Origin of the sequence: Gracilibacillus orientalis, from assembly GCF_900114645.1 — a bacterium.
Lineage (GTDB): Bacteria > Bacillota > Bacilli > Bacillales > Amphibacillaceae > Gracilibacillus > Gracilibacillus orientalis.
The window spans coordinates 288,358-346,028 of the sequence record NZ_FOTR01000003.1 but is presented as its reverse complement, the minus strand read 5'-3'; the positions used below and the strand labels follow the sequence as shown (position 1 = coordinate 346,028).

Annotated in this window: 51 protein-coding genes and 1 pseudogene (1 of these 52 running past the window's edge); 29 read left to right on the top strand and 23 right to left on the bottom strand. The window is 36.3% G+C overall.

Translation table 11 applies throughout. From position 1 onward, the window contains the following. Both BM121_RS07620 and BM121_RS07615 read right to left on the bottom strand, forming a co-directional pair. Positions 1-768 carry the 5' portion of a carbon-nitrogen family hydrolase gene (locus BM121_RS07620; RefSeq protein ID WP_091482947.1) on the bottom strand. The gene continues 39 nt to the left of window position 1, outside the view, so only the first 768 of its 807 coding nucleotides appear in the window; the start codon lies at positions 766-768; its stop codon lies off the left edge, out of view. 11 nt (positions 769-779) lie between these two features. Beyond that, positions 780-1,439 (bottom strand): MBL fold metallo-hydrolase, encoded by a 660-nt coding sequence (locus BM121_RS07615; RefSeq protein WP_091482945.1) that lies wholly within the window; start codon positions 1,437-1,439, stop codon positions 780-782. A 105-nt stretch (positions 1,440-1,544) separates the two neighbouring features. On the opposite strand from BM121_RS07615, the gene BM121_RS07610 reads away from it, so the two are divergent. The 13 genes from BM121_RS07610 to BM121_RS07550 all read left to right on the top strand — a co-directional run bounded on the left by BM121_RS07610 (position 1,545) and on the right by BM121_RS07550 (position 19,481). Further along, on the top strand, positions 1,545-1,898 hold the full coding sequence (locus BM121_RS07610; protein ID WP_091482943.1) for a winged helix-turn-helix transcriptional regulator: 354 nt from the start codon (positions 1,545-1,547) through the stop codon (positions 1,896-1,898). A 522-nt stretch (positions 1,899-2,420) separates the two neighbouring features. Next, entirely contained in the window at positions 2,421-2,918 is a 498-nt protein-coding gene (locus BM121_RS07605) for an RNA polymerase sigma factor (RefSeq protein WP_091482941.1), read from the top strand. Further along, positions 2,915-3,394: a zf-HC2 domain-containing protein gene (locus BM121_RS07600; RefSeq protein ID WP_091482939.1), complete on the top strand. Its 480-nt coding sequence runs from the start codon at positions 2,915-2,917 to the stop codon at positions 3,392-3,394. Before BM121_RS07605 ends, BM121_RS07600 begins: the two co-directional genes overlap by 4 nt. A gap of 15 nt (positions 3,395-3,409) precedes the next feature. Then, complete coding sequence (locus tag BM121_RS07595; RefSeq protein WP_091482937.1) at positions 3,410-3,724, top strand: hypothetical protein; 315 nt, start codon at positions 3,410-3,412, stop codon at positions 3,722-3,724. Between the two features lie 577 nt (positions 3,725-4,301). Next, positions 4,302-6,368, top strand: coding sequence for a choice-of-anchor J domain-containing protein (locus BM121_RS07590; RefSeq protein WP_091482935.1), 2,067 nt, complete (start codon positions 4,302-4,304; stop codon positions 6,366-6,368). A gap of 366 nt (positions 6,369-6,734) precedes the next feature. Then, on the top strand, positions 6,735-9,695 hold the full coding sequence (locus tag BM121_RS07585) for a glycoside hydrolase family 38 N-terminal domain-containing protein (RefSeq protein WP_175495362.1): 2,961 nt from the start codon (positions 6,735-6,737) through the stop codon (positions 9,693-9,695). 126 nt (positions 9,696-9,821) lie between these two features. Continuing rightward, positions 9,822-11,078 carry an ABC transporter substrate-binding protein gene (locus tag BM121_RS07580; RefSeq protein WP_175495361.1) on the top strand — a complete coding sequence of 419 codons (1,257 nt, stop codon included), beginning with the start codon at positions 9,822-9,824 and terminating at the stop codon, positions 11,076-11,078. 217 nt (positions 11,079-11,295) lie between these two features. Then, the gene (locus tag BM121_RS07575; RefSeq protein ID WP_245780760.1) at positions 11,296-12,237 is read left to right on the top strand and encodes a carbohydrate ABC transporter permease; all 942 of its coding nucleotides are present in this window, start codon (positions 11,296-11,298) and stop codon (positions 12,235-12,237) included. 9 nt (positions 12,238-12,246) lie between these two features. Next, a complete protein-coding gene (locus BM121_RS07570; RefSeq protein ID WP_091482929.1) occupies positions 12,247-13,074 on the top strand; it encodes a carbohydrate ABC transporter permease in 828 nt (275 codons plus the stop codon). 79 nt (positions 13,075-13,153) lie between these two features. Further along, positions 13,154-14,923: a class I mannose-6-phosphate isomerase gene (locus tag BM121_RS07565; protein WP_091482927.1), complete on the top strand. Its 1,770-nt coding sequence runs from the start codon at positions 13,154-13,156 to the stop codon at positions 14,921-14,923. Between the two features lie 200 nt (positions 14,924-15,123). Further along, the gene (locus BM121_RS07560) at positions 15,124-15,858 is read left to right on the top strand and encodes a GntR family transcriptional regulator (protein ID WP_091482925.1); all 735 of its coding nucleotides are present in this window, start codon (positions 15,124-15,126) and stop codon (positions 15,856-15,858) included. 73 nt (positions 15,859-15,931) lie between these two features. Next, the gene (locus tag BM121_RS07555; RefSeq protein ID WP_091482923.1) at positions 15,932-16,858 is read left to right on the top strand and encodes an ROK family protein; all 927 of its coding nucleotides are present in this window, start codon (positions 15,932-15,934) and stop codon (positions 16,856-16,858) included. 160 nt (positions 16,859-17,018) lie between these two features. After that, positions 17,019-19,481 carry a glycoside hydrolase family 38 N-terminal domain-containing protein gene (locus BM121_RS07550; RefSeq protein ID WP_245780759.1) on the top strand — a complete coding sequence of 821 codons (2,463 nt, stop codon included), beginning with the start codon at positions 17,019-17,021 and terminating at the stop codon, positions 19,479-19,481. 211 nt (positions 19,482-19,692) lie between these two features. Here the strand turns inward: BM121_RS07550 and BM121_RS07545 are convergent, their stop codons facing one another. The 4 genes and pseudogenes from BM121_RS07545 to BM121_RS07530 form a co-directional block, all read right to left on the bottom strand. Continuing rightward, complete coding sequence (locus tag BM121_RS07545) at positions 19,693-19,926, bottom strand: mercury resistance system transport protein MerF (RefSeq protein WP_091482919.1); 234 nt, start codon at positions 19,924-19,926, stop codon at positions 19,693-19,695. A 31-nt stretch (positions 19,927-19,957) separates the two neighbouring features. Next, positions 19,958-20,356, bottom strand: a complete 399-nt coding sequence (locus BM121_RS07540; protein WP_217649307.1) for a hypothetical protein — start codon at positions 20,354-20,356, stop codon at positions 19,958-19,960. A 77-nt stretch (positions 20,357-20,433) separates the two neighbouring features. After that, positions 20,434-20,846 (bottom strand): annotated as a pseudogene (gene merR / locus BM121_RS07535) (Hg(II)-responsive transcriptional regulator). Between the two features lie 190 nt (positions 20,847-21,036). After that, positions 21,037-21,903, bottom strand: coding sequence for a LysR family transcriptional regulator (locus tag BM121_RS07530; protein ID WP_091482915.1), 867 nt, complete (start codon positions 21,901-21,903; stop codon positions 21,037-21,039). 209 nt (positions 21,904-22,112) lie between these two features. On the opposite strand from BM121_RS07530, the gene BM121_RS07525 reads away from it, so the two are divergent. From BM121_RS07525 to BM121_RS07505, 5 genes are all read left to right on the top strand, one after another. Then, positions 22,113-23,330, top strand: a complete 1,218-nt coding sequence (locus tag BM121_RS07525) for an MFS transporter (RefSeq protein ID WP_091482913.1) — start codon at positions 22,113-22,115, stop codon at positions 23,328-23,330. 332 nt (positions 23,331-23,662) lie between these two features. Then, complete coding sequence (locus BM121_RS07520; RefSeq protein WP_091482911.1) at positions 23,663-24,253, top strand: TetR/AcrR family transcriptional regulator; 591 nt, start codon at positions 23,663-23,665, stop codon at positions 24,251-24,253. A gap of 81 nt (positions 24,254-24,334) precedes the next feature. Then, a complete protein-coding gene (locus tag BM121_RS07515) occupies positions 24,335-25,738 on the top strand; it encodes an MFS transporter (RefSeq protein WP_091482909.1) in 1,404 nt (467 codons plus the stop codon). Between the two features lie 64 nt (positions 25,739-25,802). After that, entirely contained in the window at positions 25,803-26,138 is a 336-nt protein-coding gene (locus BM121_RS07510) for an antibiotic biosynthesis monooxygenase (RefSeq protein ID WP_091482907.1), read from the top strand. Between the two features lie 120 nt (positions 26,139-26,258). Continuing rightward, the gene (locus BM121_RS07505) at positions 26,259-26,813 is read left to right on the top strand and encodes an NADPH-dependent FMN reductase (protein WP_091482906.1); all 555 of its coding nucleotides are present in this window, start codon (positions 26,259-26,261) and stop codon (positions 26,811-26,813) included. A gap of 106 nt (positions 26,814-26,919) precedes the next feature. Here the strand turns inward: BM121_RS07505 and BM121_RS07500 are convergent, their stop codons facing one another. Together BM121_RS07500 and BM121_RS07495 are read right to left on the bottom strand one after the other, a co-directional pair. Then, positions 26,920-27,675, bottom strand: coding sequence for an SDR family oxidoreductase (locus tag BM121_RS07500; RefSeq protein ID WP_091482904.1), 756 nt, complete (start codon positions 27,673-27,675; stop codon positions 26,920-26,922). 224 nt (positions 27,676-27,899) lie between these two features. Next, positions 27,900-29,072 (bottom strand): MFS transporter, encoded by a 1,173-nt coding sequence (locus BM121_RS07495; RefSeq protein ID WP_091482902.1) that lies wholly within the window; start codon positions 29,070-29,072, stop codon positions 27,900-27,902. 82 nt (positions 29,073-29,154) lie between these two features. Between BM121_RS07495 and yeiL the strand changes: the two genes are divergently transcribed. After that, a complete protein-coding gene (gene yeiL / locus BM121_RS07490) occupies positions 29,155-29,823 on the top strand; it encodes a transcriptional regulator YeiL (protein ID WP_091482900.1) in 669 nt (222 codons plus the stop codon). 79 nt (positions 29,824-29,902) lie between these two features. On the opposite strand, the gene blaI is transcribed toward yeiL, so the two are convergent. The 3 genes from blaI to bla form a co-directional block, all read right to left on the bottom strand. Next, positions 29,903-30,286: a penicillinase repressor BlaI gene (gene blaI, locus BM121_RS07485; RefSeq protein ID WP_091482898.1), complete on the bottom strand. Its 384-nt coding sequence runs from the start codon at positions 30,284-30,286 to the stop codon at positions 29,903-29,905. Positions 30,287-30,308: 22 nt separating this feature from the next. Further along, entirely contained in the window at positions 30,309-32,081 is a 1,773-nt protein-coding gene (locus tag BM121_RS07480) for a BlaR1 family beta-lactam sensor/signal transducer (protein ID WP_091482896.1), read from the bottom strand. Positions 32,082-32,280: 199 nt separating this feature from the next. Continuing rightward, a complete protein-coding gene (bla, locus tag BM121_RS07475) occupies positions 32,281-33,180 on the bottom strand; it encodes a class A beta-lactamase (protein ID WP_091483168.1) in 900 nt (299 codons plus the stop codon). Between the two features lie 315 nt (positions 33,181-33,495). On the opposite strand from bla, the gene BM121_RS07470 reads away from it, so the two are divergent. The 3 genes from BM121_RS07470 to map all read left to right on the top strand — a co-directional run bounded on the left by BM121_RS07470 (position 33,496) and on the right by map (position 35,665). Next, positions 33,496-33,933, top strand: a complete 438-nt coding sequence (locus BM121_RS07470; RefSeq protein WP_091482894.1) for a VOC family protein — start codon at positions 33,496-33,498, stop codon at positions 33,931-33,933. A 454-nt stretch (positions 33,934-34,387) separates the two neighbouring features. Continuing rightward, positions 34,388-34,738: a DUF2200 domain-containing protein gene (locus BM121_RS07465; RefSeq protein WP_091482892.1), complete on the top strand. Its 351-nt coding sequence runs from the start codon at positions 34,388-34,390 to the stop codon at positions 34,736-34,738. 186 nt (positions 34,739-34,924) lie between these two features. Then, complete coding sequence (gene map / locus BM121_RS07460) at positions 34,925-35,665, top strand: type I methionyl aminopeptidase (protein WP_091482890.1); 741 nt, start codon at positions 34,925-34,927, stop codon at positions 35,663-35,665. 66 nt (positions 35,666-35,731) lie between these two features. On the opposite strand, the gene BM121_RS07455 is transcribed toward map, so the two are convergent. Continuing rightward, the gene (locus BM121_RS07455) at positions 35,732-36,316 is read right to left on the bottom strand and encodes a hypothetical protein (RefSeq protein ID WP_091482888.1); all 585 of its coding nucleotides are present in this window, start codon (positions 36,314-36,316) and stop codon (positions 35,732-35,734) included. A gap of 319 nt (positions 36,317-36,635) precedes the next feature. On the opposite strand from BM121_RS07455, the gene BM121_RS07450 reads away from it, so the two are divergent. The 3 genes from BM121_RS07450 to BM121_RS07440 all read left to right on the top strand — a co-directional run bounded on the left by BM121_RS07450 (position 36,636) and on the right by BM121_RS07440 (position 38,917). Further along, entirely contained in the window at positions 36,636-37,457 is an 822-nt protein-coding gene (locus tag BM121_RS07450) for a transporter substrate-binding domain-containing protein (RefSeq protein WP_175495359.1), read from the top strand. Positions 37,458-37,535: 78 nt separating this feature from the next. Next, positions 37,536-38,192 carry an amino acid ABC transporter permease gene (locus BM121_RS07445; RefSeq protein ID WP_091482885.1) on the top strand — a complete coding sequence of 219 codons (657 nt, stop codon included), beginning with the start codon at positions 37,536-37,538 and terminating at the stop codon, positions 38,190-38,192. A 2-nt stretch (positions 38,193-38,194) separates the two neighbouring features. Beyond that, entirely contained in the window at positions 38,195-38,917 is a 723-nt protein-coding gene (locus BM121_RS07440) for an amino acid ABC transporter ATP-binding protein (protein ID WP_175495367.1), read from the top strand. 114 nt (positions 38,918-39,031) lie between these two features. Here the strand turns inward: BM121_RS07440 and BM121_RS07435 are convergent, their stop codons facing one another. The 6 genes from BM121_RS07435 to BM121_RS07410 all read right to left on the bottom strand — a co-directional run bounded on the left by BM121_RS07435 (position 39,032) and on the right by BM121_RS07410 (position 46,980). After that, entirely contained in the window at positions 39,032-40,471 is a 1,440-nt protein-coding gene (locus BM121_RS07435; protein ID WP_091482881.1) for a carbon starvation CstA family protein, read from the bottom strand. Between the two features lie 328 nt (positions 40,472-40,799). Continuing rightward, positions 40,800-42,269, bottom strand: coding sequence for a glycoside hydrolase family 1 protein (locus BM121_RS07430; RefSeq protein WP_091482880.1), 1,470 nt, complete (start codon positions 42,267-42,269; stop codon positions 40,800-40,802). 56 nt (positions 42,270-42,325) lie between these two features. Further along, positions 42,326-44,239, bottom strand: coding sequence for a beta-glucoside-specific PTS transporter subunit IIABC (locus BM121_RS07425; RefSeq protein ID WP_091482878.1), 1,914 nt, complete (start codon positions 44,237-44,239; stop codon positions 42,326-42,328). Between the two features lie 145 nt (positions 44,240-44,384). Further along, on the bottom strand, positions 44,385-45,239 hold the full coding sequence (locus tag BM121_RS07420; protein ID WP_091482877.1) for a PRD domain-containing protein: 855 nt from the start codon (positions 45,237-45,239) through the stop codon (positions 44,385-44,387). 618 nt (positions 45,240-45,857) lie between these two features. Next, a complete protein-coding gene (locus BM121_RS22590) occupies positions 45,858-46,136 on the bottom strand; it encodes a hypothetical protein (RefSeq protein WP_342714409.1) in 279 nt (92 codons plus the stop codon). A 151-nt stretch (positions 46,137-46,287) separates the two neighbouring features. Then, positions 46,288-46,980, bottom strand: coding sequence for a DUF421 domain-containing protein (locus tag BM121_RS07410; protein ID WP_091482875.1), 693 nt, complete (start codon positions 46,978-46,980; stop codon positions 46,288-46,290). 290 nt (positions 46,981-47,270) lie between these two features. Here BM121_RS07410 and BM121_RS07405 point away from each other — a divergent pair, with 290 nt between their 5' ends. Both BM121_RS07405 and BM121_RS07400 read left to right on the top strand, forming a co-directional pair. Continuing rightward, positions 47,271-48,464: an MFS transporter gene (locus BM121_RS07405; protein WP_091482873.1), complete on the top strand. Its 1,194-nt coding sequence runs from the start codon at positions 47,271-47,273 to the stop codon at positions 48,462-48,464. A 102-nt stretch (positions 48,465-48,566) separates the two neighbouring features. Continuing rightward, positions 48,567-49,511, top strand: coding sequence for an NADP-dependent oxidoreductase (locus BM121_RS07400; protein ID WP_091482871.1), 945 nt, complete (start codon positions 48,567-48,569; stop codon positions 49,509-49,511). A 255-nt stretch (positions 49,512-49,766) separates the two neighbouring features. Here BM121_RS07400 and BM121_RS07395 read toward each other — a convergent pair whose 3' ends face one another. Beyond that, on the bottom strand, positions 49,767-50,867 hold the full coding sequence (locus BM121_RS07395; RefSeq protein ID WP_091482870.1) for a M24 family metallopeptidase: 1,101 nt from the start codon (positions 50,865-50,867) through the stop codon (positions 49,767-49,769). Between the two features lie 14 nt (positions 50,868-50,881). Then, entirely contained in the window at positions 50,882-52,279 is a 1,398-nt protein-coding gene (locus BM121_RS07390) for a sodium:solute symporter family protein (RefSeq protein ID WP_091482868.1), read from the bottom strand. 397 nt (positions 52,280-52,676) lie between these two features. Here BM121_RS07390 and BM121_RS07385 point away from each other — a divergent pair, with 397 nt between their 5' ends. Both BM121_RS07385 and BM121_RS07380 read left to right on the top strand, forming a co-directional pair. Next, complete coding sequence (locus BM121_RS07385) at positions 52,677-53,300, top strand: cell wall hydrolase (protein WP_091482866.1); 624 nt, start codon at positions 52,677-52,679, stop codon at positions 53,298-53,300. 113 nt (positions 53,301-53,413) lie between these two features. After that, on the top strand, positions 53,414-54,205 hold the full coding sequence (locus BM121_RS07380; protein ID WP_091482864.1) for a mechanosensitive ion channel family protein: 792 nt from the start codon (positions 53,414-53,416) through the stop codon (positions 54,203-54,205). Positions 54,206-54,645: 440 nt separating this feature from the next. Here the strand turns inward: BM121_RS07380 and BM121_RS07370 are convergent, their stop codons facing one another. The 3 genes from BM121_RS07370 to BM121_RS07360 form a co-directional block, all read right to left on the bottom strand. Further along, positions 54,646-55,020 (bottom strand): DoxX family protein, encoded by a 375-nt coding sequence (locus BM121_RS07370; protein WP_091482860.1) that lies wholly within the window; start codon positions 55,018-55,020, stop codon positions 54,646-54,648. Between the two features lie 74 nt (positions 55,021-55,094). Continuing rightward, positions 55,095-55,952 carry an RNA polymerase sigma-70 factor gene (locus tag BM121_RS07365; RefSeq protein ID WP_091482858.1) on the bottom strand — a complete coding sequence of 286 codons (858 nt, stop codon included), beginning with the start codon at positions 55,950-55,952 and terminating at the stop codon, positions 55,095-55,097. Next, positions 55,952-57,235 (bottom strand): phytoene desaturase family protein, encoded by a 1,284-nt coding sequence (locus BM121_RS07360; RefSeq protein WP_091482856.1) that lies wholly within the window; start codon positions 57,233-57,235, stop codon positions 55,952-55,954. Before BM121_RS07360 ends, BM121_RS07365 begins: the two co-directional genes overlap by 1 nt. Positions 57,236-57,671 lie beyond the last annotated feature (436 nt).

The window sequence follows — 57,671 nt, the reverse complement described above, 5'->3', positions numbered from 1 at the left end:
AAATATGGGAATGTTTTGTTGTTGTTCTGCTACCTTTTGTATATCGACTTCTGCTGTTAGGGTTGCTTCTTGGTTGCCTGCTTCTTCTACAATGTTTCCGTTTGGATCAATGACAATTGAGTGTCCCGCATACGTGTTACCGACATGATTTTCATTATTCACATCCCCCACACTGTTGCATGCAATGACATAGATGCCATTTTCTATTGCTCTAGCTTTCAATAGTGATCTCCAATGGTTTAAATTTTTTGTTGTCCATTGCGCAACATAGAATACAATCTTTGCACCCTGATATGCTGGGTAACGTGTAATTTCTGGGAAACGTAAGTCATAACATATAATTTGGCTCGCCTTGGTATCGTTAATTTCAAATACTTCTGGAACACCATTTCCACCTGTTAAATAATAATGTTCATCTAACATTGGCACGAGATGGGTTTTATCTTTTTGATAAAGCAGCTCGCCCGTTTTTGATACTGCAAAAGCCGTATTATATATATTGTCATCACGTTTATTTGAAACTGAACCTGCAATAATATCCACATGATATTTGGTGGCTAAGCTCTGGATAAAAGGAAGACTTCTTGTTAAATCGATATCAGCTTTTTCTACTAAATGCTGTAAATCATAACCGTTATTCCACATTTCAGGGATTACAACAATCTCAGTATCAGTTTCGAGCTTTTCTTCAAATAAAGTTTTAATATGATTTTCGTTTTGTTTAACTTCTCCTTCTATAATTTCAATTTGAAATAATTGTATTTTCATCTTTCTATCTCCTATTCATATATAAATTTATAAATGGTATACAATTCATCATTGTATTTAACATCTTCGCCATGTGCTGAAGATATGATAGAAGGTTTAATTTCATCTATAACTTTTCCGCTATTAATATTTTCACTCATATCGACCGTGAAATTTTTAATTGGCGGATGTAAGGTTTTAGAACGAGAAATAAATAAATCTCCAGCTAGCAAAACATTATCATCTTTATGATGATATATTACATGTCCTGGTGCATGACCGGGTGTTAAATATAGGTCCAAAGGTAACGTTTTGATGATATTGTCACTCAAAGCCTCGACTCGATATTCAACACCAGTTGTCTCCTTTTCTGATTTGTTTGGATATGGCTTTTCACCATTAATAAACGGAATTTCGACTTCGTGCGCATAAATAGGAATGTTTAATTCATCTTGTAAATACTTGGCACCATTAATATGATCCAGATGACCATGTGTCAGTAAGATACTTTTGGGAACACCCAAAGATTTTGCCGCATTCAACTGCATTTGTGCATGGTCTTCCATTCCGGTATCAATAATGTAAACATCCTCACCATCCACCACGTACCATGTATTGATTTTAACAGGAATGCCAACGACAGTTTCATAAGTAAGTTTATAAACATGCTCAGAGATTTGTACAAATTCCAATTGATATTTACCTTCCTTTCATTTATTTGATATTATAAGTTTAGTAAGAAAAAAGGGTAGTAACAAGAAGGCACATTTTTGTAACTACCCATTGGAGGTGGGAAAATGCCAGACTTTAAAAACGATCAATATGGTACCTGTACGTTAACCGTGGAGCGCGCTTGCCCAATTGAGTTAGCGATGCATGTAGTAGGAAGTAAATGGAAGGGAATCATTCTATATTTATTGTCACATTCACCAATGTATTACAACGCAATGCGCCGTGAAATACCAGGAATTACCCAACGCATTCTTACACTACAACTTAGAAACCTAGAAGTAGATGGCATCATTGAAAGAAAAGAAACAAACGATAACCCAAAGAAGGTTTTATATTATTTGACGGCTCTTGGAGAAGATTTTGTCCCAGTGCTTAAATCCATAAAGTCATGGGGCAATGCCTATATGAGTAAGCAGTAGATAGGGCAAAATAAAAAAGATGATTTCGATTTTTATTCGGATTCATCTTTTATTCTTATTCCGTTAACTGGCCCGTTTGTTTAATTGTATTGTATCAGAAATATTCTCTTTCAATTCCCTATTATAAGCGTCTCAATTCTTATCTAAAAATCAAAATATTAAAATAGAATAGGTGTTTGAGTATTGAGACACCCTTCAGCTAAATTCTATTTAGATCCTATAAAGAGAGAAAAAATGAAATAATTTAACTAAAAAAATTGTAGTGGATAATATCTCCACTACAATTTTTTATAATTTCTTTAGTGAAATAATAGAGGTAGCACTCGGATTCGAACCGAGGATTAAGGTTTTGCAGACCTTTGCTTTTTTCAAACAAATCTTGCTTATTAAATCCTTTAATTACTTTAATATTTCCATCATTTTTTATAATGACTGTTACAGGAGCGCCTTTTGCTCCGAGACTTGTAACTTTTTTATTTGAGGACCGTCTCACATATAAGGGTAAAGGAAGGATAAATATGTATGGATACTTTTCAACGTATTGAGGACATTTATAAAGAAAATTATTGGTATCTAAAAAAAATTTTAATAACGTTAACTAAAGATGAATTTATTTCTGAAGATATAATTCAAGAAGTATTTTCAAAGCTTCTTAAAAATCCTGAACAAATCAAAGAAATAAATTACTTGAAGAGTTGGCTGGGTAAAAGCGCAAAGAATGCTTACATTGATTATTACAGAAAAAAAAGCCCTACATTACTCGAAGACGATGAAATTATTAGTAACCTCTTAATTTCTAATGCTGATCCAGAATCTATTACTCAAGTTAATGCCAGTTTAGTCAATATATTCGAAAAACTACATCATCTAGATAAAACTATATTAATTGCAAAAGAATATTATGGTTTCAAATATGAAGAAATATCGACTTTCGTTTCTCTTTCTCCTAATGCAGTAAAAACCCGTTTGTTCAGAGTAAGGAAGAGAATTATAAAATCAGAGAAAGGAGAATTCTTATGAAGCAAGAAATTCATCAATTAGTTCAAGAGTTAATTCCGCTTTATGACGAGGTAGATAAAGAAAGCAAAATAATTATAGATAAACACGTTGAGAACTGTGCGGAATGCAAAACAAGTTTTGATCAATTTGAAGATAATTTCAAGGAGCTAAGAGGTGATAGTGACACAAATTTACACATGAAAGATAATATTAAACCATTTAAATTATTAAATCGCTTTAAAATATCAATATTCTTTGTATTAATAGTTGCTCGATTAGCTATCATTGGACTCGTAATCAGCACATGGGCTTCTTCACATGACCATAGTTTTTCTATGCTAGTAGCAAACCTAGTCTTTTATTATTTTCCATTCGTAGGAATAGTGAATAGTGTTATATTTATATTTTATAGAGGTAAGTTCTTTTGGACAGTATTAATCTGGGATCTTATTGTATTGATGTTTTTAGATGATATATTAAAATTATTTTTTAACTAATAGGAGGTATATTTAATGAAAGTTATAATTAGGATTGGTGGTTTATTAGGGATATTAATATCTTTAACAGCTATGTTATTTGCCTTTGTAGATGATTCCTATACATTGGGTAACTTTGGTATATTAGCGATTATAGGAAGTGTTATGGGGATTATTGGTTCTTTTAAAATAGAAAATAAAGGAAACATAGATGGTTTTTTAATAATTATAGGAATTATTTTAGGTGTATACGGATTATGGGTTTTTTATATCATTCCTGCTGCGCTAATGTTAGTTCCCTATTTATGGGTCTTGTTGCCAAAATTAAAAAATCAAAGAACCACTACGTAAGTGTGAGAGTATCAGGGGGGAGTCATTATACTTCCCCTTTTTTTGTTTGAACCCTCTAGATATTGCTTTTTTAGATGTTATCACTCATATTTCCACCTCCAATGTATAAAAATAAGTAGTTTTGATTTATAGATAAAGAGAAAAAAACACATGTTTAAATGTTACCTAGATAGAGGAGGAAGTTTATTATACAGTTTATTTGCCTCTTTATATATAAACTAAAGGAGGTTGAAGAATGATAATGTCTGAGTCTATTCCCATATGGGTTAGGGAAGTTATACAAAGATAAAGAATGGGGTTGCCTAAAGGTCTGCTCATAGGTTGTAAGGCAGCAAAGACAAAGACCACTACCTAACATCCTATGGCATCCCGCTTAAGACCTGTTTTCTACATAACGGCCCTCAGCACTAAACCTTCGATACTCATTACAACATGAAAATATTCTTTCTAAAATAGTTGCTGAAAAAGATAAGATTTTAACGATAAAAAAACGAATCTACTAGTCTAATTATGACAAAATATTCACAAATCTATTGATACTATAGTAGGTATTACATAAAAGTGAAGGAGGAAGAAAATGAAAAAATCAAGAAAGATTTTATCCGTTTTATCTATTAGTGTTCTAGTAGGTAGTATGTTTTTCCCTACTATAGTAAGTGCAAAAGCGAAGGGATATAACGCAAATCCGGAAGTGCAAGAGGTAGATTCAGATTTTCGATCTAAAACTGTTGAAGAGGTCTTAAGGGAAGGGAAGGTTGATTTTGACGAGTATGATGTAAGCAAAGAAGAATTGTCAGAAAGTGGACAAGCTAAGGCATCTTCAGCCGTTACACCCGATGATGTAGGTGTTACTAAACCGTGGGTTACTGTTAATAATGTAACAGGACAATATGTACTTACAGAATTTACGCTCAAAGGCGTAGGTGAACATGGAGAGGTATGGGTTGCAAATAATCTGGAGTATCCTGAAGGAGATCCAAGGAATGCTGATGGAGTATCAGCAGTTACCGATGAACAAGTGAACTATCTATTAAATGAGTTTGATGAAAATATATATGAACAAGAAGTTGAATTTTTTGATGCTCCTACTGAAAGAAAGGGAGAACAGGCGACTTTTCCTGAATATCATCAAGATGAATCTGGGCGTGTCGTAATCTTAATAGATAATATAAAAGATGATAGTTATTATGAGCCGAACTATCCTAGTTATATTGCAGGATATTTTTCTTCTACTATCAGTGATTTTACGGATCGAAATGTTATGACAATTGACAGTTTTGATTGGGCAAATCGTACAGGTCCTGATGCTGAAAGACCTTTCATGTATGAAGGAACTTTTGCACATGAATTCCAACATTTACTTCACCGAGACAGTGACTCGGCAGAAGAAAATTTTATAAATGAAGGGTTATCAGATTTTGCACAATATCTAGTGGGATATGGCCATTCCACATCACACGTTGATTTTCTTATGAGTAATCTTAAAAACTCCTTAACGCAATGGGGAGATCAGTCAGATCTTCAAATTCTAGGTGACTATGGAATTGCTTATCTATTCCAACTTTATTTATATGAACAATATGGACCAGAATTTCTTGATAAAGAATTTGAACATCAATTACAAGGGATCGATAGTATTAATGCAGTTCTTGAAGAGATGGGAAGCGATCGGGATTTTCATGCAGTTTATCAAGATTTTATGATCGCATTAATGTTAGATGGAAACTATCAAGGGGATAGTAAAACCTTTAATTTTAATTCAATAGACTTAGACCCTGATTTAGATGTAGCAGCAGAATTAGAAGCTGTTGCACCGGCTTGGGGAACAGATGTTAAATTCATTACACCTGATAAGAAGGTAGATCATTTATATTTTAAAGGTATTGATTTCCTTGGCACAAACTGGACAACAACAAGTGATCCGGATAAAGGTGAGGTACTTTGGGGGAATCAAGGAGATCAGGCAGATAATTTCTTAATAAAAGAGCTTGATCTAACAGGTGAAACAAATCCAACCCTATCTTTTGAAACAAAATATGAGATTGAAGAACAGTGGGATTTCGGTGTTGTTCAAGTATCAACGGATGATGGAGAAACATGGACTTCCTTGGAAAATGAAAACACAAGTAGTGATATAGTTGAAGATGGATATCCAACTATCAAAGAAAATGTACCAGGCTTAACCGGAAGCTCAAATGGTTGGACAACAGAGAGTTTTGATCTTTCTCCATATGCTGGTCAAAAGGTACATTTGGCATTCCGTTACATGACAGACTGGGGTTATAATGATGCTGGATGGTACTTATCCAACCTTAAAATAAATGACGAGTTAATTGATGCAATGGAAACTACTGATGGTTTTATGAGTTTAGAACAAGTAACAAAGGAATATGTCGATTATCAAGTTCAGTTCATCGGATTTAAGAAAGGGAAAGCTAAAGGTAAAGACAATCATGTTAAAGTCATTAAATTCCCAGATCTACTAAATATGAGAAAAAGTGATAGGGTAGAACTTGGTGATATGTTACAAAGCTCTCAATACTCTAAAGTATTAATGATGGTTACTTATGCACCAGAAGCAGGTAAGGGTGGAAGTGCAGAGTATGACTATGAAGTAGTTATGAAGGATAAGAAAAATAAATAATTTCCTATTCTGAGAGTATAGGAAAACCTTATGAATAAAACTGCCTCAATATTAAATTTGAGGCAGTTTTTATGTTTTATTGAACATTTCTAAGATGGAGGTAATGCTCAAGATAAATAGGGTCATGATAACCAAGTAATAGTTAGCAATTACCTCATTTTGCTTAATTTTTAAAATATAATTACAAGAATGATATTGACTTTTTATAAATATATGCTTAATATGAACATAATGTTATAACAATATATCGAAATGACAATTTAGGTAGAAATGAAATAGTTGTCAGTTTACTTATTGAACTTTGAAAGCGGTTTATAGTATGGGAGGTAACTAAATTATGAAGCATTTAGAATGGAGGAATATATCTTGACAAATAATGCCAAAATTAAAGATTCTCAAAATTCTGCAAAAGTTATAAGTTTCTCTGCAGAGAATACAGTATTTTTTGTAAGAAAAGAGAGTGAATTAAAACAAGTTGTTTTAGTAAATATTGAATTGGAAGAAAGAATTTCTGGTGCGGAATTGGTTCTCACTAGTAAACATGACAAAATTGTTGAATATGTTGGACAAATTGGGGCGGGACGGTCAACTTTAGAGATGTATGTTCCTGAAGTAAGTGAACCAACCAGTTATCGTGTAGTATTACGTTGGAATTCGAATGAAATGGGAGATACAGTCACAGTTTTACCAGAAAAACATTGGACTGTTCATGTAGTACAACATTCTCATCTAGATGTTGGATATACCGATCCCCAATATGAGGTATTAGAACATCATTTGTTATACCTAGACCAAGTTCTAGAGTTATGTGATATAGACGAAAAAAACATGGATACCAATTTTAAATGGGTAATAGAAGTAACCTGGCCTCTAAAATATTGGTTGAAAAGCCGACCAAAGGGACAGATTGAAAAGATGTTGCAGAGAATTAAAGAAGGACGTATCGAAGTAGCGGGAGCCTATATGAGTATGCACACCGAAGCGTACCACATAGATGAACTAGCGCGGACCTTTGAAACAACCCAGCAACTTCGGGATGAATATGGTATCGAAATAGATACAGTTTTACAGACTGATGTTCCTGGTCATACTAAGGGATTTTTAAAATGTTTAACTCAAATGGATATTAAATATTTGTCCGTAGCTCATAATTATGCAGGGCGGTCCATTCCTCATTTACTTCCAGGCGAAAAATTGCAACGCCCCTTTTATTGGCTCCAAGAAAACGGGCAAAAGGTTCTAGTATGGTATACAGATACACCGCACGGTATTTACATGGAGGGAAATCGACTGGGAATCGCTGATAGTTATGAAGAGACTTTCAGGAAGTTACCTGAGTTGTTTGAACAATTAGCAGAGGAGGATTATACATTAGATACATTACATCTTCGGGTTCAAGGTTCCCATTGGGATAATGCTGGACCAAGTATAATTCCATCAGAAGTCGCCAAACAATGGAATGAAAAATGGGCTTATCCCAAGATAGTAACTTCTACAAACAAGCAGTTCTTTGAAAGCGTTGAAGCTAAAGAAAATCTAGATATACCTACTTTCAAAGGAGACTGGAGCGACTGGTGGGCAGATGGTATTGGCCAGGGAGCATATCCGAACGGTATAAATCGTAAGTCTCATCATCTTTTGAGATTTGCAGAGGCTTTTCATTCTATAGCAGCTATGCATGATAATACGTATGATTATCCACAACAAGAACTTCAGTCAGCATTTGATAATATGGTGCTATTTGATGAACATACTTGGGGAGCTTGGAATCCGTGGGACAAATCACTATCAAATAATACTTCAGGACAAATTCAATGGAGCACTAAAAAGGGTTTTGCGCTGAATGCATATAATCAGAGTTTAACTGAATATAGAAGGTCTAAGCATTTACTGCTTAACCTGTTAGACTGCGAACATGTTGAAAACATGAGTTCTATTGTAGTTTATAATCCAGAGTCGTTTGAAAGAACCGACATAGTAACTGTTTTTATTCCATTTGGAAAAATTGATGTTAGGAAACCTTTTCATGTTGTTGATAACATGAGTGGTGAGGAGATTACTTTTTCTATCAACTTACGAATGGAAAGCACACCAAAGCCACGTGGAGCGTTTATCAAGTTTGTTGCAGAAAACACTCCTTCATTTGGATATAAAACCTATCATGTTTTAGAGACCACTAATGAGGATGTGTATCACTCAGATGTAATAGATAACGAATCTAATATATTAGAGAATGGATTTTACAAGATCATTTTTGATCAAGAAACAGGTGGGATTACTAACATAATAGATAAGGAAATTAATCAAGAGATTGTAAATTCCAAATCACCTTTTCAATTAAATCAATATGTCTATGACAGTTATACTACAGCTCCACGTTTTAATCACTTATCTTCTCGTACAACAGGTGATTCAAATACTCTGGGAAAACGTAGTACGGCACATCTTGCAAAAGTAGAGCAAAGTGAATCAAATGCCGTTTTTCAAAAGATGAAAATCACTCTACATGCTCCTGGCTGTGAGTGGATTGAACAAGAGGTAACTTTGTATAGGAATTTAAAGAGAATAGATATCGTTAACCGATTAATGAAAGCGGAAACAGAATCAAAGGAAGCAGTTTATATACCATTTCCATTTAATGTGGAAGGTGGAAAGTTAAGATATGAAACAACTGGTGATTATGTGTCGCCAGAAGATCCTCACGTACCAGGTTCATGTCATTATATGAAAGCCATTCAACATTGGCTTTCAGTCAGCAATCCTGAGTACACAGTGCTCTGGGGGACAATGGAGGCACCATTAATTCAACTAGAAAATATTCATATTCCTTATGCACCATTTGAAACAACTCTTCCTGTAAATGAAGCTCAAACTATATATTCGTATGCCTTACACAATATATGGGATACAAACTTTCCGAATAAACAAGGGGGAGAAATTGAATTTCATTATAGTATTTCAAGTCATTCCGGTGACTTCGATCCGATAGAAGCATATAAGTTTGGATCAAAAGTCCAACATCCATTATCCAGTGTAACAGTTCCGTATAATATTGAGAATTCCGGTGACTCGTTTGTTACGTCAGATAAAGATAATATCCAAATCTTAGCGATAAGAAAAACAGGAAGTAATCTGTTTAATGTTCGTCTTCAAGAAATCGCGGGTGTAGATACTACCGTAACCTTGAATTTTAAAGATGTAGCCATAAAAAATGCTTATACTTCTAACATTGCAAATGGTGATTTGCAAAAAACTAAAAGCAAAGACAACAGTATAACAGTTAAGGTGAACAAAAATGATATACAAACTGTCTTAATTAATATTTAAAAAACTAATATCATATAACGCGGTGAAATTTCCATTAGCCGTATAAGGGTTTGTAAAAACATTTCGTAATAAAGTAATTAAGCGAATGATACGTTCTTTTTACTAACTTAAAAAAGGGGAATGAAAATGAAAAAAATATTATTGGGGTCTATTATCACTAGTTTATTAGTTTTATTTACTGCTTGTAGCGGGGAAAATGAAAAGTCTTCGGGATCGGGAAATGAAACAGTAGATTTCTTTTCCGATAAAGTTGACGATGAAGCAGCATATAGTGAAATTTCAGAGTTAATTAATGAAGATATCGGGGTGGAATTGAATTTTGTCGGCTATTCTGATACGACTGCTTTCCAAACAGCTGTCCAACAATCACTTGGACAGGAAAATTCTCCTGGTATGTTTACATGGTGGAGCGGATACCGGATGGAAGATATAGCTAAATCAGGTAATATTGAAGATTTAACAAGCGAATGGGAAGAATATTATATTCCAGCTGGAGTAAATCCCGATTTAGCCGAAGCTTTTAAAGTAGATGGCAAAATATATGGTGCTCCCGCCACCGTTTTATACAATGGAATATATTATAACCAGGAAATATTTGAGAAATATAATTTAGAAGTTCCTAAAACTTTTGATGAATTTCTTGCATTGTGTGAGACTTTAAAATCTGAAGATATCACTCCAATTGGGATGCAAGATGCTGGATGGGCAAGTTTTTTATGGTTCCAACAATTGATAGCAGCTTATAATCCAGAATTGTACACAAGTTTAGTTAATGGAGAAATTTCATATCAAGATGAACAAGTAGTTGAGGTTATGGAAATATGGCAATCAATGCTAGATAACGGCTACTTTGCAGAACCAGTAGACCATATGACTAGAGCAAAACAGTTTTCGAATGGTGATGTTGCTATGACATATGAATCTACTCGATTCACAAAAAATTTAGAGGAAGATTTTGGGTTAGAGGCTGAGAAAGATTATAGTAGATTTATATTGCCTTCAATGGAAAGTTCTCAAAAACCTGTAATATTCTATGAAACTTCTCCGATCGCAATCTCATCTGCCAGTTCAGAAAAGGATAACGCAATTAAGATATTGAGAGAATATTATGGAGAGGAACAACAACAAGCTTACGCAGATCAAATGGGTATTGGTTTCTTAGAGGGTGTTGAATTAGGAAATGAAACAAACCAGAATATCACTGAAAAGGCCAATAGCGATGATCACCTTTCAATGATTCGATATTATGAGGCAACACCAGCAACAATTGTAGACGCGGCAACAACTAGTCTTTGGGAATTCGTATATGACCCAAGTACTTCTAGTATAGAAAACACTTTAAAGACTATTCAGGCTGAATCAGAAAAGGCTTTTTCTAATTAGACCACCATTTATCACGGTGCTAACCGTCTGTAAGCTCTCCACTTCAAGCTTCAAGTTACATAAGGAAGCTAAGTGGGGGATATCAGACGCTAACTAACACCCTGATGGCTAATGATTGGTGGGGGTCAAAACCCCTCTGATCATAGTCTCACTTTATAAAAAGCCTATATTGATATGATTTAATATAGGCTTAACTTCACTAAGGGGGGTAAATAACGTGTCTCTAACTAATGAAATATCAAATGAACCAAACAATAAGGGAGTGCAAAAAAAACCAATCTCTCATTCTAAATCTAGAAAAAATCGTAAGATAGAGTGGACCCCGTATTTATATCTTTTACCAGCAGTGACGCTGAGTTTACTATTTTTTATTTTCTCTATTGTATTCACTTTTTTCATTAGCTTTACTAAATGGGATGGTGTGAATGATATACAATTTGTCGGTTTTGAAAATTACATAGAAATGTTTAACGATCCTAATTTTCTTATCGCTTGTTTAAATACTGTGATATGGGTATTGGGTGGTTTAATAATTCCTGTATTGATTCCGTTAATCTTAGCAATTGCAATTACTAAAAGTCGATTTGGATCTGCGTTTAAAAATATTTTCTATTTACCGAATGCGCTCTCACCTACTATTGCAGGTATTATTATGACAGTGCTTCTAAGTTTATATGGTCTTCCACAAGTAATGGGTATGTTAGGTCTTGATAGTTTGCAAACCAACTGGTTAAACATACCTTATGTTAACACCCTAATCATGGTAGCTTCAGGTGCTTGGCAGGGAATCGGGATTAACTTAATTCTTTTTATAGTAGGTTTAAACAACATACCAACGGAGCCAATCGAAGCTGCAAAGTTGGATGGAGCAAGTGGATTAACGCTGTATACAAAATTGATATTACCACTTCTAAAACCTACTACATTGATAGTACTACTTATGTCTTTGGTTAACAGTTTTAAAACGTTTGATGTTATATGGGTTATGACAGGTGGGGGACCTTATCGTACCTCTGAAACATTAGCAGTTACAATGTATAAAGAAGCTTTTGTTAATAACGAACTCGGTTATGGATCAGCAGTGGCCATATTTTTATCTATTATTACTTTAGCTATTTCATGGTTCTTTTTAAAAGATACTTTTAAGGGAGAGGAGTAAAGTTATCTTATGAAAAATTCGGTTGAGAGCAGAGCACCAGTTATAAACACCTTTTTGTCCCTATTAGCTTTTATGTGGCTTTTCCCTTTCTTATTTGTTGTCTTTAACAGCTTAAAATCTGGCCAAGAGTACAATCTAGGGAATTTCTGGGATCTGCCGACTACATTCTCTATTGTTGAAAATTATGAATATCTCGCTACAAAAATTGATTTGTTAAGTGGTTTTATGAATAGTCTAGTTTATGGACTTGTTGCTGCTTTTTTGGCTATAGCTTTTTCTGTGTTAGCTGCATATGCTATATCTACACTGAATATCAGAGGAAGATTGTTTTGGTTTTTACTAATTTACTCTGGAACTATTTTTCCTTTTCAAATGTATTTAATCCCTACTTTTCGTTTCTACTCGTTTACGGGAATATACGACACTAAGTTTGGATTAATAATCTTTTATATTGCTATATGTATGCCGTTTTGTCTCTTTGTCTTAAGAAATTTTTTCTATACATTGCCAAAAGAACTAGTTGAAGCTGCAAAAATGGATGGAGCTAAAGACCTGACGATATTACGGAAAATTTACGTACCTATGGCCAAAGCACCAATTGCAGCATTATTTCTGTTTCAATTCACGTGGGTATGGAATGACTTATTATTTGGAATGACATTATCAAAATCAGAAGAAACAAGGCCCATAATGGCTTCCTTGTCCATGCTTGGTGGGGCAGGAAATAATATACCAGCAGTTCTATTGGCTGCTTTTATAGCTTCTATTCCCACTTTAGTGATTTTTATGGTTCTAAGTAAAAGTTTCGAGAAAGGTTTTATAATATCGACTAAATAGATAATTATTTCACATTTTAAAATCATTACAGAGATATTTAATTTGTATATTTCTGAAACTATTCGAAAGGAAATGTCATATGAAAACTTCTGTAGAGCGAAAATCAAACTATGAGAAACACCCGAGTGTTGAAATTAAAGGTTATGATGAACAGGTATGGGAAGGATACGAGAATATTTCAAATGAAATAGACAAAGCTATTGCAAACATTAATCAGGAAAAGAAAATTATTACTATAGAATGTTATCCTGGGGTAAGAGAAGAAGAAGTGTTACAGGAATTCACTAATTATTTAAACTTCGATCTTATTATAAACGCTGATAAAGCTTCTTATGATTCTGAACAAGTAACCAATATTATTGAAAGGCAACTTACGGATGACAGAGTTTTTGGTGTAATGACTCCTTATAGTTTATCTGATTTTTTTGATAATAATAAAATTCGCCTCATTCAAAATCAAATCGAAGAATTAGAAGCTGGAAACGTCCTGATTTATGGCGTAGGAGCTAGCTTGATATCTGAGTCTGATTTGTTATTATATGCAGATTTAGCGAGGTGGGAAATCCAAAAACGTTATGAAAGTAAAGAAAAAGGAAACTGGAAAGCTAATAATAGAAATGCAGATTCATTGTCAAAGTATAAAAGAGGATATTTTTTTGAATGGCGCATAGCAGATCGTCTAAAGAAAGAACTTCTTACTAATCTTGATTATTTAATTGATACGAATTTGGATAGCCATCCTAAAATGATTACGAAAGAGGCTTTATTAAATGGTTTGCAACAGGTGTCTGCACGTCCATTTCGGGTTGTTCCTTATTTTAAACCGGGCGTTTGGGGCGGACAATGGATGAAGGAAGTGTGTGACTTAGATCGTAGTAAAGTAAACTATGCTTGGGCTTTTGATTGCGTTCCAGAGGAAAATAGTTTATACCTAGATTATGGAAAAGTACGGGTTGAAATACCATCTATGAACGTAGTTTATTACAAACCTGTTGAGTTGCTTGGAAACAGAGTGCATGCTCGATTTGGCTTAGAATTTCCTATAAGATTTGATTTTTTAGATACCATGGATGGACAAAATTTGAGTTTGCAAGTCCACCCACCAACAGAGCAAATACAAGAACAATTTGGCATGCATTATACTCAAGATGAAAGTTATTATTTATTGGATGCTAAAGACGATGCGGTTGTTTATCTTGGATTTAAAGAGAATATAAATAGTAATGAATTAGTGAACGATTTGAAACGTGCTAATAATGGAGAAATTTCATTTCCAGATGAAAAGTACATTAATAAGTATCCTGTCCAAAAACACGACCATTTTTCAATACCGGCAGGCACGATTCATTGTTCAGGGAAGAATTGTATGGTATTAGAAATTAGTTCTTCTGTTTATATTTTTACATTTAAACTCTGGGACTGGGGACGAGTAGATCTGGATGGTAAACCAAGACCTGTCCATATTGAAAATGGGGAAAAGGCGCTCCAATGGGATAGGACAAAAGAATGGGTAGATAAAAATTTAATCGACACTGTAGAATCAATTAGTTCTGGAGATGGCTGGATTGAAGAAAAAACCGGTCTTCATGAACGGGAGTTTATTGAAACAAGAAGGCATTGGTCAACTAAAACTGTCCACCATAACACAAATGGTGGTGTCAACGTACTTAATCTGGTCGAAGGTGAAGAAGCTATAGTAGAAAGTCCTAACAATGCTTTTGAACCTTATGTCGTACATTATGCGGAATCATTTATTATTCCAGCTTCTGTAGGTCCCTATTCAATTAGACCTTATGGAAAAAGTGAGGGAAAACAAATTACAACAATTAAGGCATATGTGAGACACTAGTAAACAGGAGTAATAGAAGAGGTAGCTTTACATTGCAAGGGCGACTTATTTGTTGCTTAAACGTTCCAGGTTTAGTTTAAGAATTATTTTTTCTTCACGCTTGAACTGTTGCAATTACTTAAGGTAACTTATAAAAACTGACCTCACTTAATGCGAGATTAGGAAAACATAAATCAGCAGAAGAAGAAAGGAGTAATTGAATGGTGAAATTAGATAAGGGGAAAGAGGCATCTCCACTGTATGCGCAAATTGCAGAGGAAATTCGACATAGAATTGAACTCGGTATGTGGAAAACTGGAGACAAAATCCCAGCAGAAGTAGATCTTTGTGATATATATAATGTAAGTCGTATTACTATACGTAAAGCTATAGATCAACTTGTTTTTGAAAATTTACTTGAACGTGAAAGAGCAAAAGGAACTTTTGTACTAGATCCTTCTAATTCGAAAAACCAGGAGCATTTCACTTATGTAAGAAGTTTCACAAAAGAAATGGCTGAAATGGGGAAGCGTGCAGTAACTTTAAAAGCTGAAGTAAAGCTTATCTCAGCAAACAGCTTTTTGGCTTCTAAATTAAAAGTAGCTGAAGGTGATAGAGTCATGGAACTAAATCGCGTTAGAGGGGTGAATAATAGAGGGTTTGTTTATTTCAAAACTTATATCCCTTACGACGATGTATATTCTTTAGATGCAGATGATTATTATCAGTCTTTTTATGAAGTTCTTAAATCAAAGGGCGTTATCGTAAATGAAATCACAGAATATATTGAAGCAGCACGACCAACTCAAGAGGTAATAGAAAATTTAAATGTTGACGAAAGTGAGCCGATTTTAATTCGTGTTCGGGTAGCGTCACAAAAAAACACTGATTTTGTGGAGTATACCGAATGTTATTACATTGGCAGTGAATATCGTTACTATATTGATTTTACCTAGGTATTTAATGGTGGACCTATTTTATTAAAGGCATAGGTCAAGTCTCAGAAAAGCGTTTGTTGGAGGTGAATTATTGTTGAGTTATGTCATATCAATAGATGTGGGTGGGACTACTATTCATGCGGCAGTACTGTCAGATGGAGTTATTCAAACAAATACAATCACCACATATGATTCCTACGCAAACAAGGATAAACAAGTAATTATCAACCACTTAAAAGATATTGTTGAAGATCAAATAAAAGAACTATTAAAATTGCAAATTAATAAAACTATAAAAATCAAAGGAGTGGGAATAGCTTTTCCAGGTCCGGCTGATTACAACGAAGGTGTTTCCTATATCAAAGGATTAGAAAAATATGATTCTTTGTATAAAGTAAATATCAAGAAAGCGTTGTTTAATACAATATCGGACAATCTCTTTATTCCTAAATATTTGTCAAAAAATTTTTCAATCCATTTGGGAAATGACGCTACGTTGTTTGCTGTCGGCGAATTTATTAAATATAAAAATATAGGTATTAAAAGAATAGCTTGCTTTACTCTAGGTACTGGAATTGGCTCAACTTTTATTTGTGAGGGAAGAGTGGTTAAGGGCGAATTCGGCATACCTGATAGCGGTTTTATTTATAATGCTCCCTATAAAAAAGGTATAGTTGAAGATTATATATCTAAAAAAGGAATTTCCAATCTGGCATTACAACATGGTTTCAGTAGCGATATTAATGTAAGAGAATTGGCAGAACTAGCTAAAGACGGCCATACCGATGCTGAAAAAGTATTCAATGATTTTGGAGTATGTCTAGCAGAAGCTGTTAATCCATTTATATATTCCTTCAAACCGGAAATAATAGTTTTTGGCGGGCAAATTTCCAAAAGTTTTAAGCAATTTGAATCTTCATTCAGCGAAAATATGATTTATACAGATGAATTGAAGGTAAAAGTTTCCGACACGCCGCTTATTAGTACATTCGCTGGGGCTAATAATCTAATAAATTAAATCTATCAACCATTCATAGTAGTGGGATAATATGAATGGTTGGATATCATATATTCCAAGAAGAATACGATGTTAAAACTAAATGTGTTCTAATGAAATAAAATTTTTACAGTACATTATGAAATGTTTTTAAAATCTTATGGTAGAGAGGAAGGATATCATGCAACTCCCAAAGAAAAAATGGAAAATATTTGTGATTCATCACTCGCATACAGACATTGGTTATACTGAAAGGCAAGAGAAAATTGAATATTTTCATATTGATTATATCAAGCAAGCAATTGAAATTATCAATAAGGCACGCGATGGTTCACGACCTGAATGGAAAGGGTTTAAATGGACATGTGAGACATTTTGGGCGGTAGAGAAATTTCTGGAGCAAGCTTCATCAGAAACTCAAGAACAATTTATGGAAGCGTTACAAAAAGGAGATATAGAACTTTCAGGAACATACTTAAATATGACTGAATTAATTGATTATGACATATTGAAAAAGTTATTTTTAAAAGCTAAAAGCTTAGCTGAAGTGTCTGGTGTCCCAGTAAATTCCGCTATGACCGCTGATATTAATGGCTATAGTTGGGGCTATTCACAAGCAATGTATGATGCGGGGATTCGAAATTTACTATCATGTGTTCATACGCATCATGGTATGTATGCAATTGGAAGGAAGCAGACTCCTTTTTATTGGGAAACTCCAAAGGGAGATAAATTGCTTGTTTGGAATGGAGAACATTACATGCTAGGAAACGAGCTAGGCATTTCTCCTGGAGCAGTTTTGTCTTACTCTATTCGTGATGATTTTGACACTACACCTAACATGGAAAATCACTGGGAAATGGCTGAAACTCGTATTATGCGCTATCTCTGTCAGCTTGAAAAAGAGGACTATCCATATGATTTTGCCCTTGTTAATGTAATGGGATTATTAAGAGATAATGCCGCACCAAACGGGAAGATTATGGATTTTATTCATCGTTGGAATACGGAATATGGGAATGATGTTGAAATCGAAATGACTACGTTAACTCCGTTTTTTGAGCACGTCAAGAGTCAGGAATGTGAAATTCCCGTCTACAAAGGTGACTGGCCAGACTGGTGGTCTGATGGAGTGGCTTCCACTGCTATGAATACACAAATTTTTCGAGATGCTCAAAGGAACTTGCGTCTGGTCAAAAATCTCGATAAGAACAACGACATGGTATCAAAGGAAACGATGGAGGATATCGAATATCAATTAACAATGTATGCGGAACATACATGGGGATATCATTCATCCGTTTATGAACCATGGCATCCGATGGTTCAGTCATTGGAAGTCAGAAAAGCTGCATATGCAGCAAATGCGAGTCGTATGATATTTACAGCTTTAGATCATTTGAAGCACACTAAAGGGGAAGCTTTACTTTCTCCAGACAGACCATTCAGATATAAAGTTCTGAATCCATTTAATCATGATGTGGAAGATATTATATATATGTATTTAGATGGATGGGAACCATCTTTATTCAAGAATGGACTTGAGGTGATTGACGAGCAAACGGGTGAAGTAGTTCCACATCAAATGGATGTAGTAAGTGAGGGAAATCAAATTTCTGTAGTTGTTAAGCTAAAGCAAGAAGAGGAAAAGATTTTCTCATTGCGCGAGACAAGTAATAAAGCAGGACTTACAACAAAAAGTACACGTCTTAAAGGGAACGATGGCGTTTATGATATGGATGATCTCTTGAATGTAGGTGATAAAACATCATCTAAAATAAAGTTAACGGAGACTGGTATCGAATCTCCATTTGTCCGTATTAAATGGCAAGCTGATAAAGGAATTTATTCATGGATAGATAAGAGCACAGGAAACGAATTGCTTAAAGATGAGCAGAGTCACGCAGCTTTCACTCCAGTGTATGAGGTAACACCTGCTGGGTCAGAGGATCAAATGGCTGAAGTGCGCAGGAAAATGGGTAGAAATCGCAAAGGTATGAATGTTCAAAGATCGATTGGAACTTTAAAAGGTGTAAAGGAGATTTCAAATGGTGAACTATACTGCGTTGTTGAGCTTCTTTACAAGGTAGAAGGAATAAGTCATTATTCTTTATTTTTAAAGGTCTATCACGATTTACCAAGAGTGGATGTTTCAGTTCGGATACATAAGGATAGTGTATGGGATCCTGAAAATGTATATATATCTATGCCTTTTTGTACCGGAAATAGAGCATCTGATGAACTTTGGCTAGAAAAAGCAGGAGCATTAATACGACCTTCTGTAGACCAGTTACCAGGAACCGCAACAGATTACTATAGTATTCAAGAAGGTTTGGCTTATATGTCAGAAGAGGGTGGATTATTAATCGCTACACCAGACACACCTCTAATCCAACTGGGTCCTTTGGAACATGGTCAGAGACTCGTGCATGGTCAACAAACAGGAGATGAAGCTAATCACTTATATTCATGGCCTTTAACAAATTATTGGGAAACAAATTTTAAAGGCACGCTAGGTGGTTTCTATGAATTTCGCTATATTGTCCAGTGGGGAGATCAGATTGATTCAGCGAATAAGGCAATTCAACTATGCCAGAGCTTAAATATTGGAACTACCTGCTTTAGACTGAATAATCTCTCTTAAAGTTGTTCTCGAAAAAAACTAATAAATACGCAACTAATATGCCTTTTTCCTCAACTTAGATGAGTTTGATTATAAAAGTATCCAAGACGAAGGATAAACCTTCGTCTTTTGCTTTTACCTCCTGTTTCATTTAACTGTATGGAAGTAGACAATGCGTCTTAATTTGCTTCAGCTTTTTTTTAGAATAGCTTTATTGTTAGCTAGATTCGTACTATGAAGAAGAACATTTACCAGTTGTGCATAAAGACTTAGCCTTTTTATCTTTTTTCAATTTATAAAAGATTACTCCTATCAATGCTGCAAAGACAGGAATGGTAATATAATATCCAGTTAGAAAACCAAGACCTATTCCTCCTAAACTGATAGCCAAAAAAGGAGCAATACAACATAGTACACATAAACTAAAAGCGCTTATCCCCGTTGCAAATAACTTATTATCTTTCATTTTCCCCCTCCTAACTAATAGTGAAAATTATTTAATCTTTTACAATGTTTTTTCTATCCATAAAAATTCCAAAAACAAATCCATAGACTAAATGCAGGATTAAAGTAGCGACAGCGATTTTAGGTGTGATGGCACTACCAAAAACCCCCCATCCTATGAATGGAAGAACGATAATTTGCATTATTATCCAAAGTGCTAAGCTTAGTCCAACTGCTTTTTTTACTGTTACTGGGTCGATAAGCAATGCAAGTGCGCCTCCGAATGCACCCCCATATCCTAAATGAGCAACAATTGCTAATAACATTATGAACGGTTTTGTAGCCTCTCCTATTATATTTTTCACAATAGCTATCGGGATAGGTGCAGGCATTGGAGCCATCTCTGTGACTTTTCCTATAATCATGATGATGGACATCACGACAGTTGCCAAAACTCCCCAACCGATCCATTTATAAAACGATTAATATGCGTAGGTATTCCCCTCCCTAATGTCTTTTACTTTGTATCTTAATTCGATTTACCTGTTAACGTTGTTTCAATAATTTTGCATTCATATATTCCAGTTTCATTTGGGGAACCACAACAAGTTTGTAAGTCCATTAACATCCGTTCAACGTTTTGCAAATCCTTTATTTTTTCTTGCACATCTTTTATTTTTTTATTCGAAAACTCAATTATATCAATACATTTTGTCTCATCTTTATCCACTACTCCTAAAAGTTTGTTAATTTCTTTTAAAGTAAAACCGAGTTCTTTCATTCTCCTAATAAAACTTAGACGTTCAACGATTCTTCTGTATAAGTTCTGTACCCAGCATTTGTTCTTGTTGGTTCAGGTATTAGACCCAAGCGTTCATAGTATCGAATTGTGTCTTTATTTACTGAACTTCTTTTTGCCACTTCTCCTATTTGTAAAGCCATATTTTCACCTCAAGTTCATTTTAAACCTTGAAGTATACTTCAAGGTCAAGGAATATATCTATTATTTGTTTATTAGTCTTATATTATTTCATGCTAAGGTTATTAAAAAAAGTTGAAAGAAAGTTTTATGTGATATTTGCTACTGTATTATATATACTTGCAGGCATAGCAGAAATAGGCGGGGGTTATCTTATTTGGTTTGGCTCATAACGCTAATGAATTCTTTTGTTGCAGGTGTGACTTCATCAAATGAATGAGTAATGATACCGATATCACGAGTTATCCTTGGATTAATATCCTTTATGACTAAATGATGTGACACAGAAGAAAGTGTAAAGTTTGAAACAATACCTATACCTAAGTTATTTTTAACCATATTAATCAACGTTTCTGCATTTTGGACGGTTAGGTTTTCTTTAAATTCAATATTATTTTTATGGAATATTTTTGATATAGCAATTTCATGTCCACCTTTACAGAAAATCATTTCATTCTGATATTTTTCCAGATCAATCTGTTTTTCTTGATTTATTTCATGACCTTCTGGAATGATGGCGACCATGTAATCCTTGTTTAATATTTTAAATTCATATGGATCAAAAGGAGATGCAACGATCCCGATATCAACCACTCGCTCCTCTACCCATTCTTTTATTTGATTAGAGGTGCCTTCCATGAGTTCTATATTAACTAGTGGATATTTTGACCTAAATAAAGCAAGGGCCTTAGGCAAGATATTTGTTGATACAGCAGGAAAAGACCCCACTTTAACCTTGCCTCTTAAAATATTATTTTCTCTATTGGCAACTTGATATATTTTGTTCTCAATAAATTTCATTTTCCTCGTCAGGATCAGAATTTCTTTCCCCACTTCAGTAAGCATTAATCCATTTTTTTTATCCCTAATGAACAGTTTAATATTCAGGGATTCTTCTAAATTTTTCACTGCTTTACTTACCGCTGGTTGTGAGATAAACAGCTCATTAGAAGCTTCAGTAATATTCATTTTTTCGGCAACTTTCTTAAATATTCTTAGGTTGTTCATATTCATAACCATTTGGTTATCCCCTTCATCAAAAAAAAGTATTTCAGTTATATATCAATATAACATATTATGAAAACAAATAGTAAATCATTTGGAAGCTGTTCAAAGTTTCTGAGGGATAATTTTTTTACTTTGTTGTTTGAGAACATAGATGGATTGCGAAAAGTAACAAACTTTAAACGTCCGGTTGCTCAAACTGAATCTCGAAGGAGGCATGTGAAATGTATCAAACGAAGTACGAAAAAACTCAAATCCGACGTATATGGGTATCCGCCTGGATGGTAACGGCGGTCTTCATACTCTCCAACTTGCCCACGCCACTCTATGTGTACTGGCAGCAGGAAATGGGCTTTTCCAACGGTACACTTACACTGGTTTTTGCAGTCTATATCGCTGGCCTGCTTGTGACGCTTCTTGTCGCCGGTCAGCTCTCTGATCGGTTCGGGCGCAAATCTGTGCTGTATCCGGGTCTTACGGCAGCTCTCCTCGCCTGTATCCTGTTTGCTACAGCGTCCTCGGTGGTCGCCCTTGTTGTCGCCCGTTTTCTTTCGGGCGTTGCTGTCGGAGTCATCGTTTCGGCGGGGATGGCCTCGGTCATGGATGTTGGCGGATCCGAACGAAAGCCTTTAGCATCACTCGCTGCATCCGTCACAATGGTGTTAGGGGCGGGTTTAGGACCACTGCTTGCGGGTATATTGGCTGAGGTCATGACCCGCCCGGTGTTTCCAATCTTCATGGTCGAACTTGTTGTCTTGGCGAGCGCCTACCTTGTTGTGGGTAAACTTCCAAAAAGACGTATTGACTCTCTTCAACAGGACAGATGGCGCTTGCGTATGCCAAATGTGCCGTCAGCAAACCGCTTGCATCTGGCTTTAGGGATTGCAGTCTTCGCACCGGGCATTACTGCGACATCCTTTGTTTTATCACTGGGTCCTTCGCTTTTGTCAAAGCTTCTGAATGTAACAAGCCCTCTTGTCGCAGGTGGCACAGCCTGTGTCATGTTCCTAGCGGCAACCGGCGTACAATTCATGCTCAAGAAGCTGCCCGTTCGTACCATTTTCTTGATTAGTGCAACATCAACAATCCTGTCTATGCTCAGTATGGCAGGAGCTGTCAACACCTCTGTTGTTCTGCTACTCGTGATCGCTGCAGTTCTTGCTGGTGTTGGTCAAGGTCTCGGGCAACTTGGTGGTCTGACACTCATTGGCCTTCATGTTCCGGAGCATCGCAGGGCTGAGTCCAACGCGGTTCTCAACATCGGCGGTTACATCCCTGCTGCCCTCTTACCTGTATGCGCAGGCTACGTCATCGATTATACAGGATTGGCGTTTGGAGTGACCACCTTCACTGCCATCCTGTCCTTAATAGCGGGAGCTGCAGTGATTTTCGTTCGTACACAGCTTCAGATGGATAATTTTAAAAGCATCCCAACTAAGTAAGAAACGGAGTGATATATCATAAAAAATTAGTTATCGTTCGTTGTGTATCCAAATATTGAACAATCATGAATCAATAAGGCATGTGAGTTTAAAAGAGATAATAGATGGAATCAACAAAGTGAAGTTTTTGAATTTGATGATTCGTGTCTTAATAGAATTTTAAAATAATTTTTGTTGGTTGTTCCACAGTCGGGCGTAATTCTTGAGGAAGAGAGATAAACAAAGAACATGTATGAAAATTTCAAATTAACCTTGACAATTTTAATATGATATTGTAAATTTGTGACAGTCACTGATGACTGACATTAATTGGAGAGGTCGATGGCATTCAGATGAATTCTATTAAAAAACAGGACACTGCTGATAAAATTATGATGGCTGCCATAGACCTTATGGCAGACAGAGGATACAACGGCGTTACGACTGAAGAAATTGCAACCAAAGCTGGATTTAGTGAAAAAACGTTGTTTAGACACTTTAAAAGCAAACAAAATTTGTTAGAATCAGCTTTTCATCGTTATCATTATGCGGAAGAGATGAAAGATCTCTTTGACAAGGAGATAACTTGGGATCTTCATACAGACTTGATGATGATTAGTCGAAACTACCATCGAATTATGCATCAGAATCGAAAACTGATCCAAATTAGTGGAAGAGAGCGTGAGAATCTTCCTGGCTTTCAGGAATCTACTCACAAACACCCACAACAGTTAAAAGAGTTCTTAACCGAGTACTTCGAAGAAATGTACAATAAGGGAGAGATCATTCAAACAGATCCCAAAAGACAGGCTGTTGTCTTCCTGTATATGCATTATGGTGCAGCCATGGGAAGAATCAACAATGATCCCATTCTTGAAGCTTTTTCGATTGAATCCTTTATTGAAGAAAGTATCTCGATATTTACTAGGGCTTTAACCCCCTAGTTATTTTTTAAAAACTATATGTCAGTCAGTAGTGACTGTCTAAAAATAAGAAATTACTAAATGGAAAGGAGAAATAACAAAATGGTGCACGAGGTAAAGCAACAAACGGGAGAAAAACTAATGCGTATATTGATGTTCACGCTTGTCCTGTCCGTCATGAGTGCAACGGTGTTTAATATCGTGCTACCAGATATCGCTATGGATCTTGACCTTTCTTTTGCCCAAGTGAGCTGGGTTTCGTCAGCTTATATGTTGATTTATGGGATCGGAGCGGTCGTCTATGGGAAATTGGCCGATACCTGTAAGCCTAAAAATTTGTTGACATTCGGACTGATCTTTTTTTCACTTGGCTCCATGGTTGGTCTGATCGCTCAAGCCTATTGGATGGTGCTTCTTGGTCGGATATTACAGGCTGTGGGGGCTTCAGTCATTCCGGCAATGGTTATGATTATTCCCGCACGATATTTTCCACCGGAGAGACGCGGTCGCGCTTTGGGTATGGTCGCCGTCGGATTGGCGCTTGGCAGAGTATTAGGTCCAATTGTTTCCGCTTTAATTGTCAGTATTGCTGATTGGCGATGGTTGTTCTGCCTGCCCCTTTTTTCGCTGTTCTTATTGCCGTTTTACCGTAAATATATGGATGATGAACAAGGGTATGGAAGCAAAGTGGATTGGATTGGCGGTGGGCTGTTTGCCGGAACAATCGCGCTATTACTCTTGTCTGTCACGAAAGGAGGATGGATGCTTGCCATCTGCTGTCTGATTTTGTTCGTCTTGTTCATGGTACGCATTCGTTCTGCAGCTGAACCATTTGTTCAAGCTCGACTGTTCCAAAACAAGCGTTACTCTCTTGGATTATTGATCACTTTTTTGGTCAGTGGGAGCAGTTTCTCCTTCGTTTATCTTAGTCCGTTGTTGTTATCCGACGTCAATCATTTGGATCCACAACTGATTGGCATGGTGATGGTTCCAGCAGCCATCATTGCGGCTATTCTCGGAAAAAAAGGTGGTAAATTAGCGGATGCGAAAGGAAATCCATTCTTATTCTACTTATCAACCGTGTTAATGTTGATAGCCTTTCTTTTATTATCTTCCTTTGTGGGAAGTTCGCCGATTTTCATTGCTGTCTTTTTAACCATTGGTGATGTCGGAGCAGCGTTCATACTCATTACACTGTCCAACACGATCTCACAAACATTACCGAATGAACAGATAGGGGTTGGCATGGGTATTTTCTCCATGTTGAACTTTATGGCAGGAAGCATTGCAGGAGCCGTATACGGAAAGGTAGTTGACCTGGGGGCAGTTGTGAACTGGAATCCCGTAAATTTGTTTTCGGACGGATTTGTTTACAGTAATATTTATCTCTCCCTTGCTCTTTTGCTTGTTAGTATTATATTGCTTTACTATTTCCAGTTTCAGAGAGCGTCAAGCACGCGTTTTAATATGACACAGAAACCAAGTCAGACTGAGCAGCGCTCATAATACGATTCATTGATAAGAGGAAAATAGCCACTCAGTGGTAGTAACAATAGAGGAGGATTAAAAAATGGTGACAATAGATGAAAACCGATTCTTTACAGTGATGGTTGAGTTCGAAGTGGAACCACAATTCCAACAGGTATTGATTGATGGAATTACTGATCAAGTCGATCAATACTTTCCCCATTTTACTGGATTTGTTTCCGCAAGTTTTCATGCGAGTGATGATGGACGAAGGGTGGTGAACTATGGTCAATGGCGGTCAAAAGAATCCTGGATGAGAAGTTCTTCGGCAACTGGTTTGGACATCGCCAAAGAATCGATCGCTGAAGTTATTAAGCGCTGTGGAGCAAGAACTGCGAAGGTTGATTTCTTTCAAGTTGCACGAGTGATCGAAGGCTAGTAAAGAGGTATTTTGTTTGAAGTGCTAAAAAGCTGTTTGAACGAAGATATCTAAATATTTAAGTTTACTTGAAGGGCTATGCCCCTATGATTCCACAATTTTTAATAGGAGGAATGTAACATGAGTAAGATAGCAATTATTATTGGAAGTACACGTCCGGGGCGCAACGGCGAGACTGTTGCCCATTGGGTATATGAGATAGCTAATCAACGTAGTGATGCCGAATTTGAAATCGTGGACATTGCAGACTACGAATTGCCACTGCTTGATGAACCTAAGGGGGCAGCATCAGGGGAGTATACCAAATTACATACTAAGGCTTGGTCCAAAAAAATAGAAACTTTTGATGGTTTTATTTTCGTCACGCCAGAGTATAATCATGCAACGTCACCTGCCCTTATGAATGCTATTGATTTCTTGTATAAGGAATGGAATAATAAAGCGGCCGGTTTTGTCGGATACGGAGCTGCTGGGGCTACGACTGCAGTTGAAAATCTTAGGATGATTATGGCTGAATTGGAAGTTGCCGACGTACGTGCTCAGGTTCGACTTTCTCTTTTCACCGATTTTGAGAATTTCAGTGAGTTGAAGCCCGCTGCCTTCCAAGAAAAATCAGTTCATGCCATGCTTGAACAGGTCATAAACTGGAGTAATGCATTAAGCGTTCTTCGGTGAACCTAAATAATCGTTTTTAAATAGAATATGATTCAAGAAAAAAGCAAGACTCGCTGCATTATTGGCGAGTCTTGCTTTTTTTCATAGGAGTTACATAACGGATACGTTATTCAATCGAATTTTTGGTTGCTTGATACATTTTCTCTGCGTATTCATCGATTTCATCTCGTGACATACGTAAGCGATTCTCTGATGAACCATACCCGATTTCTTCTTTTCCCTCTTCTAATCCTTGGAAAATGCCATCTGCAAATGCATCCAAGGGTTCTCCATTCGTATGCAGTCCTGCTCCGCCTAAATCTGTATTCACTGCCGGTGGAGCTATCTCAATTACCTCTACAGGAGTATCAGACAGTTGGTGTCGAAGGCTCATTGTAAAGGAATGAAACGCTGCTTTCGTTGCAGAATATATAGGAGCAATCACAAGCGGAGTAAAAGCTAACCCGGATGTCACATTAATAATAGTTGCTTCCTCTTTATTCGCAAAAAACGGAGCGAATAGCATAGAGAGTTGAAAAGGCGCTTCGATATTTGTTGTGATTTCTTTATTAAAATAGCTCCAATCATTTTTTGCATCCGCTTTTAACACGTTAAATCGTTGTTGCATCCCTGCTTTGTTAATTAATACATTCACATCGGGATAGTTGGTTGTTACCCAATCAAACAATGCGACACGATCGGATTCCATAGCCAAATCACTAACATGAGTAATCAAACTAGGGAATTTTTCTTTTTGAAGGACCTCTTCACGCCGACCGCACACAATGACATTATTTCCTGCGTTTAGAAAGCGTTCAGCAAAAGCTAAGCCTATTCCAGCACTTCCACCAGTTATCAATATTGTATTTCCTGAAAGTTTCATTTTATATTTTTCTTTCTTTACTTTCCCGAATTTGGTGTTTTCATTAGTTTTTTTATAATAACATATCGTTGATGTTGGAATAGTAAATAATGCTCTTAGTATGTGTAATTAGTACAGATTTAGTAAGAGTGTTCATCTATTCGGGAGACTTATGATTCAACCCATCTGTAATTGAATATGTTTTTCCCGAGTTATACTTTAGCCCCATTACATTATACTGTTAATTAAGTAGAAACCGAAACTTCCTTTCCATGTTCCACCCTTCGATATATAAGCGCAAGCAACATGGCAGGAATAGTACATAAAATCATTCCAATAAACGATAATCTCGGCTCAATCTCGTATAAATAGCCACCCAAAATAGTGAATACAGCAGTGCTCCAGCTAAGTGCTAATGCAGAATATACACCTTGTGCCTTTGGTATCTGTAGATGTGGAATGTTTTTGATTAAGTATTTCATAAAAGCATAATGTGCCATAGCGAACGACAATGCATGCAATGTTTGAGCTATACAGAAAATAATCACATTCGGAAAGGCGAAAACTAGTATCCAACGAAGAGATGAACCAATGGCTGCAATGGTCAGTAACGACCCAATCGAAAATTTATCAAACTTTTTATCTGCAATGGAGAAGAATATAATTTCCGCAATTACAGCAATGTTAATAATAAAACCAATCAAATAGGTTGGTGCTTGTATTTCTTGTAAAAAAATATAGCCATAATTGTAGTAAGTTGCATGTGCTGCTTGCAATAAAATAACAATAATGAGTACTAGACTGAAGTGTTTGATACGGAATAAGTGTAATATACCTACTTTTTGTGTTTGGTCTACTGGCGGCTTTTCAGATAAAATAACTGGTGTTTGCATATAACCAAGACTCACAAATCCGATTACGCCAAGTAGTAGTGCCCATAAAATGATTTCATCTCCAAGCATCCCTGTAAAAATGGTTAAAACCATACCGACAGAGACAAAACCAATCGATCCCCATTGCCTGCTTCTTCCATAATGTTTTAATTGTTTACTTTGCACAAGGACACCTGCAACACTATCTAATGCCGGCATCAGCGTTGGATAAAATAGATGTAAGGCAATTGTTGCTATTAGTAAACCGGTAAAGGAATTTACTGGAATATAACAGACAATAGCAACGAGTGTGCCGATCCCCATTATATTTAATAACATTTTACTGCTAATCTTCCCTGATAAATACGGAAACGCAAATAATGTAGAAAGTCCTCTTGCAAGCAGTCCTAAGCTCATGATCAAACTTGCTTCGGAGACTGAAATTCCTTTTGTATGAATCATCCAGCCTGACCAATAAGGTAGAAAAATGCCCCATGTCAAAAAGAAACTAAAAAAATGCATACTCATCCAGCGTTGTGTGTTCATTATGTATCCCCCTCATAGATGGAATGATATCATGGAGGTATAAACAAATAATATGAGATATCTCATATTTTGAGGTGAATAAATGGAAATTTATAAAGGTGAGAAAAAGTGGCTATATTTGCAAAAGAATTCTATTGCTGACTTATTTTCCTTTCCAGTCGAGGAATTTATAGAAGTACATGAATATCAACGAAATGATTGGATTATTCAAGAAGGCATGAGACCAGATTTCCTCTTTTACGTCTTGGAGGGGAAAGCAAAGATATATATAACACATCAAAATGGGAAAGTATCGTTAATTAATTTTATCAATGCAAATGAATATATTGGGGAAATGGAATTATTACATGATGTCTATTATACAAAAGGGATTCAAGCCTCAACGAAGACGATTTGTTTTGCTCTTCCGATTCATTACTATCGTAAACAATTGCTTGAAGATGCGAAATTTCTACGTGAATTAACCAAATTTTTAAGTGTAAAAGCTTCTGTTATGGCAGCTAAGTATACACAAAGTCTAGCATTCCCGCTGGAAAACAGGCTTGCATATTTTATTTTGCAAACTGCAGATGAAGGGATATATAAGGAGGGACATGTTACGGTTTGTGATTATTTAGGTGTATCCTACAGGCACTTGCTGCATGTGCTTGCGCAATTTTGTGATAAAGGATACTTGCAAAAACAAGGGAGGAACTATCAAATTAAGCAGTACCATTCCTTGCATGAACTTGCTGAGGTGTTTAAGAATTAGAGAACAGCATGTTTTACAGAAATTAAATTTGTTCAAGAAACGGGCGCAAAAATAGGATATGCGCCCGTTTGGGTGAGTTTTATTCTTTATTCTCCCTATTATCCAAAATAGATCGCAGCTCTTTAATATCATCTTCAGACAAGTCCTCATCCTGAATAAATTGAACGAGCATCGATTTTAAGGTGCCGTCATAGAATCGTTTCACAAAAGACTCTGTTTTGGCGCGCTGACATTCGTTCTGAGAAAATAGCGGATAGAATGTATAGACGCGCTGATCCTTGTGAACACCTATGACTTCTTTATTTGTGAGTCGATCCAACAGGGTACGTACTGTTTTCGGCTTCCAGCTCGTTTCTGCCGGCAAGGACGAAATTATTTCATTTGCTGTTCGCGGTGCTTTTTGCCAAAGCACTTTCAATACTTCCCATTCCGATTCTGAAATAGTGGGTATTTTATTCGTCACGTGAATCCCTGCCTTTACGTATTTAATAAATGCCTTTGTATTCCAAGATGGATTTAGTAATGTCAGCAGCTATACTGCCTTTAGCGTGATGGTCGTTTTCGATATTGGTTGCAAAGAAATAAGTGTTGTTTTTCGCTTCAACATAGCCTATAAACCAGCCATTGACATTTTTTCCGTTGACTGTTCCTGTGCCGGTTTTTCCATATAGTGTTACATTGTTTTTCGTCTCCAGCTTAATGGTATCTTTTATTAATTGAACGTTCTTCTCATCAAATCCAAATTGGTTTGTGTAAAAGTCTTTGAGTGTCTGCACCTGTTCAATTGGTGAGATTTTTAAAGAAGATTCTAGCCAATAGTTTTCCATTCCACCAGACACATTTTGATTTCCGTAATTTAATTTTTTTAAATATGCTTGGATATTTTCTTTCCGCATCTTCTTGTCTAGCTTTTGAAAATACCAATTCACGGAGTTCTCCATGGCGGTAAATAAATTTTGATTCTGGTTCCAATTTTCGTATGGATATGTTTTTCCATTCCACTCCATGGAGGTCTGATGTTGTGTAATCACACCGGACTCCAATGCGAATAATGCACTGTAAATTTTATAGGTGGAGTTCGGCGAAACCCGTAATACGGCTTTGTCTTTATTATAGATAAGGTATTGTGCTTTCTGCAAATCATAGAGTACAAAGCTACTGTCATGTTCATTGAAAAATGCGCTTAAATCCTCATACACGGTCTGTTTATTATCAAAATTGATTCGGTCCTCACCATAAGACATTGCAGAAACAACTGGTATCTGACTTATGACAACCCCTGTCAGCAGTATAAAAATCATGATACTTTTTAGTTTTAAAAGCTTTGATTCCGTTTTGAAGGTTGCAATCTTTTCCATTCTTTTTTTTAATTGCTTTTTGGAACTAGCGAGCTGGTTAGCCATTGCAAACTGGCTTTGAAGAAAGGATTTATCAGCAAACTTAATGATTGTGTTTCCGTATGCTTTATAATGGTTTTGATCGAGCCTTTTTAAGACGGCACTATCACAGGCGATTTCCCGGTCTAATCGCATTTCCCTGAAGGCAATCCAGATCAATGGGTTATACCAGTACAAAATCTGGAATAGGACAACCAAGTAATTCGTAGCAATGTCCTTATATTTATAGTGATTTAATTCATGTAACAAAATGTATTTCAAATCATCCTTGGACAGCCATGCTTCAGCATTACGTGGCAGAATAATGTAGGTTTTGAAAATACCGAACGTAAGTGGCGACTTTATAAGCGGTGAATTCACCAATTCAATCTTCTGCGAAATATGTAGGCTTTGTTTGCACTGTTCGAATAATGTTTGAATTTCTTGATTTTCTACGATGCTTATGGACTTTTTTATTCGTTGTAGTTGTATCCATGCTTTAAGGGTTAAAGCAATCATGATCAGCATACCTGTAATCCATACAATTGTTATGAAAGGATTTAAAAATGTCAGGTCAAACCGGTTAACGGAGATTGAGAAATCTTGCATCCAATTTCTCCCGCTTTCTGTTACGAGGTTTTCTGTTGTGGGATTGGATGATGACGGAATACTGTTTTGATTCCCATTCCACGTGAACTTAGTGCCAAAATCCAATAACTGGATTGGAAGTACGGGAAGTGTTAATGCAGTCAGTAAAATAAACCATAAATTATATTGCCATTTGGATGATAATTGGTTCTTAAAAATCTTTCGGATCAGCAGGACAATGATGACTACGAAAGAAGATATAAACATGTTTAAAGCCAAGTGGAGGGCAGACATCTTATTTCAGCTCCTTAACCGAGAAGTTATTTACCTAAAGTATCTCACTTTTAGCCATGCGTCAATGGCTATGTTGAATGATGAGCTTACATGATGAACAGGGGGATAATTCCATTAGTATGTAAACCGATGTATGTTAGCGAAATAAAGAAGAGTCACACATGCCAGTTTTGACAGACATGTGTGCTCCCGACTTTTCTTATTTTAAAGCGTTTAGTGTGATTTCGGCAGCCTTTGCAACCAACTCATTGTTAAATTCTGCATCCTTTGAATCATGCTTGGACATAACTGCAATGACGATTGGTGCTCTGTTTGGTGGCCATACAATGGCAATGTCATTTCTTGTACCGTAGCTTCCGGCCCCGCTTTTGTCTCCAACGATCCATCCTTCAGGTTGGCCTGCGCGTATAAGTGCATCACCTGTTGCATTTCCTTTCATCCATTCGACAAGTAAATCACGCTTATTACTTGGAAGAAAGTCACCAAGTGCGACTTTCTTCAGATTAGTAGCCATAGCTCTCGGTGTACTGGTATCACTTTTGCTCCCCGGTGTAAATTCATTTAATTCGGTTTCGTATCGTTCGGGTTCGGTTATGTCATCACCGATGTCTCGTAAGGCTTGCTCAAACTTATCGGGACCTCCGAGTGCCTCAAGTAATAGATTTCCAGCGGTGTTGTCACTTTTTCGAATGGCAGCTTCACTAACTTCTAACAGTGTCATTCCGGTATCCACGTGTTTCTCGGTAACCGGAGAATAAGTAACCAAATCATCCTCACTGTACGTAACAACTTTTTCAAGTTCTTCGATTTCATTTTGCTTTAGAAGGATTGCTGCTGCTAATACTTTGAAAGTGGATGAATAGGCAAAACGCTCATCTGGATTGTATTCAACGATTTGATTCTTACCTGTATCGATTGCATAGATGCCAAGTTGTGCGTCAAATTCATTCTCGACCTGAGCAAACTCTTCATCTTTATTGATGGTTTGCTCGGATTCGGTTTTCTTGTCAGATGATGTATCAGCTTTATTGTCCGCATTTGTGCATGCAGTAAGTGTTGGTAGAGCCAGTAATGCTATGTACAATATAAACTTAAGCATGCTGGACTTGTATGAATTTGTTTTTCCCACATGATACCTTCTTTCTATATAAAGTAAATTTTTTATATCTGTCTTCTCCTATACTAATCTTTATTTGTAAGCATATATTCCTCCTTTTTTCTATTACACTGATTACAACTGTAATACAATACTACATTTGTAATCAGTAAAAAGTCAACCATAAAATTATGATTGAGGTGTTTCGAGAGGGAATGATATGTACTTTGAAACAAAAGGGGAGAAGCTTTAAAGCAATTGAGAAGAAATCTTCAGGATACATATTTGATAAACTCAGGAAAATAGGAGGTATGAGATATGAAGATCCATAGAATAGATCATGTGGGTGTAATTGTTAATGATCTTCCTGCTGCTAAAGCCTTTTTTCTTGACCTTGGACTTGAAGTGCTAGGGGAAACAGAAGTGAAAGGGGAGTGGGTGGAACGGATAATTGGTCTTAATGACGTTAGAGAGACAGTTGTAATGTTAGGGGTGCCAGACGGCCAGGCAACTTTGGAGCTGATCAAATTCCATACTCCGTCAGATGAAAAAGGTATTCAGCTATCTTTTGCAAATACCTTGGGTATCCGGCATATTGCATTTGCTGTTGAAGATATTGAAGCCGTTGTTGCCAAATTGAAAAAGAAAGGTGCGGAACTTTTTGGTGAGATACAAAATTACCAAAACTCTTATAAATTATGCTACATTCGTGGGCCAGAAGGGATTATTTTAGAGTTAGCAGAGCAAATTAATTAAATATTGAGGGGGACTTTGTTAAGAAAAAGAGCGCTATTCATTTTATTTAAAAGAAGAACTTTATGTACCACATTCACTGGTATAAATATACAACTGTGTTTAGAGGCTCGGATAGAAGTACTCGAATTATGACAAAACACGAACATCAAGTTTGATGTTCGTGTTGTTCCTTGGAAAAATGCTTCTGTTCCTTGGAAAAATGAATATTTCCAAGGAAGAGAAAGAGAATTCCAAGGAAGCGGTGCATTTTTCCAAGGAAGGGAACAAGAATTCCAAGAAAGAGGCAACAAAGTTCAGGCACATTCGCGAACTTTGTTTTGTATAAAGGAACGACACTTGTGTTAATTTTATGGAGGATGACAGTTCAATTAGTACAGTGGAATAATCACTAAGGTGTTGTCCGACTATTTTTCATGATAAAATAAAGAAAATCATATCAACGAGGGTGTGTATCATGACCAAACATAAGATCTATACAATGAGTTTCGCAAGTGTCTATCCCCATTATGTTACGAAGGCAGATAAAAAAGGACGCACAAAAACAGAAGTCGACGAAATTATCCGTTGGTTGACAGGATATAGCCAGGAAGAGTTAGAAACGCAACTGGAAAAACAGACAGACTTTGAGACCTTCTTTGCGGAAGCTCCCCAACTGAATCCTTCGCGGGCTTTGATCAAAGGTGTGGTCTGTGGTGTTCGAGTGGAAGACATTGAAGAATCAACTATGCAGGAAATTCGCTATTTGGATAAATTGATCGATGAATTAGCAAAAGGAAAAGCGATGGAGAAAATTTTGCGGAAATAATAATGGTAAATGAAAAAACACTGATTCTATATATAAAATCAGTGTTTTTTTGCAAGTTGGATATGAGGGTTACAAAAGTGATATTCTCGAGTATATTGAGCTTGATCATCATCAAAACGTTTCTGTTTATGCTAGAATATAAACGGAATACTAATCATAAAATAATGTTAAAAGTGAGGATATACGATGATTGCAAAGACTGAAGAGGATTTTAATGGATTAAAAGAAATTGGTAAAATTTGTGGAGCGATTCGAGATGAATTAGTTAATCGTACGAAACCTGGAATTACTACAAAAGAACTCGATGAAATAGCAGGAGAGATGTTTGAAAAAGCAGGAGCTGAATCTGCACCAAAAGAAGAATACGATTTTCCTGGATATACGTGCATTAGCATAAATGAAGAAGTAGCGCACGGAATTCCCAGTAAACGGATCATTCAGGAAGGGGATCTTGTAAATATTGATGTTTCAGGTTCGAAAAACGGGTATTTTGCAGATACCGGAATTTCCTTTGTAGTTTCGAAGGGAGAGGAAATTGTAGAGAAAATATGTGACGTTGTTAAAAAAGCATTCGACGCTGGACTTGAGAAGGCTAAACCAGGTTCGAAAAAAAGCGCGCTCGGAAAAGCTGTACACAATGTAGCTAAACAACACGGCTTAACAGTCATAAAAAATCTTACTGGACATGGGGTTGGGAGCTCGATTCATGAAGCGCCGGAACATATTTTAAATTACTTCTCTCGCTGGGATGACGAACTTTTAAAGGATGGTATGGTAATTGCCTTTGAGCCCTTTATCTCTACATTTGAAGAGGAAGTTTTCCAATCCAAAGATGGCTGGACCTTTCTAACCGAGGAAAGCTTTGTGGCTCAATATGAACATACGATTATTCTTACGAAGGAAGGACCAATTATTACCACATTATAAGAGCACTCATACCACAATGCGTTTGTTGAACATCAAAAGCCTAATTTCTCGAAGGAATTAGGCTTTTTAATTTTTCAAAACTATCCTTTCATTACTAGACACTTGTTCCTCTAACACACGCGTTAATCTTTCCTTCATTTCATCTGTCATAACAATGCAACGTATGGTACAGAACTTGGATTTAATCCTTAATTCGTATTTATCATTAACTTCTTGAGAGTAGCCATAGTTTTTGTGATTTATATCAATGCGAACAAATTCGAAGGACTTTATTTTATCCCATGCTACAAAACTTGTTCCACGGAGTATTCCATCGTCCCTTACAACAAATAAATCGAAGAAATCATATGAATGAAGCAGAGGGATAAAAAGCAATGGGTACAATGATAAATCAAATTCACTTGAAAGTGTTGCATTACCAAACGTTATAATCAAGAATAAAAGAATTAAGGAATATATAATAATCCCAGCTTTTTGCGCAGAATATGTAGGTAAATTAAGCTCTTTCCGTTGAGAGGTTCTAATGGATGCAAATTCCTCATCTGTTATTGGTAAAATAACATCCTGCTTCATTTTTATTAAGACTTGGATTAATCGGTAGACATGATAGCCGATAAATACTAGAAATATGATACTCATGAAAATTTTCAAACAAACCACCAACTTTTCTTTAACAGTATAAAATTCATTATCCTTATATATAATATACGAATGTTTTGAGGAATACGTTTCAAAAGAGATCATCCTGCTGTTTATATAGTACAAAATACCAATATTAGAGGATATGACAGTATATCTAACTCTCTCTGAGGATTTCTACAAAATCCACTACATAAATAATAATAACTTACAAAATATAATTATATCATCGCAAACCAACATTATTCTAGTTTGGATATGATTAAATATATAGCTAAAATAGATAATGACGTCTTTTTAAAAATAATTTATGCAGGAGGGCTTATTCTTAATGAATAAACAAAAGAAAGTCACATTTGTTAATAAGATTATCATGACTGCTTTGATTGGTGTTATCGCATTGGCATTAGCAGGATGCGGAACAGGTACAGATAGTGAAGGTAGTGAAGATGATAGTAACGCTTCAGGTGAAACAAAAGAAGAAATCACCGTTGCATCGGTACAAGATTATCCACCATTTGAATTTAAAGTAGATGAAGAATTGACTGGTTTCGATGTTGAACTAGTTGAAGCGGTTGCTGAGAAAGCAAACTTAACTGTTAACTGGAAAAACATGAAATTTGATGGTATTATTCCAGCACTACAAGCTAATCAAGTGGATGCAGCTGTATCAGCTATTGGAATAAGAGAGGATCGTTTAGAAGTAGTAAATTTCTCTGATCCATATTTTGAATCAGGTCTATCCTTAATTACTTTAAAAGATAGTGCTATTGAAGGTGAAGAAGACTTAGAAGGAAAAACAATTGTTGCAAAACAAGGAACATCCAGTTTAAAATTAGCCAACGAACTGGCTGAAGAATATAATGCTGAGGTTACTAAACTTCAAGATGATGCTACTATGTATATGGAATTAGAAAACGGCAATGCCGATGTTGTCATTAATGATTATCCTAGTGTTGCCTATAAAATTAACCAAGATGGCGAGGATTCTCAACTTCAGTTAGTTGGCGATAAGTATCCAAGCGAAGACTATGGAATTGCCATTTCTAAAGGTAGCGAAGGGCTAGTAGAAAAAATGAATACTGGACTTCAAGAGCTAAAAGATAGCGGTGAATTTGACGAGATTTATAGCAAATATTTTTCTGAAGAATAATTAACATAAAAAATTACATCAAATAAAAAGGTGTGGCAATTTGTCACACCTTTTCTAAAGGAAAGAGGGATGCCAAAAATGATGGAAACTATAAATATAATTCTTGAAGGATTACCCACTCTATTAAAAGGAATGGGAGTGACCATAGAAGTAACGGTTATATCACTTATTCTCGCCATGTTTATTGGACTAGTACTTGGTGTATTTAGTATAACAAAGAGTAAAATATTAAGGACGATTGCAACAGCTTTTGTTGATATTATTCGAGGAACACCATTACTCGTTCAAATATTATTTATTTATTTCGGTTTACCAAGTGTACTTGATATTAACCTAACAGCGTTTTCCGCAGGTGTGATTGCGATTACCGTCAATGCTGCAGCTTATTTAGTAGAAATTTTCCGTGCTGGAATAAATTCTATTGATGATGGACAAATGGAAGCTGGAAGAACAATTGGTTTTTCTTATAGCCAAACCATGCGTTTAATTATTTTGCCTCAAGCCATACGTCGCATGATCCCCGCATTCGTCAACCAATTTATTGTTAGTATTAAAGATACTTCACTTCTTTCCGCAATAGGATTAGCAGAGCTTACATTAGCTGGCCAATCTATTTATGCAGTTAATTTCCGTGCTTTCGAAATATTATTTGCTGTTGGCGTTCTGTATTTTGTCATTATTTATTCATTAAGCCTATTCTCACGTTGGCTTGAAAGGAGATTAGATGTAGCATGAAAATGATTGAAGTAAATAATCTAAAGAAATCATTTGGTAAATTAGAGGTTCTTAAAGACATAAATATGGATGTTAACTCACAAGAAGTAGTTTGTGTCATTGGTCCTTCAGGTTCAGGGAAAAGTACACTTTTACGTTGTATAAATCTATTAGAAGAACCAACTGGTGGAGATATTTTTATTGAAGGAGATAATCTCACCGCTCCCAAAACTAATATTAATGAATTACGTCAAAGACTGGGAATGGTGTTCCAACAATTTAATCTGTTCCCTCACATGACAGTAATGGAAAATGTTATTCTCGGGCCAAAACGATTAAAGGGCAAATCACAATCAGAAGCAAAAGAAATAGGAACACAGCTACTTGATAAAGTTGGATTAGTAGACAAGACAGATGTTTATCCAGATAAATTATCTGGTGGACAAAAACAACGGGTAGCCATGGCTCGTGCTTTAGCTATGGAACCACACATTATGTTGTTTGACGAGCCTACGTCGGCGCTAGATCCAGAAATGGTCGGAGAAGTACTTCAGGTTATGAAAGATTTGGCTGAAGAAGGAATGACGATGACAATCGTGACACATGAAATGGGCTTCGCCAAGGAAGTAGCCGATCGTGTTATCTTTATGGACGAAGGTTTTATCGTAGAACAAGGTACACCAGATGAACTATTTAACAATCCGCAAAACGAAAGAACCCAAGCATTTTTATCAAAAGTGTTGTAGCAACTAATTTAGTAAATGGAAGTCAGTAGAATAGGATATATGTAGTACTACCCTTTGCAAACTAAACCCCCTAACACCTTTATATAAAGGTGTTAGGGGGTTTTTCCATATTAGTTATGCAGCGTTTTGCAAGTCTGCTTTTATCCTGTCTGATTTATTGTGGTTCGCCTTCTTGAAGAACCAAACAGTAAAGATCATGGTTAGGATAATGCCTCCGATATGTGACATTTGAAGTGACAGATTAAAACCGATTGGTGCATTCAGTATATAGACAAACACCATATCGGTAATGAACAGTGCTGGAACGAGTGATATCCAATAGTTTTTACCTTTCAACAGCAGGTACATGGTAGCAATCCATAGGGCAAGTGCAGCGGTTGATTGGTTTGCCCAGGAGAAATACCGCCATAAAATGTTAAAGTCGATTTGCGTTAAAATGATAGACAAGGCAAATAAAGGCATTGCAATGACTAAACGATTCACTACTTTCTTTTGACTTAATTTCATATAATCCGCAACAACGGATCGTGCGGCACGGAAAGCAGTGTCACCTGACGTGATCGGAAGTACAATAACACCTAACACTGCAATAGTACCACCGATTGCACCAAGAAGAGTTGTCGATGCTTCATTGACGACAGCAGAGGCTGTGCCAGCATTGATTAGGGCATTTAATTCTTGCCCGTGGAACAGACTCATAGATGCGGCAGCCCAAATCATGGCAATAATCCCTTCGGCAACCATCATCCCGTAGAAAATATAACGACCCTGTGACTCTTTTTGCACGGTACGGGAAATAAGTGGTGACTGTGTCGCATGAAACCCGGACAGTGCACCACACGTAATCGTTAAAAATAGCATCGGGAATATGGGCAGGTTTTCCGGATGCATGTTTTCAAGTGTCAGTTCCGGAATAGCTGGCCCTTTTCCCGACGTAAACATTGCAATGCCAATCCCAACTGTCCCGATTAACAAGATAGCACCAAGGAAAGGATAGATACTACCAATAATCTTATCGATTGGTAGCATCGTTGATAATGCGAAATAAAGAAAGATACCACCTAAAATAATCAATAATGCTACATGGCCATCAAGTAAAATATGAAGTAGTGATCCAGATGTGGTAGCAAATACCGTTCCGACCAGAAGGAGAAGCAGTAGTGCAAAGGCATTTACCAGGTGTCGGGGAATTTTCCCTAAAAACTTCCCGGCAAGTTCTGGTATATGCGCCCCTTTGTTACGAATCGATATCATGCCGGTCAAATAATCGTGGACTGCCCCAGCAAAAATGGAACCCAGAACAATCCATATAAACGCTGCCGGACCAAATAGGGCACCCATAATCGGACCATATATCGGACCTGTCCCAGCAATATTAAGCAATTGAATCATGGCATTCTTTTGTTTTTTCATCGGAACAAAATCAACACCATCTTGATTAGCAAGAGCAGGTGTTTTACGTGAATGATCTACCCCGAAGGTTTTTTCAATAAATTTACCGTATGTAAAATAGGCAACAATTAATAATACGATACCAATGAAAAAGGTTACCATGCTTTTCTCCCCCTTATGCGAATCTACTTTTGAAAACGCTGACAAAATGGATTATATATTACTCATTGAAAAAGTACAATCAATTTCCATAAAATGATAGATTTATACCAGACAAAGGTAAGGGATTCGTGATGATTGGAAAATATAATACTTTTTAATTACATTATTTTTATGCTTTCTAAAGCGCTTGGAATTATGGAAGTTGTAGATGCTAATTTTATTAAGGTGGAGCAGGTAAGGGTACATTTTCATTAGTGATCTAGGAAGCTAGTTGATTTAGTGACAAAAAAAGTGCGCTGCCTCAAATGGCAACGCACTTCAAAAAATTTTACAACTCTTCCCCATTAGTAGCAATTACATTCTTATACCAATCAAATGAATCTTTCTTAGAGCGGTTTAATGTTCCATTACCATCATCATCTTGGTCAACATAGATAAATCCGTAACGTTTTGACATTTCAGAAGTGGACATACTGATTAGATCAATTGGCCCCCAAGCTGTATAACCCATTAAGTCCACACCATCTTTTACTGCTTCTTTCATTTGTTCAATATGTTTTCTTAAATAGTCCATCCGGTACGTATCATGGATTGAGCCATCCTTTTCAAACGTATCAAAAGCACCGAGTCCATTCTCAACAATGAATAATGGTTTGCCATAACGGTTATGGAAATCTCTCAATGTGGCACGTAATCCCTTCGGATCGATTTGCCAACCCCAGTCAGATGTTTCTAAGTATTCATTCTTCACAGCACTCTTAATCATATTACCTGCTACTTCATCATGCTCACCTTGGGTAGCAACAGTGATGGACATGTAGTAGCTGAAGGAAATGAAATCTACAGGGTATTGTTTAAGAATTTCGTCGTCTCCGGTTTCCTTTTCAATTGTAATGCCATTTTCAGCAAAGTAGCGGTTCATGTAGCTTGGGTATTCCCCTTTTGCATGCACATCAGTGAAGAATAAGTTTAAATCATTTTGTTGTTGTGCTTCCAGAACATCATCCGGATTATTCGTATATGGATATGTTTGCGTACGTGCAAGCATACAACCAACTTGGACGTCAGGGATAATTTCATGGGCTAATTTTGTAGCGAGCGCACTTGCGACAAATTGATGATGAGCCCCTTGGTATGCAATTTGTTCTTTCGTTTTACCGGGAATCTTATCTACTAAAATACCACCACCAGTATATGGGCTGTGGGTGATAACATTGATTTCATTAAAAGTTAACCAATATTTCACTTTATCTTTATATCTATTAAACACTGTCTCCGCATATTTCGTGAAGAAGCCAATCACTCTACGATCATACCAGCCATTGTAATTACGTGTAAGTTCCAATGGTGTTTCATAGTGCGATAGTGTTACTAATGGTTCAATATCATAATTTCTTAATTCATCGAAGACATTGTCATAGAATTGTAAGCCAGCTTCGTTCGGCTCAGCATCGTCGCCATTTGGGAAAATACGTGCCCAATTGATCGAAAGACGGAAGACTTTAAAACCCAGTTCAGCAAATAGTGCAATATCTTCTTTATAACGGTGATAGAAATCGATACCGTCACGCTTTGGATAACGGTCATTCACTTTACCTGCTAACACATCTTCAATATAGTCTGCTGTTACGTCCATGGAGATGTTCTGGATACCTCGTTCTTCTTTTGGAATATATTTGATCATGTCAGCAGTAGAGAGGCCCTTTCCATCTTTGTCATAAGCACCTTCTACTTGATTGGCAGCTGTAGCACCACCCCATAAAAAGTCTGGTTTAAATCCTTTAATTGTCTTTGTCATTATAAGTCACTCCTTCTATTTGATTGGAGAGCACTTGAATGCGCCCTCCATGATTCTTATTTTATAAGTGATAATAAATGTTCACCTTCGAAGATAGTACCATCATGGATAGGTAATACATCTAGGTACTCCGAGGTGTTTGTGACAACAATCATTGTCACTGTTTGAATGTCTTTTTCACGGATTGCTTCACGATCGAATTCCACTAAAGGTTGTCCAACTTCAATACGGTCACCTTCATTAATTAATCCTTTAAAGTGCTCACCTTTTAATGAAACTGTATCAATACCGATGTGAATCAATATTTCTTCGCCATTATCCCCTTTAATACCAATGGCATGTTTAGAATCTGGGAATACCATGATTGATCCTGAAATAGGTGCGACCACACGATTTTCTTCTGGCTCAATAGCAATTCCTTTCCCCATAATTTCTTCCGAAAAAGTTGGGTCTGATACTTCTGATAATGGAACAATCGTACCTTTTAATGGTGATTGAACCATCGTTTCTTTTCCTGTAGCTTCTACTGCTTTGTTGTCTTCTTTTTCTACTTCTGGTTGTGCTACTGCTGTTGTGTCATCCTCCACATCTTTGAAACGGAAAATTAACACTAAAATAAATGGTAGTACTAAAGCAAGAATAAAGAGGATAATCGATACAATCAGGCTTGCTGATTCACCAGCTGGATCGGCGAAAATTGGAATAGCAAATACCCCGACAATTCCACTCATTGCATAGGATTTCAATCCATACCAGCCAGCAAATGCTCCAAGAATACCGGCTGAAATCATCGCTAAAATGAATGGTTTTTTCAATTTCATATTAACCCCGTACATGGCAGGTTCGGTAATACCAATGGCCGCTGAAATACCACTTGATAAGCCAAGTTGTTTCATTTGTTTATTTTTTGTTAATACGGCAACACCAAATGCTGCCCCTGCTTGTGCCACGTTACTAATGAACATCATTGGCATAACCATACTGTCATAGCCTAAGCTAGCTATGCTTGTAATCGCAATTGGCGCAAATGCATAGTGCATCCCTGTCATAATAATAATTGGCATTAATCCTGCTAGTAACAGACCAGCAAACAGACCAGAAAATTCGAATAGCCAATTGAAAATGTCTGAGACAAAGTTTCCTATATTTGTTCCTAATGGTCCAACAATCCATAGTGATAACGGAAGGACAATTAGAAATGCAATCATTGGTGCGAACATTAATTGAATCGCAGACGGAATGACTTTTTTCACTAAGTTATATACATATTTTAATAGAATGACACTTAAAATGACCGGTATAACACTGGTGTCATAATTTAGAACTGGAATATTGATAAATCCCCATCCTAAAAAGTCAAGTGTTTCTGTTGTTCCAGCTGCCTGTGCTGCGTTGAATGATTCAATAAAAGTAGGGTACATGAGTGTACCAGCAACAATCAGTGCTAGGTATTCATTCGTACGCATCTTTTTTGCTGTAGATACAGCAAGGAAGAATGGTAAGAAGTAAAATACACTGTCACCAATTGCATTTAAAACCATGTAAGTATCGCTTTCGTTTGTAAGCCAACCTACTGTCACAAATAATGCGAGAAAACCTTTTAAAAGGCCGGCTCCAGCTAGTGCTGGTAAGATCGGTGTGAAGATACCAGAAATAAAGTCCATTACTAAGGAAACAGCGCCTTGTTTCTCTCCTGAGTTCTTTACTTCTCCACTTCCAGCGACTCCAACAAGTGGTTCTACTTCGGCAAAAACATCGGATACTTGATTCCCAATGATGACCTGGAACTGGTCACCAGAAAATTGTGCCCCCATTACACCGTTCATTTTTTTAATTTCTTCCATTTCTACTTTTTCTTTATCATCTAGGTTAAAGCGGAGGCGTGTAACACAATGCCATGCTTGGTCAACATTTTTACTTCCGCCAATTTTGTCTACTATTTGTTTTGCAACTTCTTTATGTGAAGCCATCAGTAATCCTCCCTCTTATTAAGGCTGGTTAAAGCGTGTTTCACTTAATTTTTGCCAAAAAAATACCCAAACAAAAACAAGTGCTTTAACACTTTGTCTGTTTGGGTAATGCCTAATTTATGATTAGTAACAATCCACTATGACACTATTCATTTTTTTGACGGTTTGTTACGCGCCAGATATGCAATGTTAAATATAGTTTTTCATTCGATGAGAGTGTCCAACCATATTTTTGCTTTAATAGGGCTGCTATCTTGTCCACGGCTTGATACGCTTTTTTATATTTGGTTTTGACAACTTCTAAAAGTGTCTGGTCCATTTCTTCTCCATCAACAGGATCTTGTTTGTATTGACGAATGAAGAAATAGCGCAAATGAGTAATAAAGCGTGTATAGTTTAATGATTCTTCATCAAGCTTAAGCTGAAAGTGGTACTGCACAATTTCTATAATGCGGTTGATCACTTCCGTCATTTTCAATGTTTCTTCTATTTGTGTCTTTTTTGTCTGTTGTCCATTTACAAAGTGATAGGTTAAAAACGTTTCCTCACTTTTAGGAAGCAGTACATCAAGACGATCAAATACAAGACGAACGGCATCTTTTGCCGCCTGGTATTCTTTTGGGTATAAATTTTTTACTTCCCAACGGTTTGTATCTGCATAATCGAAACTTTCATGCGCTCGCTTGACCGCAAAATTTAAATGGTCGGCAAGCGTTAAATAGATATTGTTGTTAAAAGAAACTCCTAGGTGTGATTCGGCATTCTTAATTATCTCAACAGAGACATCCAAAACCTCGGAATCCATATCTTTTAATACTTGTAATAATGGTTTTCGAGTTGTTGATTGTTCAGCTACAAACTTGCGTCGAACACTGGAATCATCAATTGGATCCCCTTTCTTTTTTTGGAAGCCGACAGCTGTACCCATCACAATCCACTCAAGCCCAGAGGAATCTTCTACTAAAGCCACGTTGTTATTAAAGGCTTTAATATACTTCAAAGGTCATTCCCCCATCTTCTAAAACGCATTCTAAAAATACGGAAGTGTATTTTAAACATGGTAATGCCTGATCAAGTCAGTAACAATCCACAATGATGAAAATATTAATGGATAAAATGTATCACGATATCAAGGGAATGTCAAATCACATTTTGTCGAAAAGTATCTTTTACTAATGAAAGCTGGTTATATATTGATATATCCACCATATCACCGATGTTGAACACTAAAATGATTATTATATGAAATGAGAAGGAGAATTAATTTAAATCATTTGGATCGGATTCATTTTGGAAAGTAGGTATATGGTTCTGATTCAAACGTTTTTAAGTTGTTAAAAAGCGTCAATCCCTAATGATAGAAAAAGAAACACAGTCATTATACAACCGGCTGTAATGCCTTTTATTCTGTGTTCAGGACCTGATGACTTGAGTGAATACTTGAAGTAAAAGAAGGAACCGATCGCAATAAGGAGAAATTCTACCAAAATACTTGCGGAAACAGATTGCCATAGTCCGAAACCAAGAAGCGGAAAATCACCTAGATTGCCTGGGAGAATGGGCATATCTGGACGATGGACTACTAAATCTAAAATCCAGTGGCTAAAAACAACGACACCTATAATAATTCCGGATTTTTTGCCCCAAAATATTCCGGCAAGAAGGGCTGATAGAATAGATAGCAACAGTGCCCCACTAGAGAAAGAGTGTAGAGTGCATAAATTATCATGTTAGCATAGCCACCCTCACCAATGGGCTCCATGGATTCCATTCCAGCTAAATTAAATGGAACAAATGCAATATCAATTAATTGTGAACTGACCAAGAGGGACCAAAGTGGCAATTCCGGGTTTTTACTTTTCACTGCAGCAGCAACTCCAAAATGTCCAGCGAACATATTAAACACCACCTTAAGGATTAAACAATATTTAATAATAACAATAATTATGCACTTATTATTATATCGAATCAGTACAGGTATTGTTTTATAGTAGTGTAAAGTTTTGGTGTAAATCGTATAATAAATAGCACATAATAGTATTTTTTATTTAATGGTGTAAAAGTGATTTGTGCGGAACAACAAATAAACCATCGTTTTCTAGCCATTCTGCAAAAAGTACGTCTTCCGTTTTGCTTATGTTATGGGATAATAACTGGTTCTTTAACCATTGGTCGTCCTTTTTTATCTCTTTTAAATGTTCTTTAATTATTTCGCCATCCTTAATCAGCGTTATGGGAAGATAAACAGGGTGAGGTGGCATATTAAAGTCTTTTAAGGTAGTTTTTTGGTATGGTGCCTTTTTTAATACACTTATGGAGCCGTTAGGTTCTATCAGTGCGAATGCTACTTCACGAATGGAAAAAATTTCGCTTTGTCGAAGTAAGCTTTGTAGCTGATTAAGATTCATACGGCTTTTTTTCATCTGGTCAAGGTCAATTTGACCATCTCGAATAACCACGGAAGGTTTCCCTTCAAACTTTCCTCTTAATAAAAGAGATTTCTGAGCAATGTATTCAACTAAAAACAGTAAAGTTCCCCATATAAATAGAGTGAAGAAGATATAGATAATAGGCACATTATTTTCATAGACGGCATTTCCCAACAACTCACTTAAGACAATAGCTGATATAAAATGAAAGGGAGTAAATTGGTCTATTATTTTCTGTCCTATAATTCTGATTAACAGAAATAGTAAAAAGAAACCTATAACTAATTTGATTAAAATTTGTATTAATTCCACTGTTATTCCTCCTGATAATTCTTATAACTTAAAAAATTACTACACTATTATTCTTTCCAAATTTTCATTAGTAGATTCATATAATCGCATAGTTATAAATACCAGAAAATCAAAATTGTCGATGAATGATGAAATTGCCACAATTTTTCGAATAAGCCAATATGCATGCAGAATATTTCCACATTGTCAAGAATAAGCGTATTATATTATTTAGGGAATCGAAATAAATAGAAGAAGAAGGGGTTATTATTCTAAATCAAGAGCAACTAGCAAAGCGTAATTTGTCAATTATGTGGTTTGCGAACTTTTTCATTGCAGCAAGTATGACAATGGTAATCCCATTCCTGTCTTTATATATTGGAACATTAGGCAATTATTCAGGTGATTATGTACAAACATGGTCTGGTTGGGTATTTGCGATTACATTCTTAATTGCTTTTATTGTGTCACCAATATGGGGAAGATTTGGTGACAAACATGGGCGCAAGCTATTTTTGGTGCTGGCAGGTTTTGGATTAGGGATCTGTGTGTTACTTATGGGCTTTGTGTCAAATGTCCATCAGCTCTTTATATTACGGATGTTTATGGGTTTTTTTACGGGTTTTATATCTATGTCCCAAGCATTTATTTCTACCCAAACACCAAAACATATAGCTGGTAAAGTATTAGGAACATTACAGACGGGGAATGTAACTGGAAGTTTATTAGGACCATTATTTGGTGGAGTTTTAGCGGATACTATTGGTTATGCCGCAACTTTCCAACTGACATCTGTTACATTGTTTATTGCTGCATTCTTTGTAGTGTTTGGTGTTAAAGAGGCAAAATTAGAAACGCCAAAGATGGAAAGCACAAGTTATTCTTCAATAGAAGTGCTTAAACATATTATTTATAATCCTGTACTTGTGATGGTCATGGTTGTATCTATGTTTGTACAGGTTGCAAACTTCAGTATTCAACCAATTTTATCTTTATATGTTAGCGAAATACATGGATCAACCAGTATCGCATTCTTTTCAGGGCTTGCTTTTTCAGCAGCGGGACTAGGAAACCTTTTTATGTCTAGAAATTGGGGTAAATTAGGGGATCGCATCGGTTATGAAAAGGTCTTAATAGTACTGTTATTATTGTCTGCAGTATTTTTCATACCAGGAGCATTAGTAAATAATATTTGGCAATTAGTAATTGTTCGCTTTTTATTAGGAATGGCAATTGGTGGCGTCATTCCGATTAGAACTGCTTATATTCGTCAAGTAACACCATTAAATATTCAAGGCGAAGTGTTAGGTTATAATACAAGTGTTCGCTTTTTAGGTAATATTATTGGTCCAGTCATGGGTGGTTGGCTTGCTGGCTTGTATACAATATCTACTGTTTTTTATTTTAGTAGTGTACTTTTATTGGTTAGTGGAATGGCACTATTGATAACTGTTAAGCATGAAAGCAAGCATAGTATGGGACACTATCCAGCACATTTATCTTGACCTTCTCGAGAATCAGAATGTTTTTCAAAGTCATACTATAAGTGGGACAATATGAATATCGGACTAAGAAAGTGCCGAGCAAATGAAAAGGAGTGAAATCATATGGAAACAAAAGCTGTGATTATTAATGAATATGGCGACAAAGATGTATTAGAAGAAGGAAAAGTTACTTTACCAGAACTAGGAGAGCACCAAGTATTAGTGCGTGAAAAAGCAACATCCATTAACCCGATTGATTGGAAACTTCGTGAGGGGCATCTGAAGCCAATGTTTGATTGGGAATTCCCCATTATTCTTGGTTGGGATGTTTCCGGAGTTATTGAAGCTGTAGGACCAGAAGTAACAGATTGGAAAGCGGGAGATGAGGTATTTGCCCGCCCAGAAACAACACGCTTTGGAACCTATGCGGAATATACCATTGTAGATGACCATTTATTAGCAAAAAAGCCAGCCAATATTTCCTTTGAGGAGGCTGCAGCAGTGCCATTGGCTGGTTTAACGGCATATCAAGGTTTATTTGACCATGGACAGCTGGAAGAAGGACAAAAAGTATTAATTCATGCAGGGGCTGGTGGAGTTGGTACATACGCGATTCAATTAGCTAAAGAAGCAGGCGCATATGTGTACACAACAGCAAGCGAGAAGAATCATCAACTTCTATTATCACTAGGAGCGGATGAAGTGATTGACTACCGTTCAACTGATTTCAGAGAGGTTGTACAGGATTTAGATCTTGTTTATGACACGATTGGTGGAGATACACAAAATGACAGTTTCGATGCCCTTAAAGAAAATACTGGCCGATTAATATCCATTGTAGGTGAGCCAAATCAGGAAAAAGCAAAAGAGAAAAATATTACAGCAAAAGGCATATGGCTTCAACCAGATGGTAAACAACTGAGTATGTTAGCTAACCTATTAGAAAATAAAAAAATGAAGAGCATTGTGGGCAGCACATTTCCTTTATCACAAAAAGGAGTTCATGATGCACATGCATTAAGTGAAACCCATCATGCTGCAGGTAAGATCGTGATTACTATGGCATAATATAATTCAGTCCCTTTAACTAAGGGTAATCTAGCTCTATCATGTATGATGGAGCTAGATTTTTTTAATATATGTTGCGACGTAGGAAAGATTTGGAGAGATGTAATAGGGGAGAATCTTTAAGATGTATATTTTGGAGCTGGACTTCGTGGATGCCATCCAAAAGTGCAATGAATACCCATATAAACAACCGACAAGTTCCTTATATGGGCACTTATACACCTCGCTTAGAGCGAAACAATTAACACTGATTAATTATTCTATTATTTGTAGTTCTTTGGGGAATTTGGTCAATGTTTCATAACCATCCGCTGTAACTAGTACATCATCTTCTATTCTTACACCACCGATCCCTGGAAGGTATATCCCTGGTTCAATCGTATAGACCATGCCTTTTGTTAGGATTCCATCATTAAGATGACTTATGGAAGGGAATTCATGGACGTTGATTCCCATGCCATGGCCGATTCGATGTGGGAAGTAGTCTCCGTATCCTGCTTCCATGATAATATGTCGAGCAACATTGTCTAAATCTCCGACACGATTACCTGGTCTACTTGTTTCTAAGGATGCTTGTTCCGCTTTTAATACAGTTTGGTAAATTTCTTTTTGTTTATCGGTGACTGATTTAAATGCTACGGTTCGTGTGATATCTGAGCAATAGCCATCCATTATAACTCCTAAATCAAAGAGAACCATATCACCGGCTTTTAATTTTCGATCACCTGGATTTCCGTGTGGGTTTCCAGTTTTTTCACCAAATAGTACCATAGTCGAAAAGGACATTTCTCGTATTCCCTTTCTTTTCAATTCATATTCGATTTTTGCTAATACTTCCATTTCACTAATGCCTTCTTCGAGTGCATCAATACCTACTTGAACTCCATAATCAGCCATGTTTGCAGCGCGGCGAATGATGGTAATTTCTCCATCATCTTTCACAACACGCATGTCATTTAATTTTTCTTCCATAGATATTATTTTTGCCTCTGGGAAGCATGATAGAAACTTCTCACTTCGTTGGTAAGTAAGAACATCTTTTTCAATAGCGACTGTTTCTGCTTTTTCTAACTGCTTTTTTTCTAATGTAGTTTTAATGAGTTTCCATGGATTTTCGTGATCAGAATATCCAATAATTTCGTATTCCCAACCTGCATCTTTTAATTGACCTGCTTCCATTTCAGGTAGGACAAACACTGGTTGAGCTTGTTTGAATACGAGGATTCCCATCAGACGTTCATGTGGGTCTGTATAAAAATTAGATAAATAAAAGACATTTTCTTTTGAGTTCAAGAAAGCTACTTCAATATTTTTCTCGTTCATCCATTCAGTTACTTTTGTTAATCGTTCTTGCATGTTGGACACTCCTATCAGGAATTATTCGTCGTTTTCTTTTGTGTAGCTAATGATACAACTATTAATACTATTAATGCTGCGGGAACTGAAATAACGACACTGTTTAAGTCAAACGGTTTGCCAAGTATAATTTCCCATACTAATGTTGTTACAACACCTACAACCATGGATGAAATACCACCAGTTGCACTAACGCGTTTCCAGAAGAATACAGCCAAAATCGCTGGTGTTATACCTGCACCATAAACTGTATAAGCATACATTTGAACTTCTAAAACCGTTGGGAAAAAACGAATCAATAAATAGGAAAATACACCAAGGATTACGATAAAAACTTTTGTCATCCTTAATTGTTTTTCATCTGATGCATGTTTATTAATATACTTTCCATATATATCATACGTCATATTTGTTGCTGCAGAAAGCAAATAGGAATTCCCTGTTGTAATGATAAAAGCAGCGGCTGCAGCAAGTAAAACTCCTCCAATTGCTATAGGCATTGCGAGCGTTGTCGCCATTAATGCCATCCCTGGATCAATATCAGGGAATAAAGAACGAGATGCAAATGCAATTAGTGAAATGGCTGGTGAAATTATTAACATAATAAGTAGCCAACCTATTTGAGCCTTTCTTGATGTGGCATCTCCTTTTGATGACGCTAAACGTTGATACATGTTTTGGTCACCAAGTAAAAGGAATAAGGACGGTAGTAGATAGCCAATTAGCTGGATGTTTGTTAGTCCTCCCGTTACAGTCAGATGAGAATCGGGGACATTTTCAACGATCGAATCCCAACCACCGGCAACGGCGAAAATAGTTGGTACGGTAATTATTAAGCCACCAACCATTAAAAATCCACTTATTGCATCTGTTTGAGATACAGATTTAAGACCGCCAATCATCGCAAGAAATATGATTAAAACAGCTGCTATGATCGTACCAGTCTCTACATTCATTCCTGTTGTAAGATTGAGAATAAATCCGAATCCCTTCATTTGATAAGACACGATACCTACATAAGCTAAAAGAACAATAACACTGGCAAGATTGCGAGCAGAGGCACCATACTTTTCTTCAAGAATTCCTGAAATCGTATATTTTCCAAATGCTCTGATTTTAGGCGCCGCTATATAAAGGGTAAAAATACCGATTAAAGTTGGTATCATTAACAGCAGGGAAGGGAAAATACCAAAACTAAAGGCAACAGACGTTTCTCCACCTGATATGCTTCCACTTCCTGTCCAGGTAGCTAGCAAGGTACCCATCAATACCAAAGGACCTAAGCTCTTTCCTGCTAGGATAAAGTCTGTACTATTTGACACTTTCTTGGACATATAAATTCCTAGTCCGATCATTATTACAGCATAAATCCCAATAAACCATAGTAATTGGGGGTTTGCTTGAAGTTCCATTCATAATTCACTCCTGTTGTTAAATGTGGTCACTATGTGAGGGTGCTAACTTATTATATATGGTGCATATATTCCGATCAAATTATTTATCGTTGAGCATATCAAAATAAATGTTGATATTACTGTTGTGATGAACTGAGTCACGAGTATCGTAGAGCTAATTTTTTGAACATAAGAAGGAGGAACCAGACATATAACAGCTAATTTGATAGTTTATGACAATTAAAAGTGCATTATGTCGAAAAAATAGATTTATTAGAGTTTGGCTTTTTAATAATGGGGGTATAGTTATATTGATTTTCCTTTAAGGTGAAAGTGAGTTTGGCTGTTTTGAAGGAATAGCATTTGATATCTTTTGAAAAATTATATAAATTTTGTCGAAATGGAGGAGGAGCAAATGAGAAAAATAATTACAAATAGCGTATTTATTTTGTTCATAGTATTTTTATTTGTGGGGGAAAATACGGAGGTTCAAGCGGCGACTACATTAGAAAAAGGAAATTCAGGGCAAGAAGTACAAGATATCCAAGAAAAATTGTTTAGAATGGGGTATTTAAATGCGGAACCTACAGGGTATTTTGGTTCATTAACAGAAAGAGCGGTAAAAGATTTTCAATATGAAACTAATCTCTGGGTAGATGGAATCACAGGAATAAAAACCCGAAATCAAATCGACAATGTCGAGATGATGGCAAGGGTAGTACACGGTGAAGCAAGAGGGGAATCATACGAGGGGATGGTAGCGGTGGCAGCTGTTATTCTAAACCGGAAAGCCTCCATTGAATTCCCAAATACAATTCAACGCGTTATCTTTCAGCAAAATGCTTTCACCGCAGTTCAAGATGATCAATATTATCTTGTACCGAATACAGATGCTTATCATGCGGTTATCGATGCATTAGATGGTTATGACCCAACGAACGGTACGACATATTATTATAACCCTGAAAAAGCTACAGACGAATGGATTTTTACTCGAGAAACCGTAACTCAAATCGGAAATCATATTTTTGCAGAATAAACCACATAAGACTATAATTTAATTAGAAATTTTTTCTATATATAGTCAGAAAGGCTTTATGACATTCGAAATTTATTATGGTTATCAAATAATAGAGAGAAAGGAAGATAGGGATGGATTGGATTAATTTAGCTATAGAAACGGGAAAGACTATTGCGTTTGCCATTATTACTTTAATTGTCGGACTTGCCATTATTAAAATAATTATGAAAATTGTAGGCAATCAAATGGAAAAATCGAAATTAGATGAAAGCTTAAAACCATTTCTTCAATCAATGATGAGTATCATTTTAAAAATTTTACTTATAATTTCTGTAATTAGTATATTAGGAGCTGATATAACCTCATTTGCGGCAATTATTGCAGCTGCAGGATTTGCGGTTGGTTTAGCTTTCCAAGGTTCGTTAGCCAATTTTGCTGGAGGAATTTTACTACTTACCCTTCGTCCATTTCGTGTAGGGGACTATATTGAAGGAGCTGGATACGGCGGAACGGTTAAGGCCATTCAAATATTGTATACGGAATTGACAACTCCTGATAATAAAGTGATTTTTATTCCAAATGGTGGTTTATCTAATGCTGGAATTGTGAATTATTCAGTAAATAGCACTCGTCGAGTTGATTTTACTTTTGGCGTAGGATATGAAACGGATGCACAACACGTATTACATACATTAGAGAATGTAGTGAATAGTCATTCTGCTGTTTTACAAGATCCGGAACCATTTATCCGTTTGTCTGCACATGGTGATAGTGCAGTAGAATATACGGTTAGAGTTTGGGCCAATGCAGAGGATTACTGGGATGTGCATTTTGATATTTTGGAACAAGTTAAAATAAAATTTGATCAAGAAAACATTTCTATACCATATCCACAAATGGATGTACATGTGAGCAATCAGTAATCTCTTGATTCACAGGCTGTCGGGAAGATATCGGCAGTCTTTTTTATAAGACAAAAAAGTATAAAATGGGCGCCTTCACGAATCGACCTTATAAAAGTCATCATCGCGTCACTTGCACACCTTGATTCTGAAGTCGCTACGTTTCTAGACGAGTTTGTATAGAGTAAAAGAGAAGAGGGTGGGACAGAAGTACTCGAATTATGACAAGACACGAACATCAAGTTGGATGTTCGTGTTTATTGTTCCTTGGAAAAGTATCATTCTTCCTTGGAAAAATGAATATTTCCAAGGAGCAGAAGCACTTTTCCAAGGAAGAGAACTAGGATTCCAAGGAGCAGAAACACTTTTCCAAGGAACAGAAATAGTATTCCAAGGAAGAAGCAACAAGCACAGGAGGTAGAGCATTGGTAAGAGTATCTAAGTTATGTTTTGTCCCACCTTCAATGACTTGTGTTAACATTAGTTTTCCAAAGAATATAAAGAAGGAAAAACATGACAATATCTAATCTCGCTTCAAACGCAAATTCGAGTAATCCCGTTTGTAGCACAGGCACTTTCGTAAGGATTAATGCAGCAATTATAATTACTAATAAAGGAATAGTCGCTTTCTTCACATAGTAATTAAAAATGATTAGTACACCACATATTAATTCTGTAATCCCGACAACTAATACCATTACTTGAGGATACGGTATACCATAATTAGAAAATGGACCTGTAAAATCTGCAACTACTAATTTCATAAGAGCTGAGGCTATAAAAACATAGCCAACTACATACCTAATGATCTGATAGGATGATATATTCCTTAGCATAAAAAGCCTCCTTAGCCTTTGATAGTCTATATATATGCAATACAGGAGACAAGCTATGCAAAAAAGTCCATATTTTAGGGCAATTTATCAGGATTCACGGTTAAATATATTTCGTGAATTTTCTTGTTACTAATATAAAAACTCATGATGCTTTGAAGTGCTTTATTCATATAAATCAAAATTGCTGGCTGACCATTGACATTTTTAATATCAAGATAAAAGTCTTCAGGAGTCTTTTTTGTTATGCCGTATAATAATGCCAATACGTTGGATAGTGATACAACGGGACGAACAGCGGCATGGACTTTTCCTCCGCCATCAGAAAACAGCGTAACATTTTCAGAAATTAGTTCTAATAAGGCATCCATATTTTGCGTTTGAAATGCCTGGATAAAGTCAGTAATAACTGATTTATTCTTCTCATAGTTTAGGCTTTCACCTTCTGTGAGTGAGATTTTTTGCTTTGCTCGACTGAAAATTTTTCTGCAGTTTTCTTCCTTCTTTTCAATAATATTTGCAATTTCTGCGTATGTGAAGTCAAATATTTCTTTTAGAAGGAGGGTGGCTCTTTCATCTGGTGTCAAATGCTCCATCATTCGTAAATAGGCAATACTTAATCCTTCTTTTTGTAGCACTACTTCAGTTGGATCAAAGTCATGTGATTGTTCTAAAAGTAGAGGCTCAGGATTCCATGGTCCCACGTATTGCTCACGCTTGTATCGAGCAGACTTTAGTACATCAAGACAGCGGTTCGTCATCATTTTACAGAGATATGCTTTCTTATTTTCTATTTCCTGTTCAGTTATTTCGAACGCTCTTAAAAAAGTTTCTTGCACAATATCTTCTGTTTCTGATACGGAACCTAATAGCCTATATCCTAATGAAAATAATAATGGTTTAAATTGTTGATACTCCTCATTACGAATTTGCATTATATCATCTCATTTTCTATTTTTATTATTTCCTGAGCTGCTTGTTTTCCACTGCTGATTGCTCCTTCTGACAAAATGGAGTTTGGAGAAGCCCAATCTCCTGCTATATATAATCCAGGGATATCCGTTTCAGAACGTTTCAAGTTTTGCTCATCACCTATTCGGGGTAAGCGTTGATTCACTATAATGTTAGGAATAAAACGTTTTGTTATCACATATTTCTGCCACTCTGGCTGCAGCTGTTCTAAAAATTGTTCAAGCTCGTGTTTAACTTCTTTTCCATCTATATGCAAGTGAGGAGAGTGATATTTAAACACATGCAGAATGGTACTCTTTCCGTCATCAGAGAGTTGGGCATCATTTGAATGTACAGAATAATAGAAAGGGGCAGTGATTCCCATAGCGAACGATAACTTTGGATTAGGAAGCTGTGTTAAAGCGACATCTAAAGTTGCTCCCTTTATAGGTGTTATTTGGGCAAAAAAACGATTCTGAAGAAGGTTTGCCTCAGCACCTAACATGTTATTAAGTTCTTGAGGATGAGTTGTACAAATCACCCTTTTTGCGAGTATTTCTTCATTATTAGACAGCATTAATGTATGATGATCTACTGAAGGGGCGATATGTTTTACAACAGAGTGTGAGTGAACCTGAATACCGGAAATGACCGCTTTATTGTGGAGTTGATCAATAATCGTCTGCCAACCGCCATCTAAATACAGTACACCGCTCATGCCAACCTTCAAATGCGACACGATTAATTTAGCGCTCACCTTGTCAGGAGCATGACAATACGTTGTGAGTCTCGCTAATACATAAAGCAATGCCTCCACTTTTGGTGATAACGCGATTTGCTTAACCCAATGTTGGAATGTGAGGTCTGCTAACTTTTCGGTATCCATTCTATTCACTTTCATCAAAACGCCGACCCATTCCAAACGTTCTTTCCAATTAAGAAAACTTGTTGAAAAAAGCCCTGAAGGAGTTAATGGTGCAACATAGGCCGTATTATTTTCGATTAAAAAGCCAGTCAATTTTGGTGATTTACCATTAAGATTAATACGTAATTCTTCGAGAATAGGTTTCGCTTTTCCTTTTTTATAAAGCGCATGGGGTCCAAGATTGAAGTATTGGTGTTTTATCTTATCTGTTTTCGCTCTCCCGCCAACATGCTTACCTCTTTCTAATATTAATATGGACAAATCATTTTTAGCTAGATAATTAGCTGCAACATAACCTGCTAATCCCGCCCCTATAATTACTACATCCCATTTTTGAGTCATAAGATTGCCTCCTTTAATTATTTCATTATTCAAGACGAGGGATGCAGATTATTTGTGACAGAGCTTAACTATGGAATAGATGAAAATAGATTTATAAAAGTTGGCGACATTAGTTCACTTACCTTGGGGGAAACATCAAATCACATAACAAATAGCCTATGGTTTCATTTATATTGTCTTATTCAACTAACGTTTCTAAATCAGGCGGACATCTGATTCGTTATTTGTATTAAAATAGCTATTTTCAAGGTGTTCGTTGACATCTTGTCCACGAACATCCCCATATCATTGTTTTCACCAGATATAACGGAATAAATGTCCGCGTTTAAGTCATCCACAGGTTATAATCTAATGTGATACAATATGCTAATAGTTGTTATTAAGGATTATAGCACTGATTAAATTTAAAAATCTTCTTGTTGAGTACAGAAAGCAG

Excerpts from the sequence above, each read along its gene's own strand:
- BM121_RS07510 (WP_091482907.1), top strand. The coding sequence starts at position 25,803 with ATGGTGACAATAGATGAAAACCGATTCTTTACAGTGATGGTTGAGTTC.
- BM121_RS07505 (WP_091482906.1), top strand. The coding sequence starts at position 26,259 with ATGAGTAAGATAGCAATTATTATTGGAAGTACACGTCCGGGGCGCAAC.
- BM121_RS07440 (WP_175495367.1), top strand. The coding sequence starts at position 38,195 with ATGATTGAAGTAAATAATCTAAAGAAATCATTTGGTAAATTAGAGGTT.
- BM121_RS07430 (WP_091482880.1), bottom strand. The coding sequence starts at position 42,269 with ATGACAAAGACAATTAAAGGATTTAAACCAGACTTTTTATGGGGTGGT.
- BM121_RS07500 (WP_091482904.1), bottom strand. The coding sequence starts at position 27,675 with ATGAAACTTTCAGGAAATACAATATTGATAACTGGTGGAAGTGCTGGA.
- BM121_RS07530 (WP_091482915.1), bottom strand. The coding sequence starts at position 21,903 with ATGGTTATGAATATGAACAACCTAAGAATATTTAAGAAAGTTGCCGAA.
- BM121_RS07525 (WP_091482913.1), top strand. The coding sequence starts at position 22,113 with ATGTATCAAACGAAGTACGAAAAAACTCAAATCCGACGTATATGGGTA.
- BM121_RS07365 (WP_091482858.1), bottom strand. The coding sequence starts at position 55,952 with ATGCAAATTCGTAATGAGGAGTATCAACAATTTAAACCATTATTATTT.
- BM121_RS07470 (WP_091482894.1), top strand. The coding sequence starts at position 33,496 with ATGAAGATCCATAGAATAGATCATGTGGGTGTAATTGTTAATGATCTT.
- BM121_RS07495 (WP_091482902.1), bottom strand. The coding sequence starts at position 29,072 with ATGAACACACAACGCTGGATGAGTATGCATTTTTTTAGTTTCTTTTTG.
- BM121_RS07610 (WP_091482943.1), top strand. The coding sequence starts at position 1,545 with ATGCCAGACTTTAAAAACGATCAATATGGTACCTGTACGTTAACCGTG.
- BM121_RS22590 (WP_342714409.1), bottom strand. The coding sequence starts at position 46,136 with ATGTTCGCTGGACATTTTGGAGTTGCTGCTGCAGTGAAAAGTAAAAAC.
- BM121_RS07545 (WP_091482919.1), bottom strand. The coding sequence starts at position 19,926 with ATGAAAGATAATAAGTTATTTGCAACGGGGATAAGCGCTTTTAGTTTA.
- map (WP_091482890.1), top strand. The coding sequence starts at position 34,925 with ATGATTGCAAAGACTGAAGAGGATTTTAATGGATTAAAAGAAATTGGT.
- BM121_RS07480 (WP_091482896.1), bottom strand. The coding sequence starts at position 32,081 with ATGTCTGCCCTCCACTTGGCTTTAAACATGTTTATATCTTCTTTCGTA.
- BM121_RS07515 (WP_091482909.1), top strand. The coding sequence starts at position 24,335 with ATGGTGCACGAGGTAAAGCAACAAACGGGAGAAAAACTAATGCGTATA.
- BM121_RS07605 (WP_091482941.1), top strand. The coding sequence starts at position 2,421 with ATGGATACTTTTCAACGTATTGAGGACATTTATAAAGAAAATTATTGG.
- bla (WP_091483168.1), bottom strand. The coding sequence starts at position 33,180 with ATGCTTAAGTTTATATTGTACATAGCATTACTGGCTCTACCAACACTT.
- BM121_RS07570 (WP_091482929.1), top strand. The coding sequence starts at position 12,247 with ATGAAAAATTCGGTTGAGAGCAGAGCACCAGTTATAAACACCTTTTTG.
- BM121_RS07520 (WP_091482911.1), top strand. The coding sequence starts at position 23,663 with ATGAATTCTATTAAAAAACAGGACACTGCTGATAAAATTATGATGGCT.
- BM121_RS07435 (WP_091482881.1), bottom strand. The coding sequence starts at position 40,471 with ATGGTAACCTTTTTCATTGGTATCGTATTATTAATTGTTGCCTATTTT.
- BM121_RS07565 (WP_091482927.1), top strand. The coding sequence starts at position 13,154 with ATGAAAACTTCTGTAGAGCGAAAATCAAACTATGAGAAACACCCGAGT.
- BM121_RS07390 (WP_091482868.1), bottom strand. The coding sequence starts at position 52,279 with ATGGAACTTCAAGCAAACCCCCAATTACTATGGTTTATTGGGATTTAT.
- BM121_RS07360 (WP_091482856.1), bottom strand. The coding sequence starts at position 57,235 with ATGACTCAAAAATGGGATGTAGTAATTATAGGGGCGGGATTAGCAGGT.
- BM121_RS07450 (WP_175495359.1), top strand. The coding sequence starts at position 36,636 with ATGAATAAACAAAAGAAAGTCACATTTGTTAATAAGATTATCATGACT.
- BM121_RS07405 (WP_091482873.1), top strand. The coding sequence starts at position 47,271 with ATGTGGTTTGCGAACTTTTTCATTGCAGCAAGTATGACAATGGTAATC.
- BM121_RS07445 (WP_091482885.1), top strand. The coding sequence starts at position 37,536 with ATGATGGAAACTATAAATATAATTCTTGAAGGATTACCCACTCTATTA.
- BM121_RS07380 (WP_091482864.1), top strand. The coding sequence starts at position 53,414 with ATGGATTGGATTAATTTAGCTATAGAAACGGGAAAGACTATTGCGTTT.
- BM121_RS07600 (WP_091482939.1), top strand. The coding sequence starts at position 2,915 with ATGAAGCAAGAAATTCATCAATTAGTTCAAGAGTTAATTCCGCTTTAT.
- yeiL (WP_091482900.1), top strand. The coding sequence starts at position 29,155 with ATGGAAATTTATAAAGGTGAGAAAAAGTGGCTATATTTGCAAAAGAAT.
- BM121_RS07395 (WP_091482870.1), bottom strand. The coding sequence starts at position 50,867 with ATGCAAGAACGATTAACAAAAGTAACTGAATGGATGAACGAGAAAAAT.
- BM121_RS07425 (WP_091482878.1), bottom strand. The coding sequence starts at position 44,239 with ATGGCTTCACATAAAGAAGTTGCAAAACAAATAGTAGACAAAATTGGC.
- BM121_RS07595 (WP_091482937.1), top strand. The coding sequence starts at position 3,410 with ATGAAAGTTATAATTAGGATTGGTGGTTTATTAGGGATATTAATATCT.
- BM121_RS07465 (WP_091482892.1), top strand. The coding sequence starts at position 34,388 with ATGACCAAACATAAGATCTATACAATGAGTTTCGCAAGTGTCTATCCC.
- BM121_RS07590 (WP_091482935.1), top strand. The coding sequence starts at position 4,302 with ATGAAAAAATCAAGAAAGATTTTATCCGTTTTATCTATTAGTGTTCTA.
- BM121_RS07580 (WP_175495361.1), top strand. The coding sequence starts at position 9,822 with ATGAAAAAAATATTATTGGGGTCTATTATCACTAGTTTATTAGTTTTA.
- BM121_RS07550 (WP_245780759.1), top strand. The coding sequence starts at position 17,019 with ATGCAACTCCCAAAGAAAAAATGGAAAATATTTGTGATTCATCACTCG.
- BM121_RS07385 (WP_091482866.1), top strand. The coding sequence starts at position 52,677 with ATGAGAAAAATAATTACAAATAGCGTATTTATTTTGTTCATAGTATTT.
- BM121_RS07560 (WP_091482925.1), top strand. The coding sequence starts at position 15,124 with ATGGTGAAATTAGATAAGGGGAAAGAGGCATCTCCACTGTATGCGCAA.
- BM121_RS07400 (WP_091482871.1), top strand. The coding sequence starts at position 48,567 with ATGGAAACAAAAGCTGTGATTATTAATGAATATGGCGACAAAGATGTA.
- BM121_RS07370 (WP_091482860.1), bottom strand. The coding sequence starts at position 55,020 with ATGCTAAGGAATATATCATCCTATCAGATCATTAGGTATGTAGTTGGC.